We start from the raw sequence: 55,543 nt of genomic DNA on the forward strand, positions 1-55,543 counted from the left end.
GTACGGGGATCGGGTGGTCAGCGTCCGGCGGGGCGGCCTCCCACGCACCCGAGACACCGCACCCAGCGGTGGTCACGGCAGCAGGAACCGACCACGATTGGCACCCCCGCCCGGCCACACCGGCCCGGCGGGGCACGGCTCGGGGCAGGCTTCCACCGCCACGCCCACACCACCCCGGTGGCCAGACCACCGGGACCGGAACCGAGCCCCCCACCCAGGCGATCCCGAACACCCGGGATCACCCAGGAAAACCTAGCCAATTAGAGACGCTTCCCACTATGAGGAGTCCGGCCACAACAAGCCCGACAACGAGCAGCAGGGTTTTCACACTTGCCCCCTTCGGGCGGACCCTCTGAGAGGGGGTTGGCCTGCCTCGGTCAGCGTTTGATGCCTACGCCCGCCAAGAGGCCGATCTGGGCGTCCGTGGGCTCCGTCCCGTCGGCGGGTCCTTCGGGCCGCCAGCGGTGGCAGCAGACGAGGCCGGGCTCGATCAGGTCGAGCCCGTCGAAGAAGCGGCTGACGTCCTTGCGTGAACGGAACTGCACGGGAGTCCCGGAGCTCGTGTAGACCTCCGCGACCTTGTTCCAGATGACGGGGTCGAAGTCGGGCGTGCAGTGGTTCATGGCGAGGGCACTGCCGACCGGCAGTGAGTCGAGCAGCCGGCGGACGATGTCGTACGGGTCGTGCGGGGCGGTGATGAAGTGCATGAGCGCGTTGAGGGAGAGGGCGATGGGCTGGTCGAAGTCGAGGACTTCCGAAGCCCGCACGGCGCTCATCAGCGCATCGGGGTCCCTGACGTCGGCCTCGATGTAGGTCGTGCGTCCCTGCCTCGTGCTGCGCATGAGGCGTTCGGCGTACCTGAGAACGAGGGGGTCGTTGTCGGCGTAGACGACGCGGGCTTCGGGCACCACGGACTGGGCGACCTGGTGCAGGTTGGGCTCGGTCGGGATGCCGGTGCCGATGTCGAGCCACTGACGGATGCCGTGCTCCTGCGCCAGGACACGGGTGGCCCGGTGCATGAACGCCCGGTTCTCGCGGGCGGTCACGAAGATGCCGGGGTGGGCCTTGGCGGCGACCACGGCCGCCTCCTGGTCGATCTCGAAGTGGTCCTTGCCACCGAGGAAGTAGTCGTACATCCGGGCCGAGTGCGGCCTGCTCGTGTCGAGGTCCCGGCCGGCCTGACTGGTGCTCATCTTCTCCCCTTCACAGGTGTGTGTGTCTGTTGGCCCGCAGGCCGGGAACGGGACGGGTGTCGTCCCTCCCGCTCACAGTCGTGTCATCCGGTGGCCAGATGAGCGGCCAGGCCCTGTTCGACCCCGCGGACGAAGGCGGCGATCTCCTCGGGCGGGTAGATCAACGCGGGTCCGGCCGGGTCGGTCGACTGCCGTACGGCCACGCGGCCGTCGGTGAGCTGTTTCGCCTCCACGCACTGACCGCCGTTCGGCCCGCTCCACGGGCGCTCCCAGCCGCGCTCGCCGAGATCGCGGGCCGGCATCCCGCTGTACACGCCCTCGTCGGTGATCGTCATGAGTACTCCTTGCGCATGCGGTTCAGGAGCGCCCTGCTGTCCTCCGCCGACGTCAGCAGCGCCAACCGGGAATGCGCCTCGAGATGCGCGACGACGTCCGCACGCTGATCCAGATAGACGGAGGCGGACAGGAGTTCACTGTAGACGATGTCCGGCAGCTCGGGTTCCTCGAACCGGAAATAGGTGAAGGGGGCGCACGCCCCGACATGGGCGCCCGCGGCGAACGGGACGATGTCGATGCTGATGTGCGCGAGCTCGGACATGTCCAGGAGCCGCTCGATCTGCTCCCGCATCACGTCAGGGCTGCCCACCGCCCGGTGCAGGACGGCTTCCTCCATGACCACCCACAGCGTGGGGGCGTCCTCCCGTTCCAGCAGGCTCTGGCGGCGCAGCCGCAGCTCCACGCGGCGCTCGAGCTCCTCCTCGTTGCCGTTCGGCAACCCGCCGCGCAGCACGGCGCGGGCGTAGTCGGGAGTCTGCAGAAGGCCGGTGACGTACTGGGGTTCGTAGGTGCGCAGGGTCTTGGCGCCGGTCTCCAGGCTCACGTAGGCGGTGAACCAGCTGGGGACGGCGTCGCGGTAGGAGTGCCACCAGCCGGGCTCGTTGGCCTGCTCGGCCAGGTTGACGAACTCGTCGATCTCCTGGCGGTCCGCGCCGAAGGTCTCCAGGAGCTTCTCCACGTAGAGAGGCTTCAGCGCGACCTCTGCCTTTTCCAGCCTGCGGATCGTCAGGGTCTTGACGCGCAGTGCTTTTGCCGCGTCCTCCAGCGAGGCACCGGCGCCGAGCCGCATTTCCTGCAGCCGGCGGCCGAGGATCATGCGCAGGACTGTCGGCGCGCTGGCGCTGGGACGGGCCTCACTCACGCCCAACCTCCTGAGGGATCATCAATGGCGCCATTCTGTCAGCCACTTGATGGCGACGCCAGGGTGATACCCGACTGCTGAAATTATCAGGGAGTCGGTTGCAGCGTGAGCGCGATCACCCGCATAGTTGACGTGTGAGCGGTCAGGTCACAGCTCTGACGCAGCATCCGGCCCGGACGGGAGGCGTGATGCTGATGTCGTCGTCGGCACCCCACCGCAGGGCGCCTGCCTCGGCACCCGCATCTCACCGCTCGACGTGCAGCCCGAACCCCCACACCGCGCCCGCCCCCCGGAAGGCACTGGAAGGCGACATCCGTGACTCTGCCCACGCCCTCAGCCCCGGTCCTGACCCCCGCCTCAGTCACGACCGTGCCTCGTCGGGAGTACTGGTTCGGCCTGCCCGCCCTGCGCACCAGCCCGAGAGCCGCCCGCGACACCGTGCGCGACCGGCTCCGTGTCTGGAAGGTGCCCGGCGACGCATTGTCCGACACGGTGCTGCTGGTCTCCGAGCTGACCACGAATGCCGTACTCCACACCGACAGCGGTCATGTCCTGTGTGGGCTCACGCTGACCGGCGACGAGCGGTGCCTGCGTCTCGAACTCCACGACGACGGCCACACCCCGGTCCGCCCGCCCGAGTACCACGCCGGCCCCGGTCAGGAGAGCGGGCGAGGCCTGTTCCTCGTCCAGCAACTCGCGGACCGCTGGGGCTCCGCACGCTCGACGCGGACCGGAGGCAAGGTCGTCTGGGCAGAGTTGACGGCTCGCCCCTGACGCCATGGGCAGACCAGTACCCCCGTCCGTCCCCTTCGCGCGGCGAGGAATCCGTTCTCCTCGATCCGCCTACAGAAGGCACCCATGACCCCCCACGGTGAAACCGCTGCTCCCGTCGTGCTGTACGTGTGCGCCGACCGAGCCCGGGGCACGGGCGGGGCGGCCACGCAGTGCGCGCGGGCAGAAGGCCACGCGTTCGCCCAGGAGCGCGGACTGACGATCGCCGAGGTCGTCACCGACACGTACGGTGAGCCCGACCCCGCCCGGCGCAGAGGGTGGCAGCGTGTGAGACAGCTGGTACAGACAGGCCACGTCACCGCGGTCCTCGTCCGCTGGCCCAGCGCCATCGCCCCGGAGTCCGCGCACGAACTCCGGCACCGCGAGACCGCCTGGCTGCACGACCACGGCGTGCGCGTCCGGTACACCTGGGCGCCTTTGTCGTCGAGGAGCGACGAGACCCAGTGATCCGATCCCGCTCCGGGATACAGCTGATCACGGTCTTTGCTCGCATCCGTGTTCCTCGTCCAGCGGGTGGCCGCCCGCGCACGAGACCGGACCACGTGTGTGACGACAAGTCATGAGTGGACCGGCTCCGTCGGGTCCGGGACGTGCGACGCGACCACCCGTTCCCGGGCGCCAGGCGGCAGGACATCCCGGCGACGGTCCACCGCGAACGCCACGCCCGCGACGCCCAGGCCCAGCACCGCCAGCGCCGCGCCCGTCACCGCCGGGGACGTCACACCGAAGCCCGCGGCGAGCGCGACGCCGCCGATCCAGGCGCCGCCCGCGTTCGCGAGGTTGAAGGCCGCCTGGTTGGCGGAGGAGGCGAGGGAGGGGCCTGCCGCCGCGCGTTCCATGACCATCAGCTGGAGGGGCGAGCCGATTGTCCTTACAAAGGCAACAACACTGCCCTGACCAGGTGCTTTTATGAGCCCGATGTGGTCAGGTTCACACGCGCGGCGACGGGGAGGTGGTCGCTGCCCGTCCTCGGCAGGGTCCAGGAGCTGTCCGGCTCCACGCCCTTCACCATGATCTGGTCGATGCGGGCCATCGGGAACGCGGCCGGCCAGCTGAACCCGAAGCCGCTGCCCGCCGCGCCCTGCGTGGAGCGCATCTGCGAGGTGACGCCGTTGAGGGAGCGGTCGTTCATCGTGCCGTTGAGGTCGCCGAGGAGGATCACCCGCGGCAGGCTCTCGTCGGCGATGGCCTCGCCCAGCGCGTCCGCGCTCTTGTCCCGCTGCCGGGCGGTGAACCCGGCGTTCATCTTCACCCGCACAGAGGGGAGGTGGGCGACGTAGACCGCAAGGGAACCCTCCGGCGTGGCGACCGTGGCCCGCATCGCGCGCGTCCAGCCGAGCTTGATGTCGACGGCCTTCACCCCGGTCAGCCGGTACTTGCTCCACAGCCCCACGGTGCCCTCGACCGCGTGGTACTTGTACGTCGACGCCAGCGCCTTCTCGTACGTCGGTACGGCCGACGCGTTCAGCTCCTCCAGGGCCACCACATCGGCGCCGGACGCGGCGAGTCGGTCGGCGGTACCCGTCGGGTCGGGGTTCTCGGCGTTGACGTTGTGCGTGGCCACCGTGAAGTCACCGCCGGTGCCCTGCTTGTCGGTGAGCAGTCCGCCGAACATGTTCAGCCAGACGATCGACGGAAGCAGTACGGCGATCAGCGCGGTCGCCGACTTGCGGACCAGGCCGAGCAGCAACAGCACCGGGATCAGCAGGCCCAGCCAGGGCAGGAACGTCTCGATGAGACTGCCGAGGTTGCCGATGGTGTTGGGGATGCGGGAGTGCATCAGCATCACACCGGCCAGCAGCAGCGCGATGACGGCGAGGACGATACCCCGGCGCCAGATGCGTGGATCGTCGCGCCAGCCCGCCGACAGGCGGTTCACCAGGCGCCGGAACCGGTCTCCCCGACGCTCGGGACCCGAGCCGCCGTTGTCCGTCTCCTTCAAGTACGCCTGCTGCGCCATACCGTCTGCCTCACAACCTGCCGTGCACACCGTCGTCCCCCGGACACGACCCTAGGGGATGATCGGCTCCGATCCCGCCGTCACATGACGGCCGTACGGAAGACGAGGACGAACACACCGGCCGGAGGAGTTCCGGTTACCGGCCGGTCGGGGTGGACTGTGACGAAACGTGCACATTCCCCCGACGCCGACGACCGCCCTTACGGCTGCGGTTCCGGTGAACTGACGGGCTGTAGGCCGGCAAGTACCGAGTCGACGATCTGTTCGGCCAGGCCCTCGGGGAGTTCCGCGTCCGGACGCAGGATGGCCCTGAGCAGCATCGGGCCGGTGAACATGTCGTTGGCCAGATCGAGGTCGACGTCGGCGCGGAGTTCGCCGTTGCGCTGGCCCCGGCGCAGCACTTCCTTGCCGAGTTCGCGCCGGGGGTTGACGACGTTGACGTGATAGGCGTTCCAGATGCGGGGGCTGCTCTTCATCTGGGCGTAGACGTTGTGCAGGATCGCCGACGAACGGTTCATCAGCCCGCGCCGGCGCAGCGACTCGAGGAGGACGACGAGGTCGTCGCGCATGGAGGTGCCGGGGAGTTCGGGGTCGGGGGGCTCGGCGGCGCGCATGACATCGACGAAGAGCTCCTCCTTGCCGTTCCAGCGGCGGTAGATGGTGGCCTTGCCGACGCCGGCGGTCCGGGCGATCCGCTCGATGGACAGCTCGGCGAGCGGAACACCGTCCTCCAGGAGCTTCATCACCCCTTCGAGGATGGCGCTCTCCACCGCCTCGCTGCGCGGACGGCCCCGGGCGGGACCCGCGGACCGCGGCCGACTGTCGGCAAGCCTCACGTCATACCGTCCTCTCACTGGCTGCGGGAATTCTCCCGCAGCCCAAGCCTCCCCCCGTGGCTCCGCGCCGTACCGTGTGCCCGGTCACTCCGCGGCGGCGACCAACTCCTGTTCCCGCTCACCCTGCTGACCGGCCGACGGCCTGCCCGGCAGGAAGAGGGCCGTGACCACGGCGCCGAGCAGCGCGACGCCCACACCGCACAGGGCGGTCATGTGCATGGCGTGCAGGAAGGCGTCGTTGGCGGGCGTGACCAGGGCCTTGCCCTGTACCCCGAGCTTCTGGGCGACACCCAGCGTGGCCTCGATGGACTCGCCGGCGGTCTCGCGCAGCCCGGGCGGCAGGGCGCCGAGCTTGCCCTCGATGCCGTTGCGGTACGACGTCGACAGCACCGAGCCGAGGACGGCGATACCGAGGGCGCCGCCGACCTGGCGGAAGGTGTTGCTGAGCGCGGAGGCGGAACCGGCCTTCTCCCGGGGGAGGGCCTGCATGATGACGACCGAGGTCGGCGTCATGATGTGCGCCATGCCGGTGCCCATCAGGAAGAAGACGACCTCGAGGAGCCAGATCGGGGTGTCGGCCTCGAAGGTGGCGAACATTCCCAGCATCGCCGCGATCAGCACCAGGCCGCCCGCGGTCGTGGCCTTGTTGCCGATCCGGTCCACGACCAGCCGGGCCCGCGGCGCGAAGATCAGCTGGGCGACGGCCAGCGGGAGCAGCAGCAGACCGGACTGCAACGGCGAGTAGCCGCGCACGCTCTGGGTGTAGAAGACGGAGAAGAAGGTCACGCCCATCAGTGCGAAGAAGACCAGCGCGATGGCGGCCATGGCGGCCGAGAAGACCTTGTTCTTGAAGTAGGTGACATCCAGGGACGGGTGGTCGGTGCGCATCTCGTAGATCACGAAGCCGGCGAGCACCACGACACCGGCGGCGATGGTCGCGAGCACCTTGGCGTCGGTGAAGTCGGCCAGTTCGCCGCCCTTGATGATGCCGTAGACCAGCAGTACCAGGCCGACGACGGAGAGCACCACGCCGACGGGGTCGAGCCGGCCCGGGCGCGGGTCGCGCGAGTCGGGCACCAGCCACACCATCAGCCCGAGCGCGACGATCACGATCGGTACGTTGACGAGGAAGACCGAGCCCCACCAGAAGTGGTCGAGCAGCACACCGCCGGTGATCGGGCCGATCGCGATGGCGAGGCCGACGCCGCCGGCCCAGATGCCGATGGCCTTGGGCTGTTCCTGACGCTCGAAGACGTTCATCAGGACGGCGAGGGTGGCGGGCATCACGAAGGCGGCGCCGAGGGCCATCAGGGCGCGGTAGGCGATCAGCTGGTCCGGGGAGCCGGACTCCGCGGCCAGGGCCGAGCCGATGCCGAACACGACGAGGCCGCCGATCAGCACCTTCTTGCGGCCGAGCCGGTCGCCTACGAGGCCGGCGGTGAACAGCAGGCCCGCGAAGACCAGGGTGTAGGCGTTGATCGCCCACTCCAGCTGGCTCTGGGTGGCACCGAGGCCGGTCGGGGCCGGGGTCGAGATGGTCTTGATGGCGACGTTCAGGATCGAGTTGTCGAGCACCACGATCAGCAGGCTCAGCATGAGCACGCCGAGGATCGCCCAGCGGCGCCGGTGTACCTCCTCGGGTATGCGCGGGCCGGATGGAGCGCGGTCGGCAGGAGTTGTCATGACGACGAGCCTAGGACCATTTCAATACGGTCCCGTCTCGTATCTGAATTCCTTTACCCAGACCTTACACAACGCGTCATGGCGAGGCGCTACCAACACTTTCACGGCCGGTGGCCGATGACCGATGGATCACATGGCGGTCCCCTGGCCGAGGACGGCACGAAGTGCCACCATGGAAGCGATCCGGGGACACCGTCAGGGTGCCTCGAGATGAATTGAAGGAGCCGTTGCCATGACGCAGCTCTCGGCTGCCCAGCCTGCGCAGAACAGCCCCTCCGACGGCAGCAGGACGCTGTACGGGGGGAAGGGCACCCGCCGCATCACGGTCCGCGACATCGCCCTCGCCAAGGAACGCGGCGAGAAGTGGCCCATGCTCACCGCGTACGACGCGATGACCGCCTCCGTCTTCGACGAGTCCGGGATCCCGGTGCTCCTGGTCGGCGACTCGGCGGGCAACTGCCACCTCGGGTACGAGACGACCGTGCCCGTCACCCTGGACGAGATGACGATGCTGTCGGCGGCCGTGGTGCGCGGCACCCAGCGTGCCCTCATCGTCGGCGACCTCCCCTTCGGCTCCTACCAGGAGGGCCCTGTGCAGGCGCTGCGCTCGGCGACCCGGCTGGTGAAGGAGGCGGGTGTCGGCGCGGTCAAGCTGGAGGGCGGCGAGCGCTCGCACGACCAGATCCGGCTGCTCGTCGAGTCCGGCATCCCGGTGATGGCGCACATCGGCCTGACCCCGCAGTCCGTCAACGCGATGGGCTACCGCGTACAGGGCCGCGGCGAGGAGGCGGCCCAGCAGCTGCTGCGCGACGCCAAGTCGGTCCAGGACGCGGGCGCGTTCGCGGTCGTACTCGAACTGGTCCCGGCGGAGCTGGCGGCCGAGGTGACCCGGGTGCTGCACATCCCGACGGTCGGCATCGGCGCCGGTCCCGAGACCGACGCACAGGTCCTGGTCTGGACGGACATGCTCGGCCTGACCTCGGGCCGGGTGCCGAAGTTCGTGAAGAAGTACGCGGACCTGCGCGAGGTCATGGGCAACGCGGCCCGCTCCTACGCCGAGGACGTCGTCGGCGGAACGTTCCCGCTGGAGGAGCACTCCGTCCACTAGAGCCACTGCGGTAACACCCAAGGACAGCCCGCCGATCGTCCCCCGTCGGCGGGCTGTCCCCCCTTTGCGCCTGAACCGGCGCCGCTCTCGCGGAGGTGGTTGCTCGCCGTGGGGGTTGCTCAATTGATGGTTGCGGTGGTGGGTGGGGGCTCATCTCTCAGGTTTGCCCGGAGGTGCCAGCGGATCTCGCCGTCGTGCCGTTCGTCGGTGGGGGTGAGTCCTGCGGCCCTGGCGACGGCGGCCGAGGCGCTGTGGCCGGGGTGGATGTGGGCGATGACGGTGTGCACCTGCTGCCGGGTCAGCCGGTCGACGAGTCCGCGGGCCGCCTCGGCGGCGATGCCTCGCCCCTGCCAGGGGGTCCCCACCACCCACGCGATCTCGGCGACCGGTCCGGCGACCGTCGCCTGCACGGTGCCGGTCAGGCACGACTCGGCGCGGAGCCGGATCACCCAGTTCAGCCAGGAGACGGCCGGGTCGGGAGAGCCCGCGGTGAGGCGCCGGTAACGCGAGCGCAGGGCTCCGGGGGCCTCCGGGGTGCCCCCGATGAAGGTGTGCAGGGCCGGGTCGGACAGCACCGCGGCCATCTCCTCGGCATGCCCGATGCGCAGCGGCAGCAGCTCCAGTCGCTCGGTGTCGATGGGCTGAGCAGCGAGGACGGTCATGGCGTGCACGGTACGCCGCCCCGTGTCGGCGGGTTGTCGGCGGAGTCTCCGCTGGTGTCGGCGGCCTGTCGGTGGTTTGTCGGTGGGGCCTGGCACGGTTCTTCCCATGACGCGAATCGACAACACCGCCGTGACCGTACGGGGGCTGGTGAAGCACTACGGCGACACCAAGGCTCTCGACGGAGTTGATCTGGACGTCCGCGAGGGCACCGTGATGGGTGTCCTCGGGCCGAACGGGGCCGGAAAGACGACCATCGTACGGATTCTGTCCACACTGCTGAAGCCCGACGCCGGGCAGGCGACCGTCGCCGGCTACGACGTCCTGCGCCAGCCCCGCCAGCTGCGCCGGGTGATCGGCCTGACCGGGCAGTACGCCTCGGTCGACGAGAAGCTGCCGGGCTGGGAGAACCTCTACATGATCGGGCGGCTGCTCGACCTGTCCCGGAAGGACGCCCGGGCCCGGGCCGACCAGCTCCTTGAGCGGTTCTCGCTGACCGACGCCGCCAAGCGGCCGGCCGGCACCTACTCAGGCGGTATGCGCCGCCGGCTGGACCTCGCCGCCTCGATGATCGGGCATCCCCAGGTGCTCTTCCTGGACGAGCCGACCACCGGTCTCGACCCGCGCACCCGCAACGAGGTGTGGGACGAGGTCAAGGCGATGGTCGGCGAGGGCGTGACCGTGCTGCTGACCACCCAGTACATGGAGGAGGCCGAGCAGCTCGCCTCCGAGCTGACCGTCGTGGACCGGGGGAAGGTCATCGCCGGCGGCAAGGTGGAGGAACTGAAGGCCAAGGTCGGCGGGCGGACACTGCGCGTGAAGCCGGCCGATCCGCTCCAGGCGCGGCCGCTCGCCGCCATGATCGACGAGCTGGGGATCACCGGGCTCGCGACCACGACCGTGGACGCCGAGAGCGGCACCCTGCTGGTGCCGATCCTCAGCGACGAGCAGCTGACCGCCGTGGTCGGCGCCGTCACCGCGCGCGGTATCACCATCAGCTCCATCGTCACCGAACTGCCCAGCCTGGACGAGGTGTTCCTGTCCCTCACCGGCCACCGCGCCAGTGCCCCGCAGGACGCCACGCCCGCAGAAGACCGCGAGGAGGTCGCCGTATGAGCGCCGTCACCACCACCCCGGCCGCCGACGTCCGGATCCCGCTGCGCGGGCATCTGCGCCACACCGGGGCCCTGATCCGCCGCAACCTGCTGTGGATCAGGCAGGACCCCGAGTCCATGTTCGACGCGCTGCTGATGCCGGTCGTCTTCACGCTGCTGTTCGTGTACGTCTTCGGCGGCTCGATCGGGCAGGCGCTCGGCGGCGGCCAGGACGGCTACGTCCAGTACGTCATCCCGGGCATGATCGCGATGATGAGCATGACGCTCTCGCAGGGCGTCGGCACCGGGTTCAGCCAGGACTTCAACTCCGGTGTGATGGACCGGTTCCGGTCGCTGCCGATCGGGCGCGGCTCGGTGCTGTTCGCGAAGATCTCCGTCGAGCTGGTGCGGATGCTGTTCGCGACCGCCGTGCTGATGATCGTCGCCGTGCTGGTCGGGTTCCACATCACCCACTGGGGCGGGCTGTTCGCCGCCGTGGGCCTGTCCGCGGTGTTCGCCTCCTCGATCATGTGGGTGTTCCTCACCCTGGGCGTGATCCTGAAGAGCGCGCAGTCCGTGCAGGCGATGGGGTTCCTGGTGCTGTTCCCGCTGCAGTTCGGCTCGTCGATCTTCGCGCCGACGAAGTCGATGCCGGGCTGGCTGCAGGCCTTCACCGACTACAACCCGCTGTCCACGCTGGCCGACGCGGCACGCGGGCTGATGGTCGGCGGCCCGGTCGCGCACGACCTGTGGATCACGCTGGGCTGGTCGGTGGGGATCACGGCGCTGGCGGCGCCGTACGCGATCCACAAGTTCCGTACCAAGAGCTGACCGACGCCCGCCGTGGCGAGTCAGACCAGGGCGGTGGCCTCCGCGCGGGAGAGGCCACCGCCCTCGGCGTACGCGGACTCGTAGGCCTCGTCGTCGCCGAGTACAGCGCGGACGCGGGCCTCGGTGCGGGCCCGCATCGTGCGTTCCATGCCGGAGGGGATGTGGCCGGGCGGGAGCAGGGCGTCGGCGGCGCCCAGGCAGCGGGCGGCGTCCCGGGCGCGGGCGCCGCCGTCCACGCCGGGCAGGGCGAGCGCGGCGACGGTCAGGCAGGAGGAGACGCTGTGCGGGGTGATGGCCTGGGTCAGCGGGTCGGCGGAGTGATGTATCGCCTCGCGCAGCTTGGCCAGGGCCTCCGTGTGGAGGCCGTCGAGGGCGTCCACCCAGGCCTCCTGGGTGAGGATCATGGCGTCGAAGACGATGAAGTGCGCGATCTTGAACTGGGTGCGCAGCAGCCGCAGTTGCTCGCGGGCCTCGGCGATCCGGTCGGTCAGCAGCAGCCACACGGTGAGGAAGAGCCGAGCGGCGGGCATCGCCTCGTTGTGGCTGCCGTCGTGGTCGGCGATGACCCCGCGCAGCAGCCGTTCACCCCGCTCGGTCTCGCCCAGCTCGAGCAGCGCCATGCCGAGACGGGCGTTGAGCACGGCGACCTGGGAGTGGGCGCCGAGCCGTTCGGCGCGTTCGATGGCGGCCTCGTAGTCGGCGGCGGCCGCCCGGTACTCCCCCTTGCGTTCCCGGGACTCGGCGCGCGCGGAGAAGGCCTCCGCGGTGCCCCAGTCGTCCCCGAGGCGCCGGAAGAGCTCCAGGGACTCGTCGGCGTCGCGGATGGCGGCAGCGGCCGAGACGGCGAAGTTGGCGAGCACGTTGGCGCGCAGTTGAAGGGCGCCGGCGAGCTCCCACTCGTAGCCGGGCGTACGACGGCACGTCTCGACGCCGGCGTCGACGATGGTGCGCAGCTGCTCCAGGCCGCCGGTCAGCATCACGGCGAAGAACCAGAACATGCCGGGGGCCCGGCAGGTCTGCGGCAGGCCGGGCTCGTAGGCCTGGGTGACGGCGCGCATCTTGGCCTGCGCTTCCGGTGTCTGCCAGACCTCCAACTCGGTGTCCATACAGGCCAGATGGGCCAGGTGGACCCCGCGCCGGGCCTCGACGAGGGATTCTCCGGTGTACGGCGGCGGGGCGTCGGTCACGCGCTGCCACACCGGTTCCGCTCGGCGGACCGGCTCGGCGAAGGGGTCCGGGCCGAGGGCCATGATGTCGGCGCACCAGGTGCGGGTCTCGACGCGCTTGTCACGCAGCTGCCAGTACCAGACCAGGGAGTGGGCCAGGCACAGCGCCTCCTGCTCGTCCTGCGTGGCGATGGCGTGGCGTACGGCGGTGCGCAGGTTCTCGTACTCCAGCTCCAGCCGTGCCACGGCGGCACGCTGGCCGGAGCCACGCAGCAACGGGTCGGTGGTGCGGGCGAGTTCGCGGTAGTACGTCAGATGGGCGCGCTCGGCGGCGGGGCGCTCGCCGCTCTCGTCGAGGCGTTCGCGGGCGTACTCGGCGACGGTCTCCAGGAGCCGGTAGCGCATCCCGTGCCCTTCCGAAGGGGCGGCGACCACAAGGGACTTGTCGACCAGGGAGGCGAGCGCTTCGAGGGCGGCGGGGCCGCAGACGGCCTCGGCGGCGGCCAGGTCGCAGCCGCCCGCGAAGACGGAGAGCCGGCCGAGGACGTCCCGTTCGCCGGCGTCGAGCAGGTCCCAGGACCAGTCGACGACCGCGCGCAGGGTCTGCTGGCGGGGCAGCACGGTACGACTGCCGGAGGTGAGCAGCCGGAAGCGGTCGTCGAGCCGGTCGGCGATCTGGCGGGGCGTGAGCATCCGCAGCCGGGCGGCGGCCAGCTCGATGGCGAGGGGCAGTCCGTCCAGGCGGCGGCAGATCTCGGCACAGGCCGCCGCGGTCTCCTCGTCGGCGTCGACCGTGAACCCGGGCCGGGCCGCACTGCCCCGGTCGGCGAGCAGCCGCAGCGCCACCGGCTCGGGCAGCGGCTCCACCGGGCGCAGCAACTCCCCCGGGACGCCGAGGGGTTCACGGCTGGTGGCCAGGATCGTCAGGTCCGGGCAGCGCTCAAGGAGCCGGGCCGACAGGTCGGCCGCCGCGTCGACGACATGCTCGCAGTTGTCGAGGACGATCAGCATCCGGCGCCGGGCGCAGTGGTCGACGAGCCGCTCGACCGGGTCGTCGTGCCGGTCGGCGGCGGCCCGCATGCCCTCGGCGCCGGCGCCGTAGAGCACGGTCTCGCGGGCGCCGAGCGCGCTGAGCACGGCCTCGGGCACGTCGGCGGGGTCGTCGACGGGGGCCAGCTCGGCCAGCCACACCCCGTCCCGGGCGGCGTACCGCACGGTCTCGGCGGCCTCCTGGGACAGCCGGGTCTTGCCGGCCCCGCCGGGCCCGAGCAGGGTGACCAGGCGGGCGGCGGCGAGGTCGCCTTGGATGACCTCCAGGTCGGCCTCGCGTCCGACGAAGGAGGTGAGCCGGGCACGCAGGTTGCCGGGCCGGGACGGCTCCTCGGGCGTCGGTGCCGGATCGAGCAACTCGGCATGCAGGGCGCGCAGTTCGGGCCCCGGATCGGAGCCCAGGCGGTCGGCGAGCAGATGTCGTACGTCGTCGTAGGCAGCCAGCGCCTCGGCGGTACGGCCACAGCTGTGCAGGGTGCGCAGGCGCAGCGTCTGGAGGGGCTCGTCCAGGGGGTGGGCGTCGCACAGGGCGGTCAGCTCGGGCAGGGCCTGTTCGGCGTGGCCGAGGGCGAGGGCCGCGGTGTGACGGCCGCGCAGCGCGTCCAGGCGGCGGACGTCGACGCGGGACGCCTCGGCCGTTCGGTCGGGCAGGTCGGCCAGGGCCGGGCCCTGCCACAGGGCGAGGGCGTCGTCGAGGACGGCCGCCGCCTTGGCCGGGTCGCCGTCGGCGAGCGCGCGCAGGCCTTCGCCGGTGAGCCGCTCGAAGCGGTGCAGGTCGATGTCGTCGGGGGCGGCCGCGAGGCGGTAGCCGCCGTCGGTGGACTCGATCGCGTCCGCGCCGAGCGCCCGCCGCAGCCGGCCGACCAGTGCCTGCAGGGCGCCACCGGCGTCGGCGGGCGGGTCGGCGCCCCACACCTCGTCGACGAGCAGCCCGGCCGGCACCCCGCGCCCGGGGCGCAGCGCCAGCACGGTCAGCAGGGCCCGCAGCCGCGCCCCGCCCACGGGGACGGCCGTGCCGTCGGGGCGGAGGGCCTGGGTGGTGCCAAGAATCCGGTAGCGCACGGGGTCCATTGTCCCTGGGGACGCCCGGGCTCCGCCTGTGGGTTTCAGATGCGCATGAACTGCGAGGAATCGAGGGTGAGGGTCTGGTCGGCGACGAGAATCTCGATCTGGTCACCGAAGACGCCGGATTCCCGGTGCTGGTACTCGCCGTCGTCGGGGCGGGTCAGCAGAGTCCAGCGGGCGGAGAGCACGTCGACGATGAGATAGGCCGGAATAGCGCGCAGGGCATAGTGGCTCGGCTTGGTGTTGTAGTCCCGGTTCCTGCTCTCGGGGGAAACGACTTCGACCACGAAGGGCAGCAGCTTCTCGCTGACCTCACTGTCGCCCGAGCGAACCTGGTCCAGCGGCAGCGCCGCGGCATCCGGTTCGGGCTTGTATCCCTCCCGGGGCGGGACGACCGAGAACTCGCCGACCGCCGCCCAGCCGGGCAGCCCGGCCTCGATCTGGTTGGCGATGCGCCGTGCCGTCGCAGTGTGCGCGTGGGTGACCGGTACCAATGTCAGGCCGTTCTCCGTCAGCCGGAGGCGCGCACTACGCGGGACCTGGATCTGGTCCTGAACCAGCTCGACCCAACTCTCGGCGATCGTCATGGGCACCTCCTCGTCGACTCGTATCAGCGTAACGACTAGCAGGAACCTTCAGCCGCCCGCAGGACGTTCTTCCCGCATCACCTGTACGGTCGACCCCGCACGCCACCACCATCGACGCGACCAGGAGTCCCGCGCCATGACCGCCACCACCACCCGCCACAGCGACCGGCGGATCAGTCCCGTCTTCGTCGGGATCCTGGCCGTCACCGCGGTCACCGGGTGGGCCACCTGGTCCGGGTTCGCCGAGCAGCCCGGGGTCGCGGTGTTCCTGTTCGTGACGGCGGCCTGGATCGTCTCCCTGTGCCTGCACGAGTACGCGCACGCGCGCACCGCCCTGCACAGCGGTGACATCACCGTGGGCGCGAAGGGCTATCTGACCCTGAACCCGCTGAAGTACACCCACGCCCTGCTGAGCATCGTGCTCCCGGTGCTGTTCGTGATCATGGGCGGTATCGGTCTGCCGGGCGGTGCGGTCTTCATCGAGCGCAGCCGGATCCGCGGCCGGTGGCGGCACAGCCTCATCTCGGCGGCCGGCCCGCTGACGAACGTGCTCTTCGCCGCCGTCTGCACCGCGCCCTTCTGGCTGCACTCCCTGGACGGCGTCCCGCGCGACTTCCGTTACGCCCTCGCCTTCCTCGCCCTGCTCCAGGTCTCGGCCGCGATCCTCAACTTCCTGCCGGTGCCGGGCCTGGACGGCTACGGCGTGATCGAACCCTGGCTGTCGTACAACATCAAGCGCCAGGTGGAGCCGTTCGCCCCCTTCGGCCTGCTCTTCGTCTTCGCGCTGCTGTGGGTGCCGTCGATCAACAGCGCCTTCTTCGACGTGATCGACGCCCTGCTGCGCGGCCTTGGCGTGGACGACGTGAACCGTTACTGCGGTCAGGAGCTGTACCGCTTCTGGCAGGGGACGAACGAGTACTGCTCCATCGCCCCGTAGCCGTCACGCCGACAGGGGGAACGCCTCGCCCAGCGCCCGGAAGACGCCCGCGTTGAGGGCGAAGGCGCGCCTGCACTCGGTCACGATGCGCTGCTTCTCCAGGTCGTCGGCGTTCACCGCGTCGAGGAGTTCGCGGTAACCCCGCTTGAAGGCGGCCGGGTTGGCGATGTCCTCGAAGACGTAGAAGCGGACGCCGTCGCCCTTCTTCTCGAAGCCCCAGGTCCGTTCCGCCCGGTCGCGGATGAGCTGGCCGCCGGAGAGGTCGCCGAGGTAGCGGGTGTAGTGGTGGGCGACATAGCCGGCCGGCCAGCGCTCGGCGCACTCCCGCACCCGGGCCGCGTACTCCTCCGTGGCCGGCAGCGCCGTGAGTCCCGTCCGCCACCCGGGCCCGCGCAGATGCCCGAGGTCCCGCTCCAGCGCCGCCAGCCGGAACAGCTCGGGCCGCACGAACGGCCCGGCCACCGGGTCCGACGCCAGCCGCGCGGCCCCGCTCTCCAGCGCGTCGTACACGAACCACAGCTGCTCGGTGTAGCGCGCGTACGCCGCCACGCCCAGTCGGCCGCCCAGTAGGTCGCTCATGAACGTCGAGGTCTCCGCCTCCACGTGCTGCTGGTGGGTCGCGGTGCGGATGAGTGACGCGAAGGAGTCCATGGGCAAATCCTCTAAGGTTAGCCTTATCTAAGTCAGTGACCTTGCCAACGCCTCGTCGGCAAGTTTACCGACACCCTGTCGGTAAAATCGTACCCGAAAAAGGCCCGCCCTCCGAGTGGAGGACGGGCCCAGCAGAACGGCGGGCCACGTCGGGCTACGGCAGGGTGAGGATCTCCGCGCCGCTGTCGGTCACCACCAGGGTGTGCTCGAACTGGGCGGTCCGCCTGCGGTCCTTGGTGACGACCGTCCAGCCGTCGTCCCACATGTCGTACTCGTGCGTCCCGAGCGTCAGCATCGGCTCGATCGTGAAGGTCATCCCGGGCTGCATCACGGTCGTCGCGTGCGGGCTGTCGTAGTGCGGGATGATCAGCCCGGAGTGGAAGGAGGAGTTGATGCCGTGGCCGGTGAAGTCACGGACCACTCCGTACCCGAAGCGCTTGGCGTACGACTCGATGACCCGGCCGATGATGTTGATCTGCCGGCCGGGCTTGACCGCCTTGATCGCCCGGTCGAGGGACTCCCGGGTCCGCTCGACCAGCAGCCGGCTCTCCTCGTCGACCTCCCCGACCAGATAGGTCGCGTTGTTGTCGCCGTGCACCCCGCCGATGTACGCCGTCACGTCGAGGTTGACGATGTCACCGTCCTGGAGGACCGTCGAGTCCGGAATGCCGTGGCAGATGACCTCGTTGACGCTGGTGCACAGGGACTTGGGGAAGCCGCGGTAGCCGAGCGTGGACGGGTAGGCCCCGTGGTCGCACATGTAGGCGTGCGCGACCTTGTCGAGCTCGTCCGTGGTCACCCCCGGCGCGATGATCTTCGCGGCCTCCGCCATCGCCTGGGCGGCGATGCGGCCGGCGATCCGCATCGCCTCGATGGTCTCCGGGGTCTGCACCTCGGGCCCGGTGTACGGGGTCGGCGCGGGTTTGCCGACGTACTCGGGGCGGCGGATGTTTCCGGGTACCGGACGGGTGGGGGAGAGCTCCCCTGGTACGAGCAGCGACTGGCCAGACATGCCAGCGAGTCTAACCAGCGGGCATGGGGGAATATGTGGAGGGCGAAAGGAGCTGGTCATGGCCCTGTTCAAGAAGCGGACCGTCGGCAAGCCCGGCGAGTGGTACTACTGCCTGGAGGACAAGAAGGTCGAGGAGGGCCCCGAGTGCCCCGGCAAGGACCGTTTCGGCCCCTACGCCTCGCGGCAGGAGGCCGAGCACGCGATGGAGATCGCGCGGGAGCGCAACCTCCAGTGGGAGAACGACCCGCGCTGGCACGACGCACCGGCGGGTGACTCCTCGGAGGAGGGCTGATCAGGGCCGGGGCTGATCAGAGCTGGGTCGGTGCGGCCGTGCGCCGAGCGCGCAGCCGTACGGCGTGCTCGTTGGTCCGTGCGTCGTACGACATCAGGGCGGGCAGGCACAGGGCCAGCAGGCCGACCGTGCCGGCGCACAGCAGGCCGCCCACGCCGACGGACGCGCGGACGCCCAGCCATCCGGCCATGCCACCGGCCCTCACCTGGCCGAGGGTCGGGCCCACGGAGTACGACAGCAGCTCGATCCCGGCGAGACGGCCGCGCAGCTCGTCGGGGATCGTCTGGTTCCACATGGCGCCCCGGAAGATCCCGCTGACCATGTCGCAGCCGCCGGCGACGGCCAGGAGGAGCAGGACCAGCCATACGTTGCCGGCGGCGCCGGCGGCCGCGATCGCCAGACCCCACAGGGCGGCCGACAGCACCACCATCCGCCCGTGCCGGCGCACCCGCGAGGTCCAGCCGCTGACGACACTCACCAGGAGTGACCCGGCCGGGATGCTCGCGTACATCAGCCCGAGCGACCACTTCGCGTCCAACTCGTCGGCCAGGAACGGGAGGACGGCGAGCGGCATCGCCAGGAACATCGCGGCGAGGTCGACGGCGTAGGTGCCGAGGAGTTCCTTGCGGCTCCAGGCGTAGCGGGCGCCCTCCGCGATGGAGCGCAGGGAGGGTTTCGCGGCCTCGTGGGAGGCGGGGGACGCGGCGATCGGGAGGATCAGGACGACCGAGACGGCGAAGGTGACGAGGTCGGCGCCGTACGCCCAGCCGAGGCCCGCGTACGCCACGACCAGGCCGGCGACGGCGGGGCCCGCGACGCCGCCGACGGTCCAGCGGAACGAGTTGAGGGCCGCCGCGGCCGGGAGGTCGTCGTGGGCGACGATCCTGGGCCAGAGGGAGTCCAGGGCGGGGCGCTGGACCGACCCCAGCGCGGAGGAGAGCGCGGCGACGGCGTACAGCGGCCAGACGGCCGGGTGCGGCAGCAGGGCGTTGAGCAGCAGGGCCGCGCTGAGCAGGCCCTGACCTGCCTCGGTCCAGAGGATGAGCAGACGCTTGTCGAGGGCGTCGGCGAGGGCGCCGCCGTAGAGGCCGAAGAGGATGAGCGGGAGCAGCTCGACAGCGCCGACGGCACCGACGGCGGCCGCGCTTCCGGTGAGGTCCTTGATCTGCACCGGGAGTGCGACGAACGTCAGGAACGTCCCGAAGTTGCTGATCAGACCGGAGGCCCACAGCCGCCGGAAGTCGACGGAGGCCCGCCAGGGGGCGAGGTCGGGAAGCACGCTCACGCTGAGCCATGCTGAACGGCGCGGTGCGCCACATCAACCGCTTTTCCCACCCACCCACCTGTCTCGGTTGGCAGAGAGGCGAGGTGAAGAGCTGGGCGAGAGGGGCTGCTCGATCGGCCGTGGGCGTCCGCGCCGGCCGCCCGGCGGTGGGGCGCGTCGGTGGCATCCCGCCCCGTCCCGGTCGGCGTCTCCGCTTCTCCTCGGTGCTGCCGGCAGGCGGACAGCCAACAGAGTCGGGTGGCTGGGCGGGGAGCTACCAAGGGGTCGAAGGCGGCGCCGTTACCGTTTCCGCCAGTCTTGACAGGCGGTCCCTGAAGCGGCGGCGGGCTCTTGGGGACGGCCCGTTCTCGCCTGTCGCCGCGCTGACCAGGTGCTGGACCGTGTCCAGGTCCAGTCCCGCGCCCTCCGGGACCGTGAGGGTCTCATGGGCCATCGCCGTCAACGCGTCGTCGGCCGTGCTGGACAGGGCCAGTACCGTCACCCCGGCCCGGCGGGCGGTGTGGACGTGGTCCAGGAGGGGTGCCGACTCGCCCGGCGCCACCACCAGCAGCGTCTCGCCCCGGCGGGCCGCCTCGATACGGCCGAGGCCGGCGGCGAGATGGGCCGGGTCGGTGGGGCGGGCCCCGTGCCGTACCAGCGTCGGCGCCAGTTCCGGCGTACCGGACCACGCGGCCTCGTCCACCAGGTGCGCGGCGAGATGCCACGGCTCGTACTCCGGGGTGCCGAGCAGGAGCAGTCCGCCGCCGTGTGTCACCACCGAGCCCCGCAGCGCGCCCGCGAATCTCCGCGTCGCCCCCAACCACTCGGTTCCGGCGAGCACTTCGCGCAGCAATGCGACCCGTACGGCGTCCATGCCCCCGCATACTGCCGCAATCGGGCACTCGTGACGCGGAGTTCACCGCGAGTTCGCCCAATCCGGGGAGAAGGCGGCCCATGAGCGACGTAGAAGCAAGCATTCCCTTTCGCGCGGGTACCGAGGGCTACGCCAGTTTCCGGATCCCGGCCGTGGTGGTCTCCCGGGCGGGCACCGTGCTCGCCTTCTGCGAGGGGAGGGTCGACTCCGCCGCGGACTACGGGCATATCGACGTGGTGCTGAAGAGGTCCGGGGACGGCGGCCGTACCTGGGGGGCGCTCCAGGTCGCCGCCGGCAACGGCACCGACCTCGCCGGGAACCCCGCCCCCGTCGTTCTCGACACCGGCCGGATCCTGCTCGTCCACGTCCGCAGTGCCGCCTCCGCCACCGAGGACGCCATCCTGCGCGGGCAGGTGTCGGACGCGGACGGGCGGCGGGTGTGGGTGCAGCACAGCGACGACGACGGGGTGACGTGGTCCGCTCCGAAGGAGATCACCAAGACGGTGAAGAAGGCCGGTTGGCGGTGGTACGCCACCACCCCCGGGCACGCCGTCCAACTGCGCTCGGGGCGGGTCGTCGTAGCCGCGAACCACACCGTCGCGCCCACCGGGACCGACAACGGCACCGAGGGCAAGTACAACAGCGGCCACTGCCTGCTCAGCGACGACCGGGGCGAGACCTGGTACCTCGGCTACGTCGACGAGAACACCAACGGGTACGTCAACGTGAACGAGACCACCGCCGCCGAACTCCCGGACGGGCGCGTCTACTTCAATACCCGCAACGACTCGCCGTCCCCGGGCGACCGGGCCGACGCGCACTCGACGGACGGCGGGAAGACGCTGGTGAAGCCGTTCCGGCCGCAGGCCGGGCTCACCGCGCCGGTCTGCGAGGCCTCCGTACTGCAGCTGCGGGACCCGGATCTGCTGCTGTATTCGGGCCCCGCCGACCCCGCCGCCCGGGCGCTGATGACGATCCGTGCCTCCGGCGACGGCGGTACCACCTGGCGCCCCGCCTACACGGTCGACGGTCTGCCCGCCGCCTACTCCGACCTGACCCGGGTCGACGCGGCCACCGTCGGACTGCTGTACGAGACCGGGGACTTCGGCGCGTACGAGACGATCACGTTCCGGCGGGTGCCCGTGAACCGGCTCACCTGACCGGGTACGGCCGCCGCCACGGACGTAGAGTCGGCCCATGACCTCTTCCGACACTTCCGACAGTGCACAGCAGCCGGCGGCCGAGAAGGCCGCCGGCAAGGACCCCTGGGACCTGCCCGACGTCTCCGGCCTGGTCGTGGGTGTACTCGGCGGCACCGGCCCGCAGGGCAAGGGCCTCGCCTACCGGCTGGCCCGGGCCGGCCAGAAGGTGATCATCGGTTCGCGGGCCACCGAGCGCGCGCAGGCCGCCGCCGACGAACTCGGTCACGGCGTCGAGGGCGCGGACAACGCCGAGTGCGCGCGCCGCAGTGACCTCGTGATCGTCGCCGTACCGTGGGACGGGCACGGCAAGACGCTGGAGTCGCTGCGCGCGGAACTGGCCGGGAAGCTGGTCGTGGACTGCGTCAACCCGCTCGGCTTCGACAAGAAGGGCGCCTACGCGCTCAGGCCGGAGGAGGGCAGCGCGGCGGAGCAGGCCGCGGCGCTGCTGCCGGACTCCCGGGTCGCGGCGGCCTTCCACCATCTGTCGGCGGTACTGCTCCAGGACCCGGAGGTCGAGGAGATCGACACCGATGTGATGGTACTGGGCGAGGCACGGGCGGACGTGGAGATCGTGCAGGCGCTGGCCGGGCGCATCCCGGGGATGCGGGGCATCTTCGCGGGGCGGCTGCGCAACGCCCACCAGGTGGAGTCGCTGGTCGCCAACCTGATCTCGGTCAACCGCCGCTACAAGGCACACGCCGGGCTCCGCGTCACGGACGTCTGAGCGGATGGGGGACACTGGTGGCTCCCACCGGTGTCCCCCGACCGACCGATCCGAAAGCGACTCCGACATGCCCCGCCTCGCCCTCTACGCCCTGGTCGTCTGCGTTCTCGCCGTCGCCGCCGCCGTCATCTCGTTCGTGCAGGGCAGCTGGCTGATGGGCGTCGTCTGGGTGCTGCTGACGGGTCTGTCGTCGAACATGACCTGGTACTACGCGAGGCGCGGCCGCGACGACAAGCCGGCCGCTAGCTGAGACCCGGCTGCCTCTCGGCCCCCTCCAGGAGGACCCGCCCGCCGATCTCCACCCAGCCGTACGGCTGCGGTGCCGTGAGGATCTGTGAGCCCCTGCCCTGGGTGATGTTCAGGGCCCGGCCCAGCCGGTCGGTGAGCAGCAGCGCGGCCGCCCCGGTCGCCTCGTCCTCGTCGATCCCGTCACCGCGCCCGGGAAAGCCGCGCGCCCTTACCCGCCCGGCCGACTCGTCCTCCCACGCCCAGGCGTAGATCCTCCCCCAGACTTCGTCCGGGGGGACCCCCATCTCGCTTCGCTCGCCCGGCGGCGGCACCGGCAGGGCGTCCACCTCGGCGGCCGTGGCGTACTGGCGCAGGGTGCGCGGCGGGGCCCACTCCGGGCGTGCCTCGATCCAGCTGAACTCCCCGTCCAGCCGGGCGCCGACCACGCCGGCCGGTGTGACCAGTTCGGGCACGTCCAGCAGCCAGGCCGTGCCGACGCAGGGGTGGCCGGCGAACGGCAGGCGCAGGGTGGGGGTGTAGATGTCGACGACCCCGCGCTCGGGGTCGTCCACGAACACGGTCTCGCTGAACCCGAGCTTCGCCGCCAGCGCCTGCCGGTCCTCCCGCGCGGGCAGCACCGTGCCGTCGCGGACGACGCCGAGCTCGTTGCCGTAGCCGCCGTTCGCCGCGCAGAAGACACGCAGCACGTCGTATTCAGTCACTCCGGCATTGAAGCACTCGGGTCTCCGTGATCCTTCTGTGTCCGGTGAATCACATCCCGCATGGGTAAGAGTGAGGTAAGCCTCGGGTAAGTTAGGGAAGCCTCACCACACCACCTCGCTTGGAGCCTGCATGCGTGCCGTCCGACTCACCGTCACCGCCGCCGCCACCGCGGCTGCTCTGACCGCTCTCTCGGCCTGCACGGCGAAGAGCGACGCCAAGGGCGGTGACGCGATTCAGGTCACCGCGGCCGACTCCAGGTGCGAGACGTCGACCAAGTCCGTGCCCGCCGGGCACGTCACGCTCGCCATCGAGAACACCGGGTCCAAGGCCACCGAGGTCGAGATCCTCTTCCCGGACGACCGGATCGTCTCGGAGAAGGAGAACATCGGGCCGGGGACGAAGTACACGCTCACCGCCGAGGTGAAGCAGGGGTCGTACGAAATAGCCTGCCGGCCCGGGATGAAGGGGCACGGTGTCCGGCAGAAGCTGACCGTCACCGGCTCCGGTGCGGTCGCCAAGCGCAACCCGACGCTCGACAAGGCCGTCGCCGACTACCGCGAGTACGCCCAGGAGCAGGCCGACGCGACGATCCCGAAGGTGGAGACGTTCGCCGCCGCCATCAAGGCAGGCGACCTGGAAGCCGCGAAGAACGCCTACGCCCCCTCCCGGGTCGGCTGGGAGCGCACCGAGCCGATCGCCGAGTCCTTCGGGGACATCGACCCCAAGACGGACACCCGCGCCGACGGCCTGGAGAAGGGCCAGAAGTGGACCGGCTGGCACGCGCTGGAGAAGGCGCTGTGGCAGGACGAGAAGATCGGCGCCGAGCAGAAGACCCTGGCCGCCGGGCTGGTCACCGATCTGAAGGACTGGCAGAAGCGGGTCGGCAAGGCCGAGATCACCCCGACCTCCATGGCCAACGGCGCCAAGGAACTCCTCGACGAGGTCGCCACCGGCAAGGTCACCGGCGAGGAGGACCGTTACTCCCACACCGACCTCAGTGACTTCAAGGCCAACGTCGATGGTGCGCACAAGGCGTACGAGCTGCTGAAGCCGGTCGCCCGGAAGAACGACGCGGCCTTGACCACCGAGCTGGACAAGCAGTTCACCGCGCTGAACGCGCTGCTCGACGAGTACCGCACCACCTCCACCTCGGACGGCTTCGTGTCGTACGACAAGGTCACCAAGGCCCAGCAGAAGGAGCTGTCCGACGCGGTCAACGCCCTCGCGGAGCCGCTGTCCAAGCTCGCCGCGGCCGTCGTCAAGTAAGGGGCGGGACATGGCCGAGAAAACCAGTCCGTCGCGTCGTGCGGTCATCGGCTGGGGCGGGGCCGGGCTCGCGCTCGGCGCCGCCGTGGCCGGGGGCGCGGTGGCCGTGGCCGAGTCCGGCGACGACGCCGACCCCACGACCGCCGTCCCGTTCCACGGCGCCCACCAGGCCGGTATCGCCACCCCCGTCCAGGACCGGCTGCACTTCGCCGCGTTCGACGTGAAGACCGAGGACCGGGCCGAGTTCGTCCAGCTGCTGAAGGACTGGACGGCCGCGGCCCGGCGACTGACCGCCGGGAAGGCGATCGGCGACGGGGCGTACGGCGGGCTCGCCGAGGCGCCCCCGGACGACACCGGCGAGGCGCTCGGGCTCAAGCCGTCCCGGCTGACGCTGACGATCGGCTTCGGGCCGTCGTTCTTCGAGAAGTTCGGGCTCAGGGACAGCCGCCCGGACGCCCTGGTCGATCTGCCGCAGTTCCCGGGCGACAACTTCGACTCCGCCCGCACCGGCGGCGACCTGTGCGTCCAGGCCTGCGCCGACGACCCCCAGGTCGCCGTGCACGCCATCCGCAACCTCGCCCGGATCGGCTTCGGCAAGGTCGCCATCCGCTGGTCCCAGCTCGGTTTCGGGAAGACCTCGTCCACGACCCCGGATGCCCAGACCCCGCGCAATCTCATGGGGTTCAAGGACGGCACCCGCAACATCGCGGGGACCGAGACCGACCGGCTGAAGAAGTTCGTCTGGGTGGGCGACGGCGACGGTCCCGGGTGGATGCGCGGGGGGTCGTATCTCGTCGCCCGGCGCATCCGGATGAACATCGAGACCTGGGACCGGACCTCGCTCCAGGAGCAGGAGGACGTCTTCGGGCGGGACAAGGGCGAGGGCGCCCCCGTCGGCAAGGCCAGGGAGCACGACGCGCCGTTCCTGAAGGCGATGAAGCCGGACGCCCATGTGCGGCTCGCGCACCCCGACTCCAACGGCGGGATCACCATCCTGCGCCGGGGTTATTCGTTCACCGACGGGACGGACGGGCTCGGACGGCTCGACGCGGGCCTGTTCTTCCTGGCCTACCAGCGTGACGTCCGCAAGGGGTTCATCCCGCTGCAGCGCAGGCTGTCGGCGTCCGACGCACTCAACGAGTACATCCAGCACGTGGGTTCGGCGGTCTTCGCGGTCCCGCCCGGCGTCCGGGACAAGGACGACTGGTGGGGCCGGACGCTGTTCTCCGAGGAGGCGTGATCCGTGTTCTCCAACTATCTGATCGGGCTGCGCGAAGGCCTTGAGGCCTCGCTCGTCGTCTGCATCCTCATCGCCTACCTGGTCAAGACCGGGCGCAGGGACGCCCTGAGGCCGGTCTGGATCGGCATCAGCGTGGCGGTGCTCATCGCCATGGGCTTCGGCTGCGCCCTCGAATTCGGCTCCCAGGAGCTGACGTTCGAGGCGCAGGAGGCGCTCGGCGGGTCCCTGTCCGTCGTCGCGGTGGGCCTGGTGACCTGGATGGTGTTCTGGATGCGGCGCACCGCCCGGCACCTGAAGTCCGAGCTGCACGGCAAGCTCGACGCGGCCCTCGCGATGGGCACCGGCGCGCTGGTCGCCACCGCCCTCCTCGCCGTGGGCCGGGAGGGACTTGAGACCGCCCTGTTCGTGTGGGCGTCCGTGCACGCGGCCGGCGACGGCACCCCGCGCCCCCTGATCGGCGTCGTCCTCGGCCTCGCCACCGCGGTCCTGCTCGGCTGGCTCTTCTACCGCGGCGCCCTGCGGATCAACCTCGCCAGGTTCTTCACCTGGACCGGCGGCATGCTGGTGGTCGTCGCGGCGGGCGTGCTGGCGTACGGCTTCCACGACCTCCAGGAGGCCGACTGGATCCCGGGCCTGACCGACCAGGCCTTCGACATCAGCGGCGCCATCCCGCCGGACAGCTGGTACGGCACCCTCCTCAAGGGCGTCTTCAACTTCCAGCCCGACCCGACCGTGCTCCAGGTCACGGTGTGGCTGCTGTACCTGATCCCGACGCTCGTACTCTTCTTCGCCCCGGTAGGGTTCGCCTCCGGGAAGGGGAAGGTGAAGGCACCTGATGACGCACCTGACGACCAGGGATCGCGGCCCTCGGCGGCTCCGCAGACTCCGCGGGCATGAGCGCGGGGCGCTCATGGCGGTCGCGCTGACCGCCGTGTCACTGACGGCGAGCGGATGCGTGGTGGTGCACGGGGAGCGCGAGGTGCTCCCCACCACCACCCGCGCCGAGGCCGCCAAGGCGCTGAAGCAGTTCACGGACGCGTACAACAAGGCCGACAAGGCCTACGACGGCTCCCTGGACGCCGACTACACGACCGGCGCCCTCGCCGACATCGACTCCGCGCGTCTGAAGGCCGGGCACGTCAACAGCCCGAGCGGCAACTCCGGCCATTCGGCGCTGGAGTTCGACGACGTCACGTACACCATCCCCAAGAAGGCCGGCTGGCCGCGCTGGTTCCTCGCCGACGCGCACGGCAACAAGGGCGGCGACGACCGCTGGCTGCTGGTCTTCACCCGTAACAGCCTCTCCGCGCCGTTCCAGGTGGCGTATCTGACGCTGGTCGCGCCGGACGCCGTACCGAAGTTCACGACCGACAAGGACGGCTGGGCCGAGGCCGTGCCGGCCAACAGCGCCCAACTGGCCCTCTCCCCCGCTGACCTGAGCGAGGACTACGCCACCTACCTGAAGAGCGGCGGCAGCGTCTTCGCGGACGGCGCGCACACCAGCGGCTGGCGCACGGACCGCAAGAAGTCGACCAAGCCGGGCCTCGCGACCCAGTACATCGACGTGCCGCTGACGGGCGGCGACTACGCGCCGCTCGCCCTGCGCACCACCGACGGCGGTGCGATGGTGTTCTTCACCACCCGCTACTACGCCAAGGAGACCGCGGCCGCGGGCACTTCGGTGCCGACGCCGAACCAGGACGTCAAGGCCCTCACCAAGGGCGAGATCAAGCAGTCGCTGACCATGCAGTTCGTCTCCAACCAGGTCGCGCTGGACCCGGCGGGCACCGGAAAGGTCTCGGTCCTGGGACGCATCCAGGGGCTGACGTCCGCCGAGGGTTCCTAACGGCGGACCGGCCAGGCGGCGCCCGCCTGGTCGGACTCGGTGCCGACGTGCCGGGCGCAGGCGTCGGTGAGGCTCTCCAGGAGGGTCAGCGGGTCGGGCAGCGGGTGCTCGGGACCGCGTACCCAGTGCACGCTGCGGCCGTCGTCACCGGGCAGCCGGGCGGGCGGCACGAGGACGTACGACCCCCGGCAGTGCCAGCGCAGGCCCGGATGCTCGTCCATGGTCTCGGGGTGGCAGTCCAGCTCGCACGGCCACCACTCGTCCTCGTCCTCGGGAGTGCCGCGGGTGAGGGTGAAGAACAGCATGCGGCCGTCGTCGCTCTCGGCGACCGGACCCACCTCGACGCCGTTCGCGAGCAGCCGCTCCAGCGCCTGCCGGCCGGCCTCCAGGGGGACGTCCAGGACGTCGTGGGTCATCCCGGTCGCGGTGATGAAGTTGGCCTGCGGCTGGTGCCGGGCCCAGCGCTCGATCTGGGCGCGGTCGGTGGTGGACTGCGTCTGCCACGCGAACGACACCGGGTGCCGGGCCGGGGTGGGACAGCCGACGCGGTCGCAGGAGCAGCCGTAGCCGGGGGCGGGATACGCGGCGGGGGCCAGCGGGAGGCCCGCCTCGGCGGCGGCGAGCAGCAGGGCCGCACGGCCGTCACCGTCGGTGGCGGCGGCTTCCCTGGACCGCCGTCCGAGCAGCCACTGGGAGAGTCTGCCCTGCCGGCCGCTGCGGCCGCCGAACGTCCCGCTCATGTATCGCCTCGCCTCCCTGTGGTGCGGACAGCATGCCTTATGGTCCCATCCGGGTGCGAAGCGGGGTGCCGGGGGCGTATCACCACGACGTGTCACCGCGGCGGCCAGGCGTCTCCCCAGTCCGCGTCCCGCGCCGCCCGGTACAGGTCGCCGTGGCGTTTGGTGATCGTCGTCCGGCGCAGCTGTTCGTCGGTCTCGCACAGGTCGAGCAGGACCTGGCCCTTGCGGATCTGCGGCCGCCGCACCACCCGGGCCGGCGCGGGGGCCACCGGGAAGCGGGTGGCCGCCACGTAGCTGAACTTCTCGTCCTCGTAGGCCAGCGATCCGCCCTTGACCTGGCGGTGCAGGGAGGAGCGGCTGACCCGGGCCGAGAAGTGGCACCAGTCCGTGCCGGGGACGATCGGGCAGGCGGCGCTGTGCGGGCAGGGCGCGGCGACCTGGAAGCCGGCGGCGATCAGGCGGTCGCGGGCCTCGATGACCCGGGCATAGCCCGCCGGGGTGCCGGCCTCCACGATGACGACGGCCTGCGCGGCGGTCGCGGCGGCGTCGACGAGGGCGGCACGGGCGGCCTCGTCGAGTTCGTTGAGGACGTACGACACCGTGACGAGATCAGTGCTCTCGATGGTGAGCGCTGCTCCGATCCGAGAGCGCTGCCAGGACGCCTCCCGCAGCGCCGGGTTCGCCGCGGCGATCTCCCGGCCCAGGGCGAGCGCCGGCTCGGCCCAGTCGAGGACCGTCACCGGCCGGACCCCGGCCCAGGTGTCGGTCACCGCCCAGGTCGCCGCGCCCGTCCCGCCGCCGACGTCCACATGGCTCCCCGGCACCCAGCCCTCCGGCACCGCGTCGGCGAACGCCGCCAGCGCCGCCCGTACCGCCTCGAAGGTCGCCGGCATCCGGTAGGCCGCGTAGGCCACCACGTCCGCGCGGTCCCGCAGGATCGGCGCGTCGGTCGGGGTGGCACCCCGGTAGCTGGCGATCAGTCGCTCGACGGCTCCGGCGGCCTGCTTCGGGGGAAGGCCGTCGAGGAGGTCGGAGAGCGTGGCACGGAGCTGGTCGGCCGGGGATGCGGGGTGGTTCACCCGGTGATTGTAGGGGCGCCCGACATCACACCCGGACGGCTCCGGTGCCCACGTGGGCACCGGCTCGAGCGCGGGGTAGTGCCGGAAGACGCGGCGCGCCGAGGGCGGGAACCAGCGGACGGCGACTCGCTCGAAGGCCTGGCCGCCGCCGCGTCACACCCGCGACGGGCTGAGAAAGACCGCCCTCGCCAGCCGGGTCGCCGCCGCCGCTCTCGGAGCGCTGTCGCCCGGTCGCCGCCGGGGGTGCACGGTGTTGGCCAGCAGGACCAGGAAGGTGTCCGTCGCCCGGTCCAGGACCAGGCTCGTCCCCGTGAACCCGGTGTGCCCGGCCGCGCCCCGGCCCGCCAGTTCGCCCATGAACCACGGCTGGTCCACCAGGAACCCCAGACCGGGTGGGTTCAGCAGCAGGTCCACGAAGTCGGGGCCGAGGATGCGCGCCGGGCCGTACGCACCGCCCGCCAGCAGCGTCCGGCAGAAGACGGCCAGGTCCCGGGCCGTGGAGAACAGGCCCGCGTGCCCGGCCGGCCCGCCCAGCGCCCAGGCGTTCTCGTCGTGCACGACACCCCGCAGCATCCCCCGGTCCGCCTTGGCCCACGGCCGCCGCTGGTCCTCGGTGGCCGCCGCGCCGGGGCGGGGGCCGAAGTCGGTGGCGGTCATCCCGAGCGGGCGGGTGATGCCCTCGTGGACGAGGACGTCGAGGGTGCGGCCGGTGATCCGCTCCAGGACGTACTGGAGGAGGAGCATGTTGAGGTCCGAGTAGCGGTACGTGCCGGGCGGGCTGCTCGGGGCCTCGGCGCGGAGCAGGTCGAGGCGGGCCGCGTCGTCGGGGCAGTCGTGGAGAGGGAGTTCGGGGCGCAGGCCCGAGGTGTGGGTGAGGAGCTGGCGGACGGTGATGCCGTGGACGGCGGCCGCCCGGAAGTCGGGGAGGTAGGCGCCGACGCGGGCGTCGATGCCGAGGGTGCCGCGTTCGAGTTGCTGCACGGCGGCGACCGCGGTGAAGAGTTTGGTGAGGGAGGCCAGGTCGAAGGGGGTGTCGACGGTCATCGGGACCCGGGCGGCGGACGGCAGTTCGACACCGGCGTCGGCCTCGGGGTCGTACGCGGACCAGCGCACGGCCCAGCCGGCCGCCTGCTGGACGGCGATCACGGGACCGCGTCCGGCGACCACGACGGCGCCGGCCGCCCAGGGCCGCTCGCCTGCGGTGAGGGCATGCACTTCGCGCACGAGGTGCCTGAGTTCCGCGGGGTCGAGCCCGGCCCGTTCCGGTGTCTCGACGCGCAGTCTCGGTACGCTCAGCTCTTCTCCCCCTCTCTCGACTTCGCTCGAATGGGGGCACCCCCATCCTCCGTCGCCGCACGTGTGTTCCCACGCGCTGTCCAGGGACGGCACATTCCCACGAAGCAGGCCAGTGCCACCAGTGCCCCCGCCAGTTGGACGATCGCCATGGGCACGGCGGTTCTCTCCCCGGCGATCCCGACCAGCGGTGAGGCGACCGCGCCCACCAGGAACGAGGAGGTCCCGAGCAGCGCGGACGCCGATCCGGCGGTGTGCCGGGTGCGCAGCAGGGCGAGGGACTGGGCGTTGGGGAGGGTGAAGCCCATCGCGGACATCAGTACGAACAGGGCGGTGGCGACGGAGGCGAGGCCGACCGGGCCGAGGACTCCGGTCGACATGAGGAGCAGGGCGGTCGCGGCGAGTACGGTCACGGTCAGGCCGGCGCCCAGCACCTTGTCCAGGCTGACCCGGCCGACCAGCACCTTGCCGTTGATCTGCCCGGCGATCACCAGCCCGACCGAGTTGAGCCCGAAGAGCAGGCTGAAGGTCTGCGGGGAGGCGCCGTAGATCTCCTGGATCACGAACGGGGACGCGGATATGTAGGCGAAGAGGGCCGCGAACGCGAAGCCGCCCGCGAGCATGTAGCCGGTGAAGGGGAGGTCGGCGAGCAGGGTGCGCATGGCGCGTGCGGCGGCGGCCGCTCCCCCGGCGTGCCGGTCGGCGCCCGGCAGGGTCTCCGGGAGCTTCGCCCACACCACGGCCGCGAGGACCGCACCGACGACCGTCAGGACGACGAACACGCCCCGCCAGTCCGTCACCCGCAGGATCTGCCCGCCGATCAGCGGGGCGACGATCGGGGCCACCCCGGAGACCAGCATCAGGGTGGAGAAGAAGCGGGCCATGGCGACACCGTCGTAGAGGTCGCGTACGACGGCCCGGGCGATGACTATGCCGGCCGCGCCCGCGAGGCCCTGGGCGAGGCGGAAGGCGACCAGGGTCTCGACGTTCGGCGCGACGGCGCACAGGGCGGTGGCGGCGACGTAGACGGCGAGGCCGGCCAGCAGCGGACGGCGGCGGCCCCAGCGGTCGCTCATCGGGCCGACGACCAGCTGGCCGAGGGCCATGCCGGCGAGGCAGGCGGTGAGGGTGAGCTGGACGGTCGCGGCGGGGGCGTGGAGGGAGCGGGTGACCTCCGGCAGGGACGGGAGGTACATGTCCATCGCCAGCGGCGGCGTCGCGGTGAGCGCACCGAGGACCAGCACCAGGAGGAGACCCGCACGGCGGGCGGCGCGGGTGCCGGGGGCGGTTCCGGAGGGTACGGCGGTGTCCTGGGCGTGCGGTGTCGGCGGTGCCGGCCGCTCTGGCATCTGGCGCATGTGCCCCCCTGCTCCTTCGGTTCACTGCTGGTCTCGCTCTACGGGTCCGCTCTTGGTGGACCCCGATGGCCCCGGCCTATGCTCTCAGCTCGTACAGACTGCCTGGAAACACATGAGCGAGGGTGGGGCGGCCGGGATGGCTGAGCAGAGTGTGCGGTGGGGGATCCTGGCGACCGGCGGAATCGCGGCCGCGTTCGCGGCGGACCTGGTGGATCTGCCGGACGCGGAGATCGCGGCGGTGGCCTCACGGTCCCCGGAGTCGGCGGAGGCGTTCGCGGAGCGGTTCGGGATAGGGCGGGCGTACGGCGACTGGGAGTCGCTGGCCCGGGACGAGGACATCGACGTCGTGTATGTCGCCACTCCGCACTCGGCGCACCGGGCGGCCGCCGGGCTGTGCCTGGCGGCGGGGCGGAACGTGCTGTGCGAGAAGCCGTTCACGATCGGCGTCCGCGAGGCCGAGGAACTGGTGGCGCTGGCGAAGGAGCACGACCGCTTCCTGATGGAGGCGATGTGGATGTACTGCAACCCGCTGGTGCGACGGCTGAAGGCGCTGGTCGGGGACGGGGCGATCGGTGAGGTGCGGACCGTGCAGGCGGACTTCGGGCTGGAGGGCCCGTTCCCGCCGGGGCACCGGCTGCGGGACCCGGTGCTGGGCGGGGGCGCGCTGCTCGACCTGGGGGTGTACCCGGTGTCGTTCGCGCATCTGCTGCTCGGCGAGCCGGACGGGCTGTCGGCGCGAGCGGTGCTCTCGGACGAGGGCGTCGATCTCCAGACGGGTGCACTGCTCTCCTGGGAGAGCGGTGCTCTCGCGGCGGTGCACTGCTCCATAGTGGGCGGCACCGGCACCACCGCCTCGGTCACCGGCTCACGCGGCCGGATCGACATCCCGGACGGCTTCTTCCACCCCGAGCGCTTCGTACTGCACCGCGACGGCCGCGACCCGGAGGAGTTCGCCCTGGACCCGGCCGACGGCCCGCGCACCAGCTTGCGCCACGAGGCCCGGGAGGTCATGCGCGCGCTGCGGGCCGGTGAGACCGAGTCCCCGCTCGTCCCACTCGACGGCACCCTCGCGGTCATGCGCACCCTGGACACGCTCCGTGAACTGATCGGCGTCCGCTACCCCGGGGAGTCGTAACCCGGGCGCGACCCGGGCGGGGGGGCGCCCGGCGGGACACAACCCGAACACCCCGACCCGGACGGGAGCGCGCCCAGCGGGACACGACCCCTGAGCGCCGCGCCCGGCGGGGCGTGACCTGAGGGGTCGGGCTCCCTAGGCTGCCGCCCTATGAACGCCAAGCAATCGAAGATCGCGGTGGTCACCGGCGCCGGTTCCGGTATCGGGCGGGCCGTGGCCGTGGAGCTGCTGCGGGCCGGCTGGTCGGTGGCGCTGGCGGGGCGGCGCCCGGAGAAGCTGGAGGAGACGGCGGCGCTGGTGCCCGAGGGCGACCGTCTCGTCGTACGCACGGATGTGGCGCAACCGGAAGCCGTCGCCGGGCTGTTCGCGGCGACCGTGGAGCAGTTCGGGCGGGTGGACCTGCTGTTCAACAACGCGGGGACGTTCGGGCCCGGCGGGGTGCCCGTGGAGGATCTCGCCTACGAGGCGTGGCGCCATGTGGTGGACACCAACCTCAACGGGGCGTTCCTGTGCGCGCAGGCGGCGTTCCGGCAGATGAAGGAGCAGGAGCCGCAGGGCGGGCGGATCATCAACAACGGGTCCATCTCGGCGCACACGCCCCGCCCGCACTCCGCCCCCTACACCGCGACCAAGCACGCGCTGACCGGCCTCACCAAGTCGCTGTCCCTGGACGGGCGGCCGTACGGCATCGCGGTCGGGCAGATCGACATCGGCAACGCGGCCACGGACATGACGGCCCGGATGCGGACCGGCGCCCTGCAGGCGAGCGGGGAGATCGCCCCGGAACCCGTGATGGACGTGGCGGATGTGGCGCGCACCGTGCGGCACATGGCCGAGCTGCCGCTGGAGGCGAACGTGCAGTTCGCGACGGTGCTGGCGACGGCGATGCCGTACGTGGGCCGGGGCTGAACCGCCGTTCAGCCCGGACCTTCGCAACTTGCACAACCGGAATTCAAACGTCCGCGGCGTTTCCGCCGGTAACGCGCCTATGCTCAACTCTTCTCCACCAGAGCTTCACAGTTGAGGCTCCGGTGTTCCGCCGACCACACCGAGGGGGAGGCGGCAGCCGTCCCACCACACCGGGTGGGGGTGGACCCGTGCGGGACGCGGGTACGCACCGGTGGGTGGGACGGCTGCCGCGTGACGTCAACTCGCCGGTGTGTCCCGCGGGTCGGCGGTGGCCGTCCGGCGGCGCCGACGCAGCGTCAACGCCCCCGCGCCCAGCAGCGCGAGCGTTCCCGCGCCGCCCTCCGCGAGCCGCCACCGCGACGGTCCGGACGACCCCGAACCGGCCGCCGCTCCCTTCCCGGCCGCACCCGCGGCGCCCTTCGCCGTCGTGGGCGACGGGCTCGCGCTCGCCCCGCCCTCGCTCAGCGGATCGACCAGCGCGCCCACCGCCTGCGCCGAACTCCCCTCCTCGAAGCCCCAGTCGAGCAGTGCGGCGGCCTCCTCGTACACGGCGTTGCTGCCGCTGTCGGGATGCATCACGGTGACCAGCAGGGTGCGGCCGCCCCGGGTGGCGCCACCGGTGAAGGTGTTGCCGGCGTGGCTGGTGTAGCCGTTCTTGACGCCGAACAGGCCCTTGTAGGTGCCCAGTCCCCAGGAGCCGGTGAGCAGTCGGTCCGTGTTCTGGATCTGGAAGGTCTTCTTGCCGCCCGCCGGGAAGTTCGCGGTCCTGGTCCCGCAGTAGCCCCGGAAGTCGTCGTCCTTCAGCCCGTGCCGTGCGAAGAGGGTCAGGTCGTAGGCGGAGGACAGCTGGCCGGGGTGGTCGAAGCCGTCCGGGCTGACCACATGGGTGTCGAGGGCCTGGAGGTCGGCCGCCTTGGCCTGCATCTCGGCGACGGTCTGTGCGATGCCGCCGTTCATGTGGGCGAGGACGTGCACGGCGTCGTTGCCGGAACGCAGGAAGACGCCCTGCCACAGCTGCTCGACGGTGTAGGTGATGCCTGGCTTGATGCCGACCAGGCTGGAGCCGGCCGGGACGTCGGAGATGTCGCTGTCCTTGACCCGGTAGCGCTCGGTCCGCTCGAACTTCTTCAGCACGGTGTCCGCGAACAGCATCTTCAGGGTGGAAGCGGGCGCCAGGCGCCGGTGCGCGTCGAAGGAGGCCAGCACCTCACCGCTCTCGCAGTCGGCGAGCAGCCAGGCACGGGCGGTGATCTTCCTGGGGAGGCCGGTGGCGCCGCGCACCTGGACGCCGCCGCGGGCCAGGCGCTCGCCGCCTATGACGGTGGCCGCGGAGGCAGGGGTCGCCGCGGAGAGGGGAAGAGCGGCGGCCGTCAGCCCGAGGACGGCACGCCTGGTCGGCAGAGAGGAATCGCGCACTCCGGGACCGTACACGCACGGAACAGCGGGTTCCTTGGAGGGCCCCCTCGCCTCAATAGGAATTTGCTGTCTCATGAAAGTTTGATAAGACTACGGGCTTTCTCAGCTCTGACACATCTTTTACCCAGCGTGACTCAAAGGTTTCTCCCTAGCTTGAGGCAGCGCCCACAGCGGGCGCCAAGAACCTTCGAGGAACGGGATGTTTGGCATCTATCTCAAGCGCGAGCTGGGCCGTAGAAAGAAGGCGGCCCTGGTCATCGCACTGGGTCTGGCGCTCGGAATCGCCCTGGTCATCACGGTCGACTCGGTGTCGGCCGGTATGACCCAGGCGCAGGACAAGGTCCTCAAGTCGCTTTACGGCCTCGGTACCGACATGACGGTCACCAAGGCCCGTACGGCACCTGCTTCGGGCAGCTCCGGCGGTCCGAACTTCAAGTTCGGCGCCAAGTCCAGCAGCAGCTCCACGCAGAGTTCGGACCGGGTGCAGACGCAGGGAGGTCAGGCCCTGAAGTCGACCCTGGTCACCGAGGTCGCCGCGCAGAAGGGCGTGGACAGCGCGGTCGGAGCGCTCTCCCTGAACGTCACCAAGGTCGACGGCTCCTTCACGCAGGGCAAGGCACAGAGCTCCAGCGGCAGCAGCGACAGCGGGGGCGGCCAGAGCCAGCCGGGCGGTGGCACCTCCACCGGCCAGCCGCAGGTCCAGGGCGGCGGCGCCAACTTCAACGTCAACAGCTACTCCGTCGTCGGCGTCGACGTGGCCCACCAGGGCCTCGGCCCGCTGGCCTCGATGAAGATCACCTCGGGCAGGACCTTCACCTCGGCGCAGACCAGCGCCAAGGTCGCGGTGGTCAGCAAGTCGTACGCCAAGGAGAAGAAGTACAAGGTCGGCTCGACCTTCAAGATCTCCGGCACCAAGTTCACGGTCATCGGGATCGCCACCCCGGACAGCAGCGAGTCCGACACCGACCTCTACATCCCGCTGAAGCCGGCGCAGACCCTCGGCGACGTCAAGAACCAGGTCACCACGATCTACGTCAAGGCGACCGACTCCAAGCAGATCTCCACCGTGAAGAAGGAGATCCAGTCCAACATCTCCGGTACGACGGTCACCACCTCCGCCGACCTGGCGTCCACCGTCTCCGGTTCCCTCTCCACCGCCTCCAGCCTGGCGACCAGCGTCGGCAAGTGGCTGTCCATCGCCGTCCTGGTGGCGGCCTTCCTGGTGGCAGCGCTGCTGACCTCCTCCGCGGTGTCCCGCCGGGTGCGTGAGTTCGGCACCCTGAAGGCGCTGGGCTGGCCCTCGCGCAACGTCACCCGGCAGGTCGTCGGCGAGTCCATGGTGAACGGCCTGATCGGCGGCGCTCTCGGTATCGCCCTCGGCGTCGGCGCGGCCTACGCGGTCACCGCGATCAGCCCCAAGCTGACGGCCCAGCTGGGCAACACCACCGGCGGCGGTGGCATGGGCGGTGGCCCGGGCGGCGGCGGCCCCGGCCAGCAGTCCACCCAGGACACCCTGGAGATCGCGCTGACCGCGCCCGTCTCCCTCACCACCATCGCGCTCGCCGTCGGCCTCGCGGTCACCGGCGGTCTGATCGCCGGCGCGATGGGCGGCTGGCGCGCCTCCCGGATGCGCCCGGCCGACGCCCTGCGCAGCGTCTCGTAACCCACCCGCCCCCTTGGACCGGGGCGCCGCTTCCGTTCCCCCCGGGACGCGGCGCCCCACCCCACCCACCACCCAGTGGAGAACCCATGTACAGACTCACCGGAGTCACCAAGCGCTACACGCGGGGCAAGGAGACGGTCGAGGCGCTGCGCGGCGTCGACCTGACCATCGAGGACGGCGACCAGCTCGTCATCCAGGGCCCGACCGGCGGCGGCAAGTCGACCCTGCTCCAGATGATCGGCGGCCTGGACCGCCCGACCGAGGGCAGCGTCGAACTGGACGGCGTCGACCTCGCGCGCATCAGCGAGACCAAGCTGACCCGGGTGCGCGCCGAGAACATCGGCATCATCTTCCAGGCGTTCAACCTCATCCCCACGCTCACCGCCCAGGAGAACGTCGAGACGGCCCTCGTTCCGCTCGGCGTCAAGCCGGCCGAACGCCGCGAGCGCGCCGCCGAGGCGCTGCGCTCGGTGGGCCTGGGCGAACGCCTCACCCACGCCCCCTCCGAGCTCTCCGGCGGCCAGCAGCAGCGCGTGGCGATCGCCCGCGCGCTGGTGAAGAAGCCGAAGGTGCTGCTCGCCGACGAGCCCACCGGCAACCTCGACGAGGGCACCCGCGACGACATCATGGGCCTGCTGGAGGGCCTGTGGCACGAGTACCGGCTGACCTTCGTCATGGTCACCCACGACTCCTCCATCGCCCGCCGCGCCCCGCGCCTGGCCACCATCAAGGCCGGCCAGATCACCCTCACCGAGCAGGGCCGCGGACAGCAGTACGCACAGCAGGCCGCGGGCTACGGCGAGCAGCCACAGGGGGTATGACCAGCAGCCCCATGTGCAGCAGCAGTACGGCGGCGGACAGGTCTACTGAGCCGCCGGCAGGGGCCGTTCAGCGCCCGAGCAGCCGGTCGATCTCGGCCAGCTGCCCGGCGGTGAGCGGCCCCTTCGCCATCGCGCCGGCGTTCTCCTCGGCCTGCGCGACGGACCGGAAGCCGGGGATCGGGACCGTCCGCGGGCTGCGGGCCCAGATCCAGGCGAGGGCGCCCTGCGCGAGGGTCCGCCCGCCGCTGGTGAGGACGGCACGCAGCGCCTCGATCCGTGCGACCCACTCGGGATCGGCCCCGGCCCCGTCCCCGAACCCGGGCAGCCAGGCGGGCGGCCTGCTCCGGATGTCCCCGGCGCCGGTCCCGCCGCGCCGCCCGCCGAGCAACCCCATCGCGAGCGGGCTGCGGTTGACGGCGGCAAGGTCCAAGTCCTCGGCCACTTGCAGGAGTTGAGGCGCGTCCTGGAGCACATTGAGGGCGCACTGTACGGCCGTACAGTGCGGTCCCTCGGCGAAGACGGCGGCGCGGTCCGGGTCGTCGGTGCTCCAGCCGTAGGCGCGGACGAGCCCCTCCGCCACCAACTCCTCGCAGGCATCGCGCAGTTCGGCGGCGCGGGCCGGGTCGGCGTCCGAGAGGTGAAGCTGGTAGAGGTCGACGTGGTCGGTGCCGAGGCGGCGCAGGGAGGCGGTGAGGGCGCGGCGGACGTACGCCGGGGAGTCGTCGACGCCGGTGAGGGTGCGCTTCTCCTCGTCGAAGACGTTGCCCCACTTGGTGGCGACGACGACCTCGTCCCGGTGCTTGCCGAGGGCGCGGCCGAGGACGCGCTCGCTGTGCCCGGCGCCGTAGGTGTCGGCGGTGTCGAAGAAGGTGACGCCGAGGTCGAGGGCGCGGCGGACCGCCCGTACGGACTCCTCGTCGTCGACCCTGCCCCAGCCGAGCGGCTGGCCGGTGGCGTCCTGCCACTCGCCGCCGATGGCCCAGCAGCCGAAGCCGAGCGCGCTGACGCGGATGCCGGAACGTCCCAGGGTCCTGGTGGTGCTGTCGGTGTCCATGTCCACGGACGCTAGGAGTTGAAGTGCACGCGAGGGCAAGGGGTTGGCAAGGGGGCTTGTCAGGCCTGCCCGGTCTCGAAGCGGGAGATACGGCCGTCGTCCTCGACCGTGAAGGTCCAGCGGGTGACCATCTCGCCCCAGGCGTCGTTGCGGTAGTGGGCGAGCAGGGAACGACCGCCGTCGGACTCGTTGTCGACGTCGAGGTGGCCGTGGGAGGAGAAGATCTCCCGGTCCATCCACTCGTCGAGGTTCCGGTCGGAGCCGTCGTCCGCCATGGTCGCGTCCGGGGTGAGGACGTCCCTGAGGCGGCCGGGGTCGCCGGCGTTGACGGCGGTGACGAAGGCCCGGACCGCCGGGTCGCTGAGCTTGGCTGTCTTGATCGTCATGCGAGTCAGCGTCACACCGCGGCCGGGGACCCGCCACCCGAACGGCCGCGAGGACGCGCCACTCGGGTGTCCCGGTGCGACGGTGGAGACCTGATCCCGCCCGCTGCCCGAGGAGCCGCCGTGACCTGCTACGACCGACGTGATGTGGGCCTGCTGCTGCTCAGGCTGGGGACCGGCGGGGTGCTGGCGGCGCACGGCGCGCAGAAGCTGTTCGGCTGGTTCGGCGGGGGCGGGATCGAGGGCACGGGCCAGTACTTCGAATCCGTCGGGTACGCGCCCGGCAGGCAGAGCGCGATGGCGGCGGGGCTGGCGGAGACGGGCGGTGGCACGCTGCTGGCGCTGGGCCTGGCGACCCCGGCGGCGGGGGCCGCGGCGGCCGGCGCGATGGCGGGCGCGGCCGCGCTGCACATGCCCAACGGCTTCTTCGCGGCGGAGGGCGGCTACGAGTACGCGGCGAGCCTGGGCCTGGCCGCCGCGGGCCTGGCGGTCTCGGGTCCCGGCCGGCTCTCCCTTGACCACGCGTCCGGCCATGTCTTCGACCGGGGCTGGATGGTCCCGGTGGCGCTGGGGGTGACGGCGGCCGTCACGGCGGTGGTGGTCGGCGCCCGGAACCAGCGGTTGCGGCGGAAGCGGGCGGGCGAGCAGGAGACGTTGTTCGAGGAGTGACCGCGGGGCGCGGCATGGCAGGCTACGGGGTCATGACGGAACAGCCGACGCCGCCCACCGACGTGTGGGCCGCCATCGACGACCTCTGGACCTGGCTGGACACCCACCGCGTGCACGACGGCGACACCGGCCTCGTACTGCGCATGCTGAAGCTCACCGAGGAGGTCGGCGAGGTCGCCCAGGCGGTGATCGGCGCGACCGGCCAGAACCCCCGCAAGGGCGTGACCCACACCTGGGACGACGTACAGGGCGAGCTGTGCGACGTGGTGATCACCGCGCTGGTGGCGCTGCGGACACTGACCCCGGACGCGCGGGCGGTGTTCGAACGGCATCTGACGCGGGTGACGGAACGCTCGCTGGGGCCGTCCGCGCCCTAGGAAGTTGCCGAGCGGCCGGCAGCTTCCTTCCGGTCAGTCGCCCCCGTCACCGCGCAGCAGCAAATCGAGCAGCCCGGGAAAGCGCGCATCGAACTCCTCGCGCCGCAGTCTGTTGACCCGCTTGGGCCCCTCGTCGCGCTGCTCGACCAGACCTGCGCCGCGCAGCACCGAGAAGTGGTGGCTGAGCGCGGCCTTGCCGACCGGCACGTCGAAGCTGCCGCAGCTCCGCGTCCACTCGGCGGAACCGGCCAGCTCACGGATCAGCTGAATGCGTACGGGGTCGGCCACCGCGGACAGCGCGGTCAGGACGGAGACGTCCTCGGGATCCGTGTGCACCGGCGCCGCCCGGTGACCGCCGCTCTCTCCCCGCTTCGCCATGCCCCTCTCCCAGCCGTAGATCCGCGCCGGAATCGCTGTGGAGCGCCTCGGCCGCTTGCTTGGTGTTCGATGAGCACCTTACAGTTCCACTGTTCGCTTTTCATTGAACACTCGATCGAAGGGGGCTGTCCGCCGATGCGTGCAGTCGAGTTTCAGGAGTACGGCGACCCGGAGGTGCTGAAGGTCGTACAGGCCGAGCCCCCCGCACCCGGGCCGGGCCAGGTGACCATCGACGCCGCTTACGCGGGCGTGAACTTCGCCGACCTCAAGTCGCGCGCGGAGGGGTACCGGGTGGACTCGCTGCCGTTCCGCCCGGGTCTGGAGGTCTCCGGGCGGATCCGGGCCGTCAGCGACGGCGTCGAGGGGCTGCGCCCGGGGCAGGAGGTCGCCGCGATGGTCCCCGACGGCGCCTATGCGGAGGTGGTCGTCGCCGAAGCCGCCACGGTCTTCCCGCTCCGCGACGGTCTGGACCTGCGGACCGCGGCCGCCCTGCCCATCGTGCTCCCGACCGCACACGCCCTCCTCCACGAGGTGGGACGCCTGCGCGCCGGAGAGAGCGTGCTGGTGCACGGCGCCGCCGGCGGCGTCGGCACGGCGGCCGGGCAGCTGGCCCGCGCGGCGGGCGCGGGCGCGGTGTACGGCGTGGTCTCCTCCCCCACCAAGTCCGAGCACGCCCTCAAGCGCGGCTACGACGAGGTGTTCACCACCAACACGTTCGCCGACGACGTCCGCCGCGCCACCGGCGGCAGGGGCGTCGACCTGATCCTCGACCCGGTGGGCGGCGACACCCTCCGCCACGGACTCGACACGCTGGCGCCCTTCGGACGTCTGGTCTCCTTCGGCAACGCGAGCGGGGCGGAGCCGTGGCACGTCGGTCAGCCCGAGCTGTACCCCCAGGGCCGCTCTGTCGCCGGCTTCGCGATCCTGCTGCTCGCCCGGTCGGCGCCCGAGGCACTGCGCGAACTGGTCGAGCGCGCCTTCCGTACGGTCACCGACGGCACCGTGAGCCTTCCGGTCACCGCGGAGTTCCCCCTGTCCGAAGCGGCCGAGGCCCACCGGCTGATGGGCAGCCGCACCTCCACGGGCAAGCTGCTGCTGCGGATCGCCGACTGAGCACAGCCGCACCGCGAGCAGCCGGACCGCGAGACGAACTCGGACACCGCCCACCGACCGGGTGCGCGGACAGCCGTTCGCGTCGTCCGGAGGGCCCATCCGGCACCCTCACACCTCCTGCCGACGCCGCCGAGGAGGGCGCGTCCGGGGTGCTCGCCCCGCAGGGCGCCCAGCTCGCTGTGGAGATCCTGGTGGGGCGTCGGGAGGTCGGGGAAGGAAGTCATGAAGTTGAGAGAATCATCAATCATGCGTTGATCGTCGGGCAACTGTAGACTCGGCGTATGCCGACGTCAGCCCCGCCCAGGAACCGCTTCGAGCGGCGCCGCGCCGAAACCCGTCAGGCGCTCGTCCGTGCGGCCCGGCAGATCCTCGCGGAGACCGGGGACACCAGCGCCAGCATCCAGGCCATCGCCGAGCGCGCGGATGTCGGTTTCGGCTCCTTCTACAACCACTTCGAGTCCAAGACGGAACTGTTCGACGCGGCGGTGACGGACGCGCTGGAGGAGTTCGGCCAGGTCATCGACGAGCGCGTACAGGGCATCGAGGACCCCGCCGAGCTCGTCGCCGCGGGCTTCCGGCTCACCGCCCGGATGGCCGACTCCCACCCCGAGCTCATGCGGATCCTGCGCGACCGCGGTCTGGCCCACGTCCACTCCGACCGCGGCCTGGCCCCGCGCGCCCTGCGCGACCTCGAGATCGGTATCGCCTCGGGCCGCTTCAGCTGCCCCAACGCGACCACCGCCCTGTCCGCCGTGGGAGGCGCCCTGATCTCCCTGGTGGCGCTGCGGCTGGCCCCGACCGACCTCGACGGCGACGAGGCCGCCTCCGACCTCGCCGAAATGGTCCTGCGCATGCTCGGCGTCCCCCCGAACGAGGCCCACGAGGTCACCCGGCGCCCACTGCCCGGTCTCGACTGACACTGCACGGCATACAGGGGCCCGGCGTCCGAACGGCCAGACGGCCATGGACTCCGGGCCCCGTGTGCTTCCCGCTGTCGGCTACTTCATGGCAGCCAGGGCCGCGTCGACGCCCGCGATGGGCGAGCCGAGGCCGGTGACCGTGTCATAGCCGGGACCGGCGGTGCACTCCGCGCCGCACCGGCCGTTGGAGCCGGAGGTGATGTCCCGCAGGGAGCTGCTGCCGAGCGCGTAGACATCGGTGTGCGCGGTGTCTCCGTCCGGTCCGGCCGAGGCCAGGTGCGGCTTGCCCGCGGCGGCCCGGAGCTGGTCCGCCGAGGCGATGATCCCGCCCCAGATCGGGGCGGACAGGCTCGTGCCGCCCACCTTCAGCCACACGGAACTGGTGGTGTCACCGGAGGTCATGGTCAGGTAGACCGGCACGCCCGTGGTGGGGTCGGCCACGAAACTGACGTCCGGGGTGGCCCGCAGCGGCGAGGACTGCACGCCGTCCTGGTAGGCCGGGCGCGGCTCGAAGTAGCTCAGGCCGCCGCCGGTGGACTTCCACGCCGTCTCGCCCACGGTGTTGCCGTCGGCGTCCAGCTGGAGGTTGGTGCCTCCGATGGCCAGGGCGTAGGGGTTGGTGGCGGAGTAGCCGCCGGGGTAGCCGTCATCCCCGGTGGACTGGACGCAGACCGATTCGGCCAGCTTGCAGTGGCCGTCGTAGAAGGTCTGCTCGGAGAACTCGCCGGTGCCCCAGCTGTTGCTGATCGCGGCCGGGTGCAGTGCCGCGGCGGCGTCCTCGGCCCGGGAGAGCGCGGCCAGGGTGGGGTCCTTGCCCTCCACCAGGACGATCTTGGCGTGCGGGGCCACCGAGTGCGCCCACTCGATGTCCAGTGCCGCCTCCTCGTTCCAGCCGGTGTCCACGTCCGGCTCGTCACCGTCCGCGTAGACCTGCTCGAAGTCGAAGCAGTCCGCCTTCGCGCTCACCTTGTCGCAGGTCTGCGGCAGGTCGAAGTGCGCGGAGAAGTGGTTCAGGTCCTCCTTGGCCGTCGGGTAGTGGTAGGCGTCGACGATCGCGATGGTCTGGCCGGTGCCGTCGCCCTTGAGGCCGAGGCGTGCCTGGATCTGCTGCGGGGTGTAGCCGCGGGTGACCTCGCCGTCGTTGTCGGCGCCCGCGCTCAGCTTCTTGGCCGCGGGAGTGCTGCTCTGGATCTCGACCGGGAGCGAAGCCGTGCCGATCGGCATGCCGAGATCCTTCAGCGGGCTCGCGCTGCGGAGGTTGTTGCCCTGGGAGTGATCGGCCCCGGCGGCGGCCTGCGGGAACGCGGCCGATGCGTCGCCGGTCGGAGGCACCGGGATCCGGGTGGGCTCGTCCTCGGAGAGCTTGTAGGTGGTCAGGCCGTGCGGGAAGTAGTCGATGTCACCGATGCGGTTACCGATGGCCTGGCTCGAGATGTTCAGGGCTCGCCAGTCGAGGGCGAGACCGATGATGTCGTCACCCGGTCCGTCGCCCAGGTTGACTGTCTGCACCTGGCTCGCGCCCAGGGCGAAGTCCGTGGCGCTCTCGCGGAGGAACCCGTCGTTGGCGGCGAAGGGTGTGTCGTAGGACCACAGAGCCTGGTAGGCGCTGACGAACGCTTCGGTTCCACCGACGGACTTGGCGACCACCCCGGAGCGGAAGCCGAGGTAGGTGGGCACGTCTTGGGGGTCGCTGCCGTCCGCCGGGTAGAACGTTTCGTTGAACTCACGCATCTCGACCAGGCCGGTCTTCTTGGACGCGGCGAAGCCCTGTGACGTTCCGGGGCTGTCGTAGGTCTTGATCACCGCGCCGGTGCGGGAGTCCAGGATCTGCACCGGGTGGTGGTAGGTCGTGAAGTCGCCGGTGAACGCGAAGGCGACACCATGGCCGTCCGCGCCCGGGATACCCGGGCCGGCCAGCGCGGGGTTGGTCGGCACGATCGCGACGGCACCGGAGCCGGTCGGGGTCCGGGTCCAGAGCGGGGTGCCGGTGGCGGCGTTCAGGCTGACGGCCGTGGGCGCCGGGTCGGTGGTCTCCGTGGGGAGGCCGAACCCCTCGTGGGTGCCGCCGTACTCGAAGAGCAGGTGTCCGGTGTCGTCAGTGGTGACGCTGGAGAAGACCAGGCTCTTGTGTTCCGTGCCCTTCGGCCGGTACGTCCACCGCTGCTTGCCCTGCGGGTCGTAGGCGGTCAGGCTGCTGCCTGGAACGACGATCTCGGATCCGCCGTGGCCGTCACTTGCGACGGTGAGCGAGGCGACGTACCCGCCTGTGCGCACATTCGCCTGCTCGTGGCCGGTGCGCGTGCTCAGCGCCTCGAAGCCGTGGTCCGTCGCGACCACCACGGAGTCGCCGGCCTTTCCGGCGTCCTTGCCGGCGTTCGGCAGCAGATGCAGGGCGTGCACCGAGCTGTCGACGGTGGCCCGCCACAGGACGGTGGGGGACGCCTTCTTCAGGGTCCTGCCGTCGAGCGCGAAGACACCGCGGCTCTGGCCACCGGTGATCAGGTCCTTGACCCCGTCCCCGTTGACGTCTGTCGCGACGGCCGCGTAGGGATCGCTGGCCAGGGGCATGGCCTGCGCCTTGCCGCTGTGGGGGTCGACCGTGTAGGCGGTGTCGTCGTAGCCGACGGTGAGGAGCCCGCCCTGGTAGGGGGTGAGCGTGTCGCCGGAGACGGCGCCGTCACGACGCCAGTCGAGGTGACCGGTCCGGGAGTTCAGCGCGATGAGCTGGGTGTGCTCGGGACCCGCGGGAGTGGCGGCGGTGGCGTTGGTCGGGTCGGAGAGCGAGGCGAAAACCTCGCCGCTCTTCGAGTCGGAGGACAGTTCCATGGTCGGTGCGTTGGCCTCGCCGACCTTGGAGGCGGTGGTGTACGACCAGAGGGTGCGGCCGTGCTCGTCCCAGCCGGAGATGGTGCTCTGACCGTCCGACAGGTCGGCGTCGATGCCGAGTTCCGCGACCGCGAACCGGGGCTGCCCGCCGTGCGCGTCCGGCATGACGCGGAAGGCCTCCGGGACGGTGCCCTCACGCGAGGCGAGCACCGTGCGGGCGCCGCTGTGCGCGTCGATCGCGGTCAGGTCCCAGCGCACCTCGTCGAAGGGGTCGTTCTGCTCGACCACCAGGACGCGGTCCGCGCCCGGGTCCTTGACCAGCATGCGCGGGTAGCCGGGCGTCTTGGTGTGCGCCGCGACCTTGCCGTCGGAGGTCTTGATGACCAGCACGTTGCCGGCGGCCGGGCGGGGGTTGCCCAGGCCCAGGGGGGTGTCGGACCAGGAAGCGGCGATCCGGCCGGAGCCCAGGGAGGTCAGATCGCCCCAGCGCGCCCAGGGCGCGTGCGTCGAATAGGTCCAGTCGGTGGCCCCGGCGAGCTTGCCGTGAGCGGCGCGGCGGAAGCTGTAGGCCGTCAGGTTGCTACGGCTGTCGCCCTGTTCGGCGACCGGGTCGTCGCCCCAGTCCGGGCCGGTGGAGTCGGCGACGACCAGCTTGCCGTCCTGCACCAGCATGGTGCCGACGAGGCCGGGGACCAGCTTGCTCCACGCCGTCTGTCCGGTACGGCCGTCCAGGACGGTGAGGAAGGTGCCGTAGTTCACCTGCGAACCGGGCGTCGAGAACGGCCGGAACGGCCAGTCGCCCACCGCGTAGGCCACGGCGACGTCGTCGACGCCGTCGCCGTTGAAGTCGCCCGTCACGTACGGGTGCTTGCCGGTGGACGACATCTGGTACGGGTTGTAGCCGGCGTAGAGGTTCGGCAGGAAGGGGTACGGCTGGTACCAGTTGTTCGGGGTGACCTGCCAGTCCTTGTACAGCGAGGTGGCTGCGCGACCCCAAATCTGCTTGCCGTCGGCGTCGTACCGGGCGACGGTGCCGGCGCTGAAGACGCCCACCCAGTCCTTGGTGCCGCCCAGTGCGGCGCTCTCGGCGAATCCCCGCGCGGTCTCCCACTGGCCGGTCCGTTTGAAGCCCGGAGCGGTGGAGGCGTCCTCCGTCTGCGGGGCCGAGCCGGTCTTCAGCTTCGGCGCCGAGCCCTGGGGCGTCGGGGCGGCAGCGGCGGGACCCTGCTCTGCGGCGACCTGCCCGGGCGTGCCGTCGATGCGGGCCTCGTATCGCTTGCTGAGCTTCTCGAGCGCGCCGGCGGTCAGCCGGACGCCCTTCGTGTGCTGCGGGGCGTCGTCCGCCTGAGCCGGCGGTATGACCAGCAGGCCGGCGGCCAGCCCCAGCACGGTGGCGACCATGCCGGAGCGTATGCCCTTTCGTCGGATTCGCGGGGTTCTCAAAGGACCATGCACCTCTCGGTTGGAAACAGAGCCGTTACATCGCGAGAAACCGCTGGTCAACAGCCCTGGAGGGGACTGCCGGTACTGTTGCAGCACACCCGGCCGATCGGGTCGAAAACGGCTGGCCGATAGCGGTCAGCAGCCGGTAACGGCCAGCCGATGCACTGCCTGGGTCCGAAACCGCGAGAGGGAGGCGAACCTGTGCTGGAGTCCCTGGGTCTGGACGATCCGACCGAGAGCGCCTATCGCCATCTGCTGGCTTCGCCGCCCCTGACCGCGACCGAAATGGCCAGGCATCAGTCCGTCGGCACGGGAACCGCCCGCCGCATGCTGGACGAACTGGTCGCGGCGGGCCTCGCGGTGCCCTCGGCGGGACGGCCCACCCGCTACGCCCCCGTGGACCCGCGCATCGGCCTGGCCGCCCTGATCCGCGCGCGGCGTCTGGAGCTGGAGCGCGCGGCGGCCTCACTGGACGCCTACGGTGCCGAGTTCAACGAACGCAAGATGAGCGCCGATCCGAACCGACTGGTCGAGATCGTCGAGGGACCGGCCGCGATGACCGCCTGGCTGACCGAGCTGATGGCGGGCGCCGAACACGAGGTCCTGTGCTTCGACACCCCGCCCTACCTCACGCCTGACGCCGGCGCGTTGCAGTCCGAAGAGGAGCTGCTGGCCCGTGGCGTGCGGGCACGGGCGATCTACTCCAGCCAGGTACTGGCCATCCCCGAGCGCGCGGAACTGCTCCAACACCTCGTGGTCCTCGGGGAACAGGCCCGGGTGCTGCCCCATGTGCCGCTGAAGCTGCTGGTCTTCGACCGCCGAGATGCCCTTGTTCCACTCACCGCCGGCGTCGACGGCCTGCGCAGTACCGCCGCCCTCGTTCACCGGTCACCACTGTGCGACGCCCTCGTCGACCTCTTCGAAGCGACCTGGCAGCAGGCCACCCCCGTTTTCGGCAGCGAGGCCCGGGAGACGGAGGACCATCCCGACCTCAGCGAGGCCGACCGTGCTCTGCTCCACCTGCTCCACGCCGGGCTGAAGGACGAGACCATAGCCCGCCAGCTCGGCCTCAGCGAACGCACCCTGCGCCGCAGGATCACCGACCTGACCACCCGCCTCGGGGCAACGAGCCGATTCCAGGCGGGCGCGCAGGCGGTCCGCCGCGGGTGGCTGTGAACCGAGCGGACCGCCGGGTGCCGGGCCCGCTTCGCGGAGGCGGGGGGCGAACGACCGTGGGCGCCGGTGCTCCCTCAAGCACCGGCGCCCACTCACCCCTTCCCGAGGTGGCTTTGATGTCCTACTGAACGGATGTCAGGGGACGAGGATGAGACGGATCGGGTCGCCGATCTTGTTCTCCAGTCGGTGGACGGCGTCGGCCGCGTCGGCCAGCGGGATGTGGTCGGTGATGGAGGGGGCCAGGTCGAGGCGGCCGCCGGCGGCCAGCTGCACCAGCTCGTAGACACCCTCGGGGGTGCCGCCGTAGTGGCCGCGCACCTGCTTCTGCATGTAGTTGAAGGTCAGGCCCTCGGTGATCGTGAGCGGCCTGGGCGTGATGCCGACCAGGATGAGGACGCCGCCCAGGCCGAGCACGGAGGCGGCCTGCTCGCGGACGGCGGGAACGCCGGCGCAGTCGAAGGCGAAGTCCAGGCCGCGTCCGGCGGTGGCCGCGCGTACCTGGTCGGCGAAGTCGGGGGCGGCCGGGTCCAGGGCGAAGTCCGCGCCGAAGGCCAGAGCACGCTCCCGGGCGCTGGGCAGCGGGTCGACGGCGATGATCGGCGCGGCACCGACCAGGCGGGCGAGGCGCACGTTGTGCGCGCCCACTCCGCCCACACCCCACACGCCGACGGACTGGGCGGGACGGACACCCGCGGTGGCGACGACGGCGGCATAGGGGGTGGAGACCGCGTCGGGGATGATCGCGGCCTGGTCGAAGGGCAGGCTGTCGGGGATGGGGACAACGGTCTCCTCGGGGGTGACCATGTACTGGGCCCAGCCGCCGTTGTAGTCGATGCCGGCGGTGCGCACCTGGGTGCAGGGGCGGTGGCGCACGCAGCCGTCGCAGTGACCGCACGCTTTGCCGGCCTCCAGGGCCACGCGGGTGCCGACGGCCAAGTCCCGCTTGAGGTCGGGGCCCAGGGTGTGGATCACACCGGAGACCTCGTGGCCGACGGTCACCACGTCGGACTCGAGGAAAAGAGGGGGAAGGGTTCCGTCGATCAGGTGGACGTCGGACAGGCAGACGCCGGCGGCCTTGACCTCGATGAGGACCTCGCCCGGGCCGGGCACGGGGACGGGCACCTCCTCCACGAGGAACTTCTTGCTGTCCACGTGGAAGCGGCCGGCAAGCATCGTGTCCATGGTGAGCTTCTTTCTCTGAGCGGCACGCCTCGCCGTTCGGGCCGAGGGGTGCCGTGTGATGCCGTGGAAGTAGGGGTTGGGGCCGGGAGGCGCGCGGGCGTCAGGAGCGCCGCACGCCTCCCGGCGTTCGGGGGGTCAGGCGAAGACGTCCTGCTGGTAGCGCTCGTCGGCTTCCAGCTGGGCGAGCCACTGCTGGGCGGTCTCGTCGTCCGCGCCGGTCTTCTCGCGGTAGATCGCGGCGAGTGCTTCGCGTACGGCGGGTGCCATACGGCGGCCGTCACCGCAGACGTAGATGTACGCGCCGTCTTCGATGGCCTGCCACACCGTGTCGGCGGTGTTGGCAAGGGTGTTCTGCACGAACCGGGCCGGGTGGCCGGTGACCGCGGAGTAGGCGGTGTGGACCTGGGCGATCCCGGCCTGCTCCCAGTCCTGCATCTCCTGGCGGTAGAAGTAGTCGTGCTCGGGGTGGCGGCAGCCGACGAACACCTGCGACAGGCCGACCTGGGTGCCGCCCGCGTGCTGCCAGGCGCGCTCCTCCAGGAAGCCGCGCAGCGGCGCGATGCCGGTGCCGGGGCCGACGAGGATCAGCGGCGTGGTGGGGTCCGCGGGCGGGGCGAAGGTCGGGGAGGGCACCCGCACGTAGCCGAAGAACACGTCGCCGGGCTCGAGACCGGCGATGTAGGAGGAGCAGGTGCCGCGGTACTGGCCGTCGCCGGACAGGGCCGGGCCTTCCAGCAGGCCGACGGTCAGTCGCACGTGACGCGGGTTGGCCAGCGGGGCGGAGGAGATGGAGTAGAAGCGGGGACGGATCGGGCCCATCATCTCCAGGAACACCGCCAGCGGCAGCTCGACCGCGGGGAAGCGCTCCAACAGGCCCAGCACCGAGACCCGCTTGCCCAGGATCTCGCTCTGGTAGTGCTCCTCGGCCTCGTCCGTCTCGGCCGTGTACGCCTGCAGCTGCGGCCGGGTCCACGGGCACTCGGTGTGCTCGGACAGGGTCTGGATCTGGGAACGGGTGGCCACGTCCTGCAGCTCCACGAACTCCGTGAGCAGGAGGCCGGCGGTGACGGCCACACCGACCGGCAGATGGCTGCGGCCGCCCGCGGGCAGGTCCAGTCGCAGTACCTGGTCACGCTCCACGTCCAGGCGGGCGAGTGCGCGGTCAACCAGCTGCGCCTCGTTCTTGGCGAAGACGGCCAGGTGGTTGCCGGTGTCGTAGGTGACGCCCTCGGGGAGTTCGACGGTGATGGACTTCGCGGACGGCCGCGGCGGCTCGATCCGGAAGTCCCACAGGCCGGTCGCGTCGGCCACGAGTTCCTCGTTGGCCACCACCGTCAGGGGGTAGGCCTGCTCGGAGACGATCGCGGGGCGCACGTCCGCTTCGGACAGCAGCTGGACCTGGTAGCGCGGGCCGCTCGCCTCGGAGGTGTCGGCGGCGTACTCCTCGGCCAGGGTGGCCCACAGGGTGTTCATCCAGCGGGTGGCCATGCCGTCGAAGTCACCCGCGGCATCCGCGATACCGCGCTCGACGACCGGCGTGGCGCCGGCGGCCAGCAGGCCTTCCTCGATCCGCTTGGGGAAGGCCTGGTAGGTGGCCACCCACTGGGTGTTGCCCGCGCCCAGCAGCGCGAACCGCACGTTCTTCAGGGAGCCTTCGGGCAGTCCTTCGGCGAGCAGCTCGTCGAAGCGCTGGGCGTTGTCGGGCGCCTTGCCGTTGTAGCTGGCGGCCACGACGACGAGCAGGCCCTCGGTGGGCGGGTTCTCGCCCAGCTCGTCCAGGCTCATCAGCGTGGTGCCGAAGCCGGAGCGCTCACTGCGGTCGGCGATGGTGCGGGCCAGGTCCTCGCACGAGCCCAGGCTGGAGCCGTAGGCGACGGTGAGGTTCACGCCCACACCGCTGACCGCGGCGGCCTGCTGCGTGTCATCCGTCTGCAGGTCCGCGACGCTGAAGACGGTCCGCTCGTGCTCCTGCCGGGTCCGCACGGTCAGCTTGAAGTCGCCGGGCTTGCGCGTCAGCGCTTCCCGCACGTCCATCTTGTAGTCGATCGGGTCGGAGAACTTGAACTTCTGCAGCACCATCGCCAGGGCCAGGCGGGCCTCGGTGAGCGCGAACTGCCGTCCGATGCAGGCACGCCGGCCGTTGCCGAACGGCTTGTAGGCGTGCTGGTGGTGCTGGGCGCGGTTCTCCGGCAGCCACCGGTCGATGTCGAACTCCTCCGGCCGGTCCCACGCCTTGGGGTGGTTGTGCAGCGGGCCCATCAGCAGGTTCACCTTCGTGCCCTGCTTCAGCTCGTAGCGGCCACCGATGACGGTGTCCTCGATCGGCGTCTTCGTGATCTGCGGGATGGGAGCCCACAGGCGCAGGGTCTCCTCCAGGATCCGCGGGATCACGTCCATCTTCATGATGGTGTCGTAGTCCGGCACCGTGTCGCCCGGCAGCATCCGGTCCACCTCGGCGTAGGCCTGGGCCAGTACGTGCGGGTTGCGCATCAGCGAGTACGTGGCGAACGCCAGCAGACCACTGGTCGTCTCGTGACCGGCGATCAGGAACGTCACGACCTGGTCGCGGACGTTCTCGTCGTCCAGCGGCTTCCCGGTCTCGGGGTCGGTGGCCTCCAGCATCAGACCCAGCAGGTCGTCCTCACCGGTGCCCTTCCCCTCGCGGCGCTCCTTGATCACGTTCTCGACCAGATCGCGCATCAGCTGGATGTTCTTGCGGTACCGCTTGTCGTCGTCGGTGCGCAACGCGGTCATCGACGGCAGCTCCTGCGTCCGCCGCATCGACTCCACCAGTGACTCCAGGATCGCCTGGAGGAAGGGGTGCAGCTCCTCCTTCCCGAAGGAGTCGAACCGGTAACCGAACCCGGACACGGCGATGGTGTCCAGCGTGAGCCGGGTGTAGTCATCGGTGATGGCGACCGGCTGACCCGCCTTGCGTTCCCACTTGCCCACCAGGTTCTGGGCGACCTCCAGCATCTGCCCGAAGTAGCCCTTCATCGCCCGCTGGCTGAACGCCGGCATGAGGACCCGGTGCGCCATGCCCCAGACCTCCTCGTCGTCGCCCGCCGTGAACAGGCCCGCGCCGGTGAAGTCCCGGACATGTGACAGCGGAGGGAAGATCTGCTTGCCGAAACGGGTCTCGTCGCAGACCTCGGTGACCAGGTCCGGGTCGTAGACGAAGACGTTCTCCTGACCGGCGAGGTCCACGCTGTAGATGCCCTCGGGGAACTGCTTGGACAGCTCGCTGAAGAACGCGACCGGGTTGGTGTCGGGGATCGGCGGCGTGGGCTCCAGGAGCGGGATCCCGTTCGTGGACCGGACGATGCGGGGGTCGGTCTCGGGGTGTGCGGTCATGGGGCTTACTCCTTCAAGTAGAAGGTGGCGGGCAGGGCGCCGGTGGTACCGCGGCGCATGTGCTGCACTGTTCCGCAGAAACATACATCGTATGGTAATAGTAGTAACATACGTCGTATGGAAAGTCCAACCCGGGGCGCGTACGCGGCCGCTGCGCTCGACGTCATTTCCATACAGCGTATGGAACCGATATCATACTGGGTATGGAAAAGCTGAGACGTCCCCCGCGGGGAACCAGGAAGAGAGAGGTGCCTCTGACCGAGGCCGGCATCTACACCGCCGCCCTGCGGCTCATCGACGCGGACGGCGTCGACGCGCTCACCATGCGCAAACTCGCGACCGCACTGGACGCGAACCCGATGTCGCTGTACCACCACATACCGAACAAAGAGGCCGTGCTGCGGGGCGTGGCGAGAATGGTTGGCGCCCAGTTCCGCACCTGACACTGGAGAACGCCCCCTGGCAGGAGCGCATCCGCCTGCTCGCCACGGATTTCAGGACGCTGGCGCACCGCCACCCCAAGCTCATGACCTCTCGTTCAGCCACCAGCCGGACTTCATCCAGCGTGGGGACCCGTTCCTGACCGCACTCACCGCGACCCTGGGCGCCGCGGGAGTGCCGCTCCTGGAGATCCCGGAGACCGCCGCGACCATCTGCGCCGTCATCACCGGTGTCCTCAATGCCGAACTCAGCGGCGCGCTCAACCAGTGGGCGAACCTCAAACCCCCCACCGTGCCCACCGCCGACGAGGACGGGCACAGGAACGGCCCCGATGAGGACCACGTCTTCCGCCTGGTGCTGGACACGCTCATCACGGGCCTGGAAGGCCAACACCCCGCGGACCCGTGACGGCCGGGGCGCCGGTCGTTGGGCCCCTGGTCCCACCGCGTTGCCGCCGCGGCCTGAGGCAGGCTCGCGGTCGGGCGAGCCGGGGCCGCGGCGCATGAGGAGGTACCCACACCGGAAAGGCCGTCTCGGCGCTGCCGCCGTAGCCGCGTGGTGCGCTGCGGCCGGGCCCGACGACCGAGCTGTGGCCCCAGGCAGCAGTCAGTGTCGTGCTCGCGATGACCGTAACCAGGACCCGTAACCAGGACCCGTAGCCAGGCCCGCAGCGTCTGGCGGTGGCCAGGTCCTGAACGCTGCCGTGCAGTTCGCTCGCGCTCCGGACGACAGCCCTGCCCGTGCCTCGGCCTGCCGAACTGCGGCAACGGCAACGGCAACGGCAACGGGCGCAGCCTGGCGCGCGGTGTCGCCGGCAGGCGCCCGCTCCGACAGAGCGCGAGGCTTTGGCGGTGCTACGGGCCCGCGCCGAATCCGGTAGCGCCGACCCCCGAGAGCTCGCCCACTGGGCGAGACCCCTGCGCACAACCGTGCTGCTGCCCGATCTCCTTCTGCCCCGACCGGGAGACCGTCACGGTCATCGGCGTCATCACCTCATCGAGCACGGCCTGGAGCGGATTGCGCCACGGTGAATTCTGAATGGGTGTCAGGTCCGCCTGCTGAGGGTCCTACGACCCGGTTGTTCCTGCCTGCTGCTCCTCGCCGCCGTGTGGTTGATGGACCAACCGTCCACCCCCGCCCCCGCCAATCTCGTCCGTACCCGTTGCCGCCTGGCGAGCGTTTTGGCCGAGTTGCGCGAAGCCGCCGCCATAGCCTCCGGCGAGTGGTGGCAACCCGACCTGCCCGGCGAGCGCATCGCTGCCGCCGAGCACGAACGCCACCAGATGCTGACCCTTCTGGCTGTGTCATTTTCCGTGGGTCAACTCGATGAGCAACGCTGTCACTGGGTCGCTGGTGGAGACCGCCACGGTTTCCGCGGCGGAGGCGGCGACGTGGGGGCGTTCCAGCTGCCCGCCATGTCGAGCGGCACGATACCTGTCACCGCAAGGGTGAGTCGGCGGTGGGCGTCAGCACGGTCTCGGCGACGTCGACGATCTGGCCGATGTCGAAGCCCTCCATGTCGGCGCGGAATTCGGGGCTGGACAGGTACGCCTTGAGCCGCTCCTGTACGTCGTCGGCGTCCCTGTAGGAAACGAGGGCGTACAGCTGGGGTGCCTCACTCCCGGGGGCCGCGGGCACCGTCCAGACGCCGTGCGTGGTGATCCGGTGCTTGGCCATACCGGGAATGTGCTGGGACCAGATGTCCTCGTAGGCGACGAGCGCCTCAGGGCTGGACAGTGTGTAGACACGAAGCTGGTACTGGGACATGAAAACTCGTTCCTTTCCTCTGGGTACGGATGTCAGTGGTCGGGGCGTGACGCGGCGGAGGCCGTTTCCGGATCCTCCGTCCGGCGAAAGCGGACGAAGGTGTGGGTGCAACGGGTCCGTCCCGCAGGACAGCTGGGCGGCTTCTCTCAGCTGTCCGCAAACAGGCTCGCCATTTCGGCGCCCCAGTCGATGTGTCCGGACTCGGTGCCCTGTGGCACCAGAGCCTGCGTGTTCTCCAGGAAGGTCTTGACGTCCTGCACGGAAACCTCGAGCAAGGCGGTGCCCCCGGAAGACCCGAGGGCGATGTACATCGCGCGGTCACCACGGTCGGCGGCCCGCCAGATCCGGATGTCTCCCTCGCCAGCGGAACGACTCAGGCCATCAACCAGAAGATCGCGTCCCAGGACCCATTCCACCGGCTCGTCACTGTCGGTGAAAAAGCAGGCACGGACGACATAGGGATCAGTGGGCTCGTACCGCAGTCGCACATACATGGGCAGGGAGTAGTCCCGCGAGACGACAAGCTGCACGGCCACCCCCTGCACCACGGCTCTCAAAGATTGC

General features: G+C 71.0%; 52 protein-coding genes and 2 pseudogenes. 26 read left to right on the forward strand and 28 right to left on the reverse strand.

Going from position 1 to position 55,543, the window contains the following annotated elements; all coding sequences use genetic code 11:
- Positions 1-377: 377 nt before the first annotated feature.
- The 3 genes from ABTY98_RS36335 to ABTY98_RS36345 all read right to left on the reverse strand — a co-directional run bounded on the left by ABTY98_RS36335 (position 378) and on the right by ABTY98_RS36345 (position 2,391).
- Positions 378-1,193: an SAM-dependent methyltransferase gene (locus ABTY98_RS36335; RefSeq protein ID WP_352225387.1), complete on the reverse strand. Its 816-nt coding sequence runs from the start codon at positions 1,191-1,193 to the stop codon at positions 378-380.
- An 83-nt stretch (positions 1,194-1,276) separates the two neighbouring features.
- Positions 1,277-1,528, reverse strand: a complete 252-nt coding sequence (locus tag ABTY98_RS36340; RefSeq protein ID WP_352225388.1) for a DUF397 domain-containing protein — start codon at positions 1,526-1,528, stop codon at positions 1,277-1,279.
- A complete protein-coding gene (locus tag ABTY98_RS36345; RefSeq protein ID WP_352225389.1) occupies positions 1,525-2,391 on the reverse strand; it encodes a Sco1979 family transcriptional regulator in 867 nt (288 codons plus the stop codon). Before ABTY98_RS36345 ends, ABTY98_RS36340 begins: the two co-directional genes overlap by 4 nt.
- A gap of 369 nt (positions 2,392-2,760) precedes the next feature.
- On the opposite strand from ABTY98_RS36345, the gene ABTY98_RS36350 reads away from it, so the two are divergent.
- From ABTY98_RS36350 to ABTY98_RS36360, 3 genes and pseudogenes are all read left to right on the forward strand, one after another.
- Entirely contained in the window at positions 2,761-3,165 is a 405-nt protein-coding gene (locus tag ABTY98_RS36350; protein WP_352225390.1) for an ATP-binding protein, read from the forward strand.
- 84 nt (positions 3,166-3,249) lie between these two features.
- Positions 3,250-3,630: a hypothetical protein gene (locus tag ABTY98_RS36355; protein ID WP_352225391.1), complete on the forward strand. Its 381-nt coding sequence runs from the start codon at positions 3,250-3,252 to the stop codon at positions 3,628-3,630.
- A 20-nt stretch (positions 3,631-3,650) separates the two neighbouring features.
- A pseudogene (locus ABTY98_RS36360) lies at positions 3,651-3,743 on the forward strand (IS5/IS1182 family transposase); the annotation flags it as partial.
- On the opposite strand, the pseudogene ABTY98_RS36365 reads toward ABTY98_RS36360, so the two are convergent.
- The 4 genes and pseudogenes from ABTY98_RS36365 to ABTY98_RS36380 all read right to left on the reverse strand — a co-directional run.
- Positions 3,741-4,067, reverse strand: a pseudogene (locus ABTY98_RS36365) (MFS transporter); the annotation flags it as partial. The pseudogenes ABTY98_RS36360 and ABTY98_RS36365 overlap by 3 nt on opposite strands.
- A gap of 23 nt (positions 4,068-4,090) precedes the next feature.
- On the reverse strand, positions 4,091-5,143 hold the full coding sequence (locus ABTY98_RS36370; RefSeq protein ID WP_352225392.1) for an endonuclease/exonuclease/phosphatase family protein: 1,053 nt from the start codon (positions 5,141-5,143) through the stop codon (positions 4,091-4,093).
- Positions 5,144-5,343: 200 nt separating this feature from the next.
- Positions 5,344-5,979, reverse strand: a complete 636-nt coding sequence (locus ABTY98_RS36375; protein ID WP_352225393.1) for a TetR/AcrR family transcriptional regulator — start codon at positions 5,977-5,979, stop codon at positions 5,344-5,346.
- An 84-nt stretch (positions 5,980-6,063) separates the two neighbouring features.
- Complete coding sequence (locus ABTY98_RS36380; RefSeq protein WP_352225394.1) at positions 6,064-7,662, reverse strand: MFS transporter; 1,599 nt, start codon at positions 7,660-7,662, stop codon at positions 6,064-6,066.
- A gap of 232 nt (positions 7,663-7,894) precedes the next feature.
- Here ABTY98_RS36380 and panB point away from each other — a divergent pair, with 232 nt between their 5' ends.
- Positions 7,895-8,770: a 3-methyl-2-oxobutanoate hydroxymethyltransferase gene (panB, locus tag ABTY98_RS36385; RefSeq protein WP_352225395.1), complete on the forward strand. Its 876-nt coding sequence runs from the start codon at positions 7,895-7,897 to the stop codon at positions 8,768-8,770.
- Positions 8,771-8,889: 119 nt separating this feature from the next.
- Here the strand turns inward: panB and ABTY98_RS36390 are convergent, their stop codons facing one another.
- Positions 8,890-9,432, reverse strand: a complete 543-nt coding sequence (locus ABTY98_RS36390) for a GNAT family N-acetyltransferase (RefSeq protein WP_352225396.1) — start codon at positions 9,430-9,432, stop codon at positions 8,890-8,892.
- A 106-nt stretch (positions 9,433-9,538) separates the two neighbouring features.
- Between ABTY98_RS36390 and ABTY98_RS36395 the strand changes: the two genes are divergently transcribed.
- Both ABTY98_RS36395 and ABTY98_RS36400 read left to right on the forward strand, forming a co-directional pair.
- The gene (locus ABTY98_RS36395; protein ID WP_352225397.1) at positions 9,539-10,546 is read left to right on the forward strand and encodes an ATP-binding cassette domain-containing protein; all 1,008 of its coding nucleotides are present in this window, start codon (positions 9,539-9,541) and stop codon (positions 10,544-10,546) included.
- Positions 10,543-11,355 (forward strand): ABC transporter permease, encoded by an 813-nt coding sequence (locus ABTY98_RS36400; protein ID WP_352225398.1) that lies wholly within the window; start codon positions 10,543-10,545, stop codon positions 11,353-11,355. Before ABTY98_RS36395 ends, ABTY98_RS36400 begins: the two co-directional genes overlap by 4 nt.
- 20 nt (positions 11,356-11,375) lie before the next feature.
- On the opposite strand, the gene ABTY98_RS36405 is transcribed toward ABTY98_RS36400, so the two are convergent.
- Complete coding sequence (locus ABTY98_RS36405; protein WP_352225399.1) at positions 11,376-14,642, reverse strand: AfsR/SARP family transcriptional regulator; 3,267 nt, start codon at positions 14,640-14,642, stop codon at positions 11,376-11,378.
- A 35-nt stretch (positions 14,643-14,677) separates the two neighbouring features.
- Complete coding sequence (locus tag ABTY98_RS36410; RefSeq protein ID WP_352225400.1) at positions 14,678-15,223, reverse strand: Uma2 family endonuclease; 546 nt, start codon at positions 15,221-15,223, stop codon at positions 14,678-14,680.
- Positions 15,224-15,359: 136 nt separating this feature from the next.
- Between ABTY98_RS36410 and ABTY98_RS36415 the strand changes: the two genes are divergently transcribed.
- On the forward strand, positions 15,360-16,160 hold the full coding sequence (locus tag ABTY98_RS36415; protein ID WP_352225401.1) for a site-2 protease family protein: 801 nt from the start codon (positions 15,360-15,362) through the stop codon (positions 16,158-16,160).
- Between the two features lie 3 nt (positions 16,161-16,163).
- Here the strand turns inward: ABTY98_RS36415 and ABTY98_RS36420 are convergent, their stop codons facing one another.
- On the reverse strand, positions 16,164-16,811 hold the full coding sequence (locus ABTY98_RS36420) for a biliverdin-producing heme oxygenase (protein ID WP_352225402.1): 648 nt from the start codon (positions 16,809-16,811) through the stop codon (positions 16,164-16,166).
- 154 nt (positions 16,812-16,965) lie between these two features.
- Positions 16,966-17,823, reverse strand: a complete 858-nt coding sequence (gene map, locus ABTY98_RS36425) for a type I methionyl aminopeptidase (RefSeq protein WP_352225403.1) — start codon at positions 17,821-17,823, stop codon at positions 16,966-16,968.
- Positions 17,824-17,881: 58 nt separating this feature from the next.
- On the opposite strand from map, the gene ABTY98_RS36430 reads away from it, so the two are divergent.
- Entirely contained in the window at positions 17,882-18,115 is a 234-nt protein-coding gene (locus ABTY98_RS36430) for a hypothetical protein (RefSeq protein ID WP_352225404.1), read from the forward strand.
- Positions 18,116-18,131: 16 nt separating this feature from the next.
- On the opposite strand, the gene ABTY98_RS36435 is transcribed toward ABTY98_RS36430, so the two are convergent.
- Both ABTY98_RS36435 and ABTY98_RS36440 read right to left on the reverse strand, forming a co-directional pair.
- Positions 18,132-19,400 (reverse strand): MFS transporter, encoded by a 1,269-nt coding sequence (locus tag ABTY98_RS36435; RefSeq protein ID WP_352225405.1) that lies wholly within the window; start codon positions 19,398-19,400, stop codon positions 18,132-18,134.
- A gap of 253 nt (positions 19,401-19,653) precedes the next feature.
- Positions 19,654-20,253, reverse strand: a complete 600-nt coding sequence (locus ABTY98_RS36440; protein WP_352225406.1) for a phosphoheptose isomerase family protein — start codon at positions 20,251-20,253, stop codon at positions 19,654-19,656.
- An 80-nt stretch (positions 20,254-20,333) separates the two neighbouring features.
- Here ABTY98_RS36440 and ABTY98_RS36445 point away from each other — a divergent pair, with 80 nt between their 5' ends.
- The 3 genes from ABTY98_RS36445 to ABTY98_RS36455 all read left to right on the forward strand — a co-directional run bounded on the left by ABTY98_RS36445 (position 20,334) and on the right by ABTY98_RS36455 (position 22,429).
- Positions 20,334-21,413, forward strand: coding sequence for a sialidase family protein (locus ABTY98_RS36445; RefSeq protein WP_352225407.1), 1,080 nt, complete (start codon positions 20,334-20,336; stop codon positions 21,411-21,413).
- 37 nt (positions 21,414-21,450) lie between these two features.
- On the forward strand, positions 21,451-22,179 hold the full coding sequence (gene npdG, locus ABTY98_RS36450; RefSeq protein ID WP_352225408.1) for an NADPH-dependent F420 reductase: 729 nt from the start codon (positions 21,451-21,453) through the stop codon (positions 22,177-22,179).
- A gap of 67 nt (positions 22,180-22,246) precedes the next feature.
- Entirely contained in the window at positions 22,247-22,429 is a 183-nt protein-coding gene (locus tag ABTY98_RS36455) for a hypothetical protein (protein WP_352225409.1), read from the forward strand.
- Here the strand turns inward: ABTY98_RS36455 and ABTY98_RS36460 are convergent.
- A complete protein-coding gene (locus ABTY98_RS36460; RefSeq protein ID WP_352225410.1) occupies positions 22,422-23,129 on the reverse strand; it encodes a PhzF family phenazine biosynthesis protein in 708 nt (235 codons plus the stop codon). The two genes, ABTY98_RS36455 and ABTY98_RS36460, sit on opposite strands and share 8 nt — an antisense overlap.
- A 130-nt stretch (positions 23,130-23,259) precedes the next feature.
- Between ABTY98_RS36460 and efeO the strand changes: the two genes are divergently transcribed.
- From efeO to ABTY98_RS36480, 4 genes are read left to right on the forward strand one after another with little or no spacing between them, the layout of a single operon-like run.
- Positions 23,260-24,396 carry an iron uptake system protein EfeO gene (gene efeO / locus ABTY98_RS36465; RefSeq protein WP_352225411.1) on the forward strand — a complete coding sequence of 379 codons (1,137 nt, stop codon included), beginning with the start codon at positions 23,260-23,262 and terminating at the stop codon, positions 24,394-24,396.
- Between the two features lie 10 nt (positions 24,397-24,406).
- Positions 24,407-25,636, forward strand: coding sequence for an iron uptake transporter deferrochelatase/peroxidase subunit (gene efeB, locus ABTY98_RS36470; RefSeq protein ID WP_352225412.1), 1,230 nt, complete (start codon positions 24,407-24,409; stop codon positions 25,634-25,636).
- Between the two features lie 3 nt (positions 25,637-25,639).
- Entirely contained in the window at positions 25,640-26,533 is an 894-nt protein-coding gene (gene efeU, locus ABTY98_RS36475; RefSeq protein ID WP_352225413.1) for an iron uptake transporter permease EfeU, read from the forward strand.
- A complete protein-coding gene (locus ABTY98_RS36480; RefSeq protein ID WP_502994441.1) occupies positions 26,472-27,482 on the forward strand; it encodes an SCO2278 family lipoprotein in 1,011 nt (336 codons plus the stop codon). The genes efeU and ABTY98_RS36480 overlap by 62 nt, the downstream gene beginning before the upstream one ends.
- On the opposite strand, the gene ABTY98_RS36485 is transcribed toward ABTY98_RS36480, so the two are convergent.
- The 4 genes from ABTY98_RS36485 to ABTY98_RS36500 form a co-directional block, all read right to left on the reverse strand.
- The gene (locus tag ABTY98_RS36485) at positions 27,479-28,222 is read right to left on the reverse strand and encodes a bifunctional DNA primase/polymerase (RefSeq protein WP_352225414.1); all 744 of its coding nucleotides are present in this window, start codon (positions 28,220-28,222) and stop codon (positions 27,479-27,481) included. The two genes, ABTY98_RS36480 and ABTY98_RS36485, sit on opposite strands and share 4 nt — an antisense overlap.
- 92 nt (positions 28,223-28,314) lie before the next feature.
- Positions 28,315-29,301, reverse strand: coding sequence for a small ribosomal subunit Rsm22 family protein (locus ABTY98_RS36490; protein ID WP_352225415.1), 987 nt, complete (start codon positions 29,299-29,301; stop codon positions 28,315-28,317).
- Between the two features lie 153 nt (positions 29,302-29,454).
- Positions 29,455-30,582 carry a serine hydrolase domain-containing protein gene (locus tag ABTY98_RS36495; RefSeq protein ID WP_502994443.1) on the reverse strand — a complete coding sequence of 376 codons (1,128 nt, stop codon included), beginning with the start codon at positions 30,580-30,582 and terminating at the stop codon, positions 29,455-29,457.
- Positions 30,583-30,593: 11 nt separating this feature from the next.
- Positions 30,594-31,943 (reverse strand): multidrug effflux MFS transporter, encoded by a 1,350-nt coding sequence (locus ABTY98_RS36500; RefSeq protein ID WP_352225441.1) that lies wholly within the window; start codon positions 31,941-31,943, stop codon positions 30,594-30,596.
- A gap of 145 nt (positions 31,944-32,088) precedes the next feature.
- Between ABTY98_RS36500 and ABTY98_RS36505 the strand changes: the two genes are divergently transcribed.
- Both ABTY98_RS36505 and ABTY98_RS36510 read left to right on the forward strand, forming a co-directional pair.
- Positions 32,089-33,087, forward strand: a complete 999-nt coding sequence (locus ABTY98_RS36505; RefSeq protein WP_352225416.1) for a Gfo/Idh/MocA family protein — start codon at positions 32,089-32,091, stop codon at positions 33,085-33,087.
- A 150-nt stretch (positions 33,088-33,237) separates the two neighbouring features.
- A complete protein-coding gene (locus tag ABTY98_RS36510) occupies positions 33,238-33,996 on the forward strand; it encodes an SDR family oxidoreductase (protein WP_352225417.1) in 759 nt (252 codons plus the stop codon).
- A gap of 237 nt (positions 33,997-34,233) precedes the next feature.
- Here ABTY98_RS36510 and ABTY98_RS36515 read toward each other — a convergent pair whose 3' ends face one another.
- Positions 34,234-35,412, reverse strand: a complete 1,179-nt coding sequence (locus ABTY98_RS36515; protein WP_352225418.1) for a D-alanyl-D-alanine carboxypeptidase family protein — start codon at positions 35,410-35,412, stop codon at positions 34,234-34,236.
- A 199-nt stretch (positions 35,413-35,611) separates the two neighbouring features.
- Between ABTY98_RS36515 and ABTY98_RS36520 the strand changes: the two genes are divergently transcribed.
- Positions 35,612-37,075, forward strand: coding sequence for an ABC transporter permease (locus tag ABTY98_RS36520; RefSeq protein WP_352225419.1), 1,464 nt, complete (start codon positions 35,612-35,614; stop codon positions 37,073-37,075).
- Between the two features lie 86 nt (positions 37,076-37,161).
- Positions 37,162-37,896, forward strand: coding sequence for an ABC transporter ATP-binding protein (locus tag ABTY98_RS36525; RefSeq protein ID WP_352225420.1), 735 nt, complete (start codon positions 37,162-37,164; stop codon positions 37,894-37,896).
- Between the two features lie 67 nt (positions 37,897-37,963).
- On the opposite strand, the gene ABTY98_RS36530 is transcribed toward ABTY98_RS36525, so the two are convergent.
- Together ABTY98_RS36530 and ABTY98_RS36535 are read right to left on the reverse strand one after the other, a co-directional pair.
- Entirely contained in the window at positions 37,964-38,950 is a 987-nt protein-coding gene (locus tag ABTY98_RS36530) for an aldo/keto reductase (RefSeq protein WP_352225421.1), read from the reverse strand.
- A gap of 59 nt (positions 38,951-39,009) precedes the next feature.
- Positions 39,010-39,336, reverse strand: coding sequence for a nuclear transport factor 2 family protein (locus ABTY98_RS36535; protein WP_352225422.1), 327 nt, complete (start codon positions 39,334-39,336; stop codon positions 39,010-39,012).
- A 120-nt stretch (positions 39,337-39,456) separates the two neighbouring features.
- Between ABTY98_RS36535 and ABTY98_RS36540 the strand changes: the two genes are divergently transcribed.
- A complete protein-coding gene (locus tag ABTY98_RS36540) occupies positions 39,457-40,002 on the forward strand; it encodes a DoxX family membrane protein (RefSeq protein WP_352225423.1) in 546 nt (181 codons plus the stop codon).
- Positions 40,003-40,034: 32 nt separating this feature from the next.
- Positions 40,035-40,379, forward strand: coding sequence for a MazG-like family protein (locus ABTY98_RS36545; RefSeq protein ID WP_352225424.1), 345 nt, complete (start codon positions 40,035-40,037; stop codon positions 40,377-40,379).
- 33 nt (positions 40,380-40,412) lie between these two features.
- On the opposite strand, the gene ABTY98_RS36550 is transcribed toward ABTY98_RS36545, so the two are convergent.
- Complete coding sequence (locus ABTY98_RS36550) at positions 40,413-40,757, reverse strand: ArsR/SmtB family transcription factor (protein WP_352225425.1); 345 nt, start codon at positions 40,755-40,757, stop codon at positions 40,413-40,415.
- 135 nt (positions 40,758-40,892) lie between these two features.
- On the opposite strand from ABTY98_RS36550, the gene ABTY98_RS36555 reads away from it, so the two are divergent.
- Positions 40,893-41,870, forward strand: coding sequence for a quinone oxidoreductase family protein (locus ABTY98_RS36555; protein ID WP_352225426.1), 978 nt, complete (start codon positions 40,893-40,895; stop codon positions 41,868-41,870).
- Positions 41,871-42,151: 281 nt separating this feature from the next.
- Positions 42,152-42,787 carry a TetR/AcrR family transcriptional regulator gene (locus ABTY98_RS36560; protein WP_352225427.1) on the forward strand — a complete coding sequence of 212 codons (636 nt, stop codon included), beginning with the start codon at positions 42,152-42,154 and terminating at the stop codon, positions 42,785-42,787.
- 81 nt (positions 42,788-42,868) lie between these two features.
- Here ABTY98_RS36560 and ABTY98_RS36565 read toward each other — a convergent pair whose 3' ends face one another.
- Positions 42,869-47,017 (reverse strand): PQQ-binding-like beta-propeller repeat protein, encoded by a 4,149-nt coding sequence (locus tag ABTY98_RS36565; RefSeq protein WP_352225428.1) that lies wholly within the window; start codon positions 47,015-47,017, stop codon positions 42,869-42,871.
- A 243-nt stretch (positions 47,018-47,260) separates the two neighbouring features.
- Here ABTY98_RS36565 and ABTY98_RS36570 point away from each other — a divergent pair, with 243 nt between their 5' ends.
- A complete protein-coding gene (locus ABTY98_RS36570) occupies positions 47,261-48,235 on the forward strand; it encodes a helix-turn-helix domain-containing protein (RefSeq protein WP_352225429.1) in 975 nt (324 codons plus the stop codon).
- Positions 48,236-48,370: 135 nt separating this feature from the next.
- Here ABTY98_RS36570 and ABTY98_RS36575 read toward each other — a convergent pair whose 3' ends face one another.
- Positions 48,371-49,417, reverse strand: coding sequence for a zinc-binding dehydrogenase (locus tag ABTY98_RS36575; protein ID WP_352225430.1), 1,047 nt, complete (start codon positions 49,415-49,417; stop codon positions 48,371-48,373).
- Positions 49,418-49,552: 135 nt separating this feature from the next.
- A complete protein-coding gene (locus tag ABTY98_RS36580) occupies positions 49,553-52,771 on the reverse strand; it encodes a bifunctional cytochrome P450/NADPH--P450 reductase (protein WP_352225431.1) in 3,219 nt (1,072 codons plus the stop codon).
- A 248-nt stretch (positions 52,772-53,019) separates the two neighbouring features.
- Here ABTY98_RS36580 and ABTY98_RS36585 point away from each other — a divergent pair, with 248 nt between their 5' ends.
- On the forward strand, positions 53,020-53,214 hold the full coding sequence (locus ABTY98_RS36585) for a TetR/AcrR family transcriptional regulator (protein ID WP_352225432.1): 195 nt from the start codon (positions 53,020-53,022) through the stop codon (positions 53,212-53,214).
- Between the two features lie 172 nt (positions 53,215-53,386).
- Complete coding sequence (locus tag ABTY98_RS36590) at positions 53,387-53,620, forward strand: hypothetical protein (RefSeq protein WP_352225433.1); 234 nt, start codon at positions 53,387-53,389, stop codon at positions 53,618-53,620.
- A 1,029-nt stretch (positions 53,621-54,649) separates the two neighbouring features.
- Here ABTY98_RS36590 and ABTY98_RS36595 read toward each other — a convergent pair.
- Both ABTY98_RS36595 and ABTY98_RS36600 read right to left on the reverse strand, forming a co-directional pair.
- Complete coding sequence (locus tag ABTY98_RS36595) at positions 54,650-54,979, reverse strand: NIPSNAP family protein (protein WP_352225434.1); 330 nt, start codon at positions 54,977-54,979, stop codon at positions 54,650-54,652.
- Between the two features lie 146 nt (positions 54,980-55,125).
- Positions 55,126-55,509: an SsgA family sporulation/cell division regulator gene (locus ABTY98_RS36600; protein ID WP_352225435.1), complete on the reverse strand. Its 384-nt coding sequence runs from the start codon at positions 55,507-55,509 to the stop codon at positions 55,126-55,128.
- Positions 55,510-55,543: the final 34 nt, after the last annotated feature.

The sequence above is a fragment of the Streptomyces sp. NPDC096040 genome (assembly GCF_040303265.1).
Classification (GTDB): Bacteria; Actinomycetota; Actinomycetes; order Streptomycetales; family Streptomycetaceae; genus Streptomyces.

Excerpts from the sequence above, each read along its gene's own strand:
- ABTY98_RS36335 (WP_352225387.1), bottom strand. The coding sequence starts at position 1,193 with ATGAGCACCAGTCAGGCCGGCCGGGACCTCGACACGAGCAGGCCGCAC.
- ABTY98_RS36340 (WP_352225388.1), bottom strand. The coding sequence starts at position 1,528 with ATGACGATCACCGACGAGGGCGTGTACAGCGGGATGCCGGCCCGCGAT.
- ABTY98_RS36355 (WP_352225391.1), top strand. The coding sequence starts at position 3,250 with ATGACCCCCCACGGTGAAACCGCTGCTCCCGTCGTGCTGTACGTGTGC.
- ABTY98_RS36370 (WP_352225392.1), bottom strand. The coding sequence starts at position 5,143 with ATGGCGCAGCAGGCGTACTTGAAGGAGACGGACAACGGCGGCTCGGGT.
- ABTY98_RS36380 (WP_352225394.1), bottom strand. The coding sequence starts at position 7,662 with ATGACAACTCCTGCCGACCGCGCTCCATCCGGCCCGCGCATACCCGAG.
- panB (WP_352225395.1), top strand. The coding sequence starts at position 7,895 with ATGACGCAGCTCTCGGCTGCCCAGCCTGCGCAGAACAGCCCCTCCGAC.
- ABTY98_RS36390 (WP_352225396.1), bottom strand. The coding sequence starts at position 9,432 with ATGACCGTCCTCGCTGCTCAGCCCATCGACACCGAGCGACTGGAGCTG.
- ABTY98_RS36395 (WP_352225397.1), top strand. The coding sequence starts at position 9,539 with ATGACGCGAATCGACAACACCGCCGTGACCGTACGGGGGCTGGTGAAG.
- ABTY98_RS36400 (WP_352225398.1), top strand. The coding sequence starts at position 10,543 with ATGAGCGCCGTCACCACCACCCCGGCCGCCGACGTCCGGATCCCGCTG.
- ABTY98_RS36405 (WP_352225399.1), bottom strand. The coding sequence starts at position 14,642 with ATGGACCCCGTGCGCTACCGGATTCTTGGCACCACCCAGGCCCTCCGC.
- ABTY98_RS36410 (WP_352225400.1), bottom strand. The coding sequence starts at position 15,223 with ATGACGATCGCCGAGAGTTGGGTCGAGCTGGTTCAGGACCAGATCCAG.
- ABTY98_RS36415 (WP_352225401.1), top strand. The coding sequence starts at position 15,360 with ATGACCGCCACCACCACCCGCCACAGCGACCGGCGGATCAGTCCCGTC.
- ABTY98_RS36420 (WP_352225402.1), bottom strand. The coding sequence starts at position 16,811 with ATGGACTCCTTCGCGTCACTCATCCGCACCGCGACCCACCAGCAGCAC.
- map (WP_352225403.1), bottom strand. The coding sequence starts at position 17,823 with ATGTCTGGCCAGTCGCTGCTCGTACCAGGGGAGCTCTCCCCCACCCGT.
- ABTY98_RS36430 (WP_352225404.1), top strand. The coding sequence starts at position 17,882 with ATGGCCCTGTTCAAGAAGCGGACCGTCGGCAAGCCCGGCGAGTGGTAC.
- ABTY98_RS36440 (WP_352225406.1), bottom strand. The coding sequence starts at position 20,253 with ATGGACGCCGTACGGGTCGCATTGCTGCGCGAAGTGCTCGCCGGAACC.
- ABTY98_RS36445 (WP_352225407.1), top strand. The coding sequence starts at position 20,334 with ATGAGCGACGTAGAAGCAAGCATTCCCTTTCGCGCGGGTACCGAGGGC.
- npdG (WP_352225408.1), top strand. The coding sequence starts at position 21,451 with ATGACCTCTTCCGACACTTCCGACAGTGCACAGCAGCCGGCGGCCGAG.
- ABTY98_RS36455 (WP_352225409.1), top strand. The coding sequence starts at position 22,247 with ATGCCCCGCCTCGCCCTCTACGCCCTGGTCGTCTGCGTTCTCGCCGTC.
- efeO (WP_352225411.1), top strand. The coding sequence starts at position 23,260 with ATGCGTGCCGTCCGACTCACCGTCACCGCCGCCGCCACCGCGGCTGCT.
- efeB (WP_352225412.1), top strand. The coding sequence starts at position 24,407 with ATGGCCGAGAAAACCAGTCCGTCGCGTCGTGCGGTCATCGGCTGGGGC.
- ABTY98_RS36480 (WP_502994441.1), top strand. The coding sequence starts at position 26,472 with ATGACGCACCTGACGACCAGGGATCGCGGCCCTCGGCGGCTCCGCAGA.
- ABTY98_RS36485 (WP_352225414.1), bottom strand. The coding sequence starts at position 28,222 with ATGAGCGGGACGTTCGGCGGCCGCAGCGGCCGGCAGGGCAGACTCTCC.
- ABTY98_RS36500 (WP_352225441.1), bottom strand. The coding sequence starts at position 31,943 with ATGCCAGAGCGGCCGGCACCGCCGACACCGCACGCCCAGGACACCGCC.
- ABTY98_RS36505 (WP_352225416.1), top strand. The coding sequence starts at position 32,089 with ATGGCTGAGCAGAGTGTGCGGTGGGGGATCCTGGCGACCGGCGGAATC.
- ABTY98_RS36510 (WP_352225417.1), top strand. The coding sequence starts at position 33,238 with ATGAACGCCAAGCAATCGAAGATCGCGGTGGTCACCGGCGCCGGTTCC.
- ABTY98_RS36520 (WP_352225419.1), top strand. The coding sequence starts at position 35,612 with ATGTTTGGCATCTATCTCAAGCGCGAGCTGGGCCGTAGAAAGAAGGCG.
- ABTY98_RS36525 (WP_352225420.1), top strand. The coding sequence starts at position 37,162 with ATGTACAGACTCACCGGAGTCACCAAGCGCTACACGCGGGGCAAGGAG.
- ABTY98_RS36530 (WP_352225421.1), bottom strand. The coding sequence starts at position 38,950 with ATGGACACCGACAGCACCACCAGGACCCTGGGACGTTCCGGCATCCGC.
- ABTY98_RS36535 (WP_352225422.1), bottom strand. The coding sequence starts at position 39,336 with ATGACGATCAAGACAGCCAAGCTCAGCGACCCGGCGGTCCGGGCCTTC.
- ABTY98_RS36545 (WP_352225424.1), top strand. The coding sequence starts at position 40,035 with ATGACGGAACAGCCGACGCCGCCCACCGACGTGTGGGCCGCCATCGAC.
- ABTY98_RS36550 (WP_352225425.1), bottom strand. The coding sequence starts at position 40,757 with ATGGCGAAGCGGGGAGAGAGCGGCGGTCACCGGGCGGCGCCGGTGCAC.
- ABTY98_RS36555 (WP_352225426.1), top strand. The coding sequence starts at position 40,893 with ATGCGTGCAGTCGAGTTTCAGGAGTACGGCGACCCGGAGGTGCTGAAG.
- ABTY98_RS36560 (WP_352225427.1), top strand. The coding sequence starts at position 42,152 with ATGCCGACGTCAGCCCCGCCCAGGAACCGCTTCGAGCGGCGCCGCGCC.
- ABTY98_RS36565 (WP_352225428.1), bottom strand. The coding sequence starts at position 47,017 with ATGGTCGCCACCGTGCTGGGGCTGGCCGCCGGCCTGCTGGTCATACCG.
- ABTY98_RS36575 (WP_352225430.1), bottom strand. The coding sequence starts at position 49,417 with ATGGACACGATGCTTGCCGGCCGCTTCCACGTGGACAGCAAGAAGTTC.
- ABTY98_RS36580 (WP_352225431.1), bottom strand. The coding sequence starts at position 52,771 with ATGACCGCACACCCCGAGACCGACCCCCGCATCGTCCGGTCCACGAAC.
- ABTY98_RS36595 (WP_352225434.1), bottom strand. The coding sequence starts at position 54,979 with ATGTCCCAGTACCAGCTTCGTGTCTACACACTGTCCAGCCCTGAGGCG.